The organism is Listeria valentina (assembly GCF_011800755.1).
GTDB classification, from domain to species: domain Bacteria; phylum Bacillota; class Bacilli; order Lactobacillales; family Listeriaceae; genus Listeria; species Listeria valentina.
The window spans coordinates 1-43,360 of sequence record NZ_JAATJW010000017.1; the positions used below are offsets into that span (position 1 = coordinate 1).

At 41.7% G+C, this 43,360-nt stretch carries 42 protein-coding genes and 1 riboswitch; of the genes, 3 read left to right on the forward strand and 39 right to left on the reverse strand.

The genetic code is table 11. The features are described from left to right. Window positions 1-391 precede the first annotated feature (391 nt). From HCK02_RS06010 to HCK02_RS06025, 4 genes are all read right to left on the reverse strand, one after another. Window positions 392-928 carry an O-acetyl-ADP-ribose deacetylase gene (locus HCK02_RS06010; protein ID WP_167629189.1) on the reverse strand — a complete coding sequence of 179 codons (537 nt, stop codon included), beginning with the start codon at window positions 926-928 and terminating at the stop codon, window positions 392-394. 56 nt (window positions 929-984) lie between these two features. Beyond that, a complete protein-coding gene (locus HCK02_RS06015; protein WP_167629190.1) occupies window positions 985-1,662 on the reverse strand; it encodes a Crp/Fnr family transcriptional regulator in 678 nt (225 codons plus the stop codon). Between the two features lie 140 nt (window positions 1,663-1,802). After that, on the reverse strand, window positions 1,803-3,422 hold the full coding sequence (gene abc-f, locus HCK02_RS06020) for a ribosomal protection-like ABC-F family protein (protein ID WP_167629191.1): 1,620 nt from the start codon (window positions 3,420-3,422) through the stop codon (window positions 1,803-1,805). Between the two features lie 338 nt (window positions 3,423-3,760). Next, the gene (locus HCK02_RS06025) at window positions 3,761-4,192 is read right to left on the reverse strand and encodes a VOC family protein (protein WP_167629192.1); all 432 of its coding nucleotides are present in this window, start codon (window positions 4,190-4,192) and stop codon (window positions 3,761-3,763) included. Between the two features lie 149 nt (window positions 4,193-4,341). Here HCK02_RS06025 and modA point away from each other — a divergent pair, with 149 nt between their 5' ends. Continuing rightward, on the forward strand, window positions 4,342-5,127 hold the full coding sequence (modA, locus tag HCK02_RS06030) for a molybdate ABC transporter substrate-binding protein (protein ID WP_167629193.1): 786 nt from the start codon (window positions 4,342-4,344) through the stop codon (window positions 5,125-5,127). Between the two features lie 64 nt (window positions 5,128-5,191). On the opposite strand, the gene HCK02_RS06035 is transcribed toward modA, so the two are convergent. The 27 genes from HCK02_RS06035 to HCK02_RS06165 all read right to left on the reverse strand — a co-directional run bounded on the left by HCK02_RS06035 (window position 5,192) and on the right by HCK02_RS06165 (window position 33,209). Continuing rightward, window positions 5,192-6,946: a Cna B-type domain-containing protein gene (locus HCK02_RS06035; protein WP_167629194.1), complete on the reverse strand. Its 1,755-nt coding sequence runs from the start codon at window positions 6,944-6,946 to the stop codon at window positions 5,192-5,194. A 167-nt stretch (window positions 6,947-7,113) separates the two neighbouring features. Continuing rightward, window positions 7,114-8,370 carry an MFS transporter gene (locus HCK02_RS06040; RefSeq protein ID WP_167629195.1) on the reverse strand — a complete coding sequence of 419 codons (1,257 nt, stop codon included), beginning with the start codon at window positions 8,368-8,370 and terminating at the stop codon, window positions 7,114-7,116. An 18-nt stretch (window positions 8,371-8,388) separates the two neighbouring features. Continuing rightward, on the reverse strand, window positions 8,389-8,709 hold the full coding sequence (locus tag HCK02_RS06045) for a DsrE/DsrF/TusD sulfur relay family protein (RefSeq protein WP_167629196.1): 321 nt from the start codon (window positions 8,707-8,709) through the stop codon (window positions 8,389-8,391). 1 nt (window position 8,710) lies between these two features. Next, on the reverse strand, window positions 8,711-9,370 hold the full coding sequence (locus tag HCK02_RS06050) for an ArsR/SmtB family transcription factor (protein WP_167629197.1): 660 nt from the start codon (window positions 9,368-9,370) through the stop codon (window positions 8,711-8,713). A 115-nt stretch (window positions 9,371-9,485) separates the two neighbouring features. Further along, entirely contained in the window at window positions 9,486-10,664 is a 1,179-nt protein-coding gene (locus tag HCK02_RS06055) for a nitrate/nitrite transporter (RefSeq protein WP_167629198.1), read from the reverse strand. A gap of 108 nt (window positions 10,665-10,772) precedes the next feature. Further along, window positions 10,773-11,423, reverse strand: coding sequence for a response regulator transcription factor (locus HCK02_RS06060; protein ID WP_167629199.1), 651 nt, complete (start codon window positions 11,421-11,423; stop codon window positions 10,773-10,775). Further along, window positions 11,420-12,460, reverse strand: a complete 1,041-nt coding sequence (locus HCK02_RS06065) for a sensor histidine kinase (RefSeq protein ID WP_167629200.1) — start codon at window positions 12,458-12,460, stop codon at window positions 11,420-11,422. Before HCK02_RS06065 ends, HCK02_RS06060 begins: the two co-directional genes overlap by 4 nt. 1 nt (window position 12,461) lies before the next feature. Continuing rightward, window positions 12,462-12,923 (reverse strand): GAF domain-containing protein, encoded by a 462-nt coding sequence (locus HCK02_RS06070; RefSeq protein ID WP_167629201.1) that lies wholly within the window; start codon window positions 12,921-12,923, stop codon window positions 12,462-12,464. A gap of 69 nt (window positions 12,924-12,992) precedes the next feature. Then, window positions 12,993-13,670, reverse strand: a complete 678-nt coding sequence (gene narI / locus HCK02_RS06075; RefSeq protein WP_167629202.1) for a respiratory nitrate reductase subunit gamma — start codon at window positions 13,668-13,670, stop codon at window positions 12,993-12,995. After that, entirely contained in the window at window positions 13,660-14,235 is a 576-nt protein-coding gene (gene narJ, locus HCK02_RS06080; protein WP_246215538.1) for a nitrate reductase molybdenum cofactor assembly chaperone, read from the reverse strand. Before narJ ends, narI begins: the two co-directional genes overlap by 11 nt. Then, window positions 14,228-15,796: a nitrate reductase subunit beta gene (gene narH / locus HCK02_RS06085; protein WP_167629204.1), complete on the reverse strand. Its 1,569-nt coding sequence runs from the start codon at window positions 15,794-15,796 to the stop codon at window positions 14,228-14,230. Before narH ends, narJ begins: the two co-directional genes overlap by 8 nt. Continuing rightward, window positions 15,786-19,463 carry a nitrate reductase subunit alpha gene (locus HCK02_RS06090; RefSeq protein ID WP_167629205.1) on the reverse strand — a complete coding sequence of 1,226 codons (3,678 nt, stop codon included), beginning with the start codon at window positions 19,461-19,463 and terminating at the stop codon, window positions 15,786-15,788. Before HCK02_RS06090 ends, narH begins: the two co-directional genes overlap by 11 nt. A 295-nt stretch (window positions 19,464-19,758) precedes the next feature. After that, window positions 19,759-20,661 carry a TMEM175 family protein gene (locus tag HCK02_RS06095; protein ID WP_167629206.1) on the reverse strand — a complete coding sequence of 301 codons (903 nt, stop codon included), beginning with the start codon at window positions 20,659-20,661 and terminating at the stop codon, window positions 19,759-19,761. 310 nt (window positions 20,662-20,971) lie between these two features. Next, complete coding sequence (locus tag HCK02_RS06100; RefSeq protein WP_167629207.1) at window positions 20,972-21,364, reverse strand: DUF4064 domain-containing protein; 393 nt, start codon at window positions 21,362-21,364, stop codon at window positions 20,972-20,974. A gap of 147 nt (window positions 21,365-21,511) precedes the next feature. Continuing rightward, window positions 21,512-22,429, reverse strand: coding sequence for an AEC family transporter (locus tag HCK02_RS06105; protein WP_167629208.1), 918 nt, complete (start codon window positions 22,427-22,429; stop codon window positions 21,512-21,514). A gap of 143 nt (window positions 22,430-22,572) precedes the next feature. Then, window positions 22,573-23,931 (reverse strand): MucBP domain-containing protein, encoded by a 1,359-nt coding sequence (locus tag HCK02_RS06110; RefSeq protein ID WP_167629209.1) that lies wholly within the window; start codon window positions 23,929-23,931, stop codon window positions 22,573-22,575. A gap of 194 nt (window positions 23,932-24,125) precedes the next feature. Beyond that, a complete protein-coding gene (gene thiE / locus HCK02_RS06115; protein ID WP_167629210.1) occupies window positions 24,126-24,752 on the reverse strand; it encodes a thiamine phosphate synthase in 627 nt (208 codons plus the stop codon). Further along, complete coding sequence (gene thiD, locus HCK02_RS06120) at window positions 24,749-25,552, reverse strand: bifunctional hydroxymethylpyrimidine kinase/phosphomethylpyrimidine kinase (RefSeq protein ID WP_167629211.1); 804 nt, start codon at window positions 25,550-25,552, stop codon at window positions 24,749-24,751. The genes thiE and thiD overlap by 4 nt, the downstream gene beginning before the upstream one ends. Then, window positions 25,549-26,367, reverse strand: a complete 819-nt coding sequence (gene thiM, locus HCK02_RS06125; protein ID WP_167629212.1) for a hydroxyethylthiazole kinase — start codon at window positions 26,365-26,367, stop codon at window positions 25,549-25,551. Before thiM ends, thiD begins: the two co-directional genes overlap by 4 nt. Then, window positions 26,354-27,034 carry a thiaminase II gene (gene tenA / locus HCK02_RS06130; protein ID WP_167629213.1) on the reverse strand — a complete coding sequence of 227 codons (681 nt, stop codon included), beginning with the start codon at window positions 27,032-27,034 and terminating at the stop codon, window positions 26,354-26,356. Before tenA ends, thiM begins: the two co-directional genes overlap by 14 nt. Window positions 27,035-27,146: 112 nt before the next feature. Continuing rightward, window positions 27,147-27,251, reverse strand: a riboswitch (TPP riboswitch). A 60-nt stretch (window positions 27,252-27,311) separates the two neighbouring features. After that, window positions 27,312-28,451 carry a globin domain-containing protein gene (locus tag HCK02_RS06135; protein WP_167629214.1) on the reverse strand — a complete coding sequence of 380 codons (1,140 nt, stop codon included), beginning with the start codon at window positions 28,449-28,451 and terminating at the stop codon, window positions 27,312-27,314. Between the two features lie 85 nt (window positions 28,452-28,536). Next, a complete protein-coding gene (locus HCK02_RS06140) occupies window positions 28,537-28,707 on the reverse strand; it encodes a hypothetical protein (protein WP_167629215.1) in 171 nt (56 codons plus the stop codon). Then, window positions 28,695-29,156: a hypothetical protein gene (locus HCK02_RS06145; RefSeq protein ID WP_167629216.1), complete on the reverse strand. Its 462-nt coding sequence runs from the start codon at window positions 29,154-29,156 to the stop codon at window positions 28,695-28,697. Before HCK02_RS06145 ends, HCK02_RS06140 begins: the two co-directional genes overlap by 13 nt. A 132-nt stretch (window positions 29,157-29,288) precedes the next feature. Beyond that, window positions 29,289-29,999: a LutC/YkgG family protein gene (locus HCK02_RS06150; protein ID WP_167629217.1), complete on the reverse strand. Its 711-nt coding sequence runs from the start codon at window positions 29,997-29,999 to the stop codon at window positions 29,289-29,291. Next, window positions 29,992-31,467 (reverse strand): LutB/LldF family L-lactate oxidation iron-sulfur protein, encoded by a 1,476-nt coding sequence (locus HCK02_RS06155; RefSeq protein WP_167629218.1) that lies wholly within the window; start codon window positions 31,465-31,467, stop codon window positions 29,992-29,994. The genes HCK02_RS06150 and HCK02_RS06155 overlap by 8 nt, the downstream gene beginning before the upstream one ends. A gap of 14 nt (window positions 31,468-31,481) precedes the next feature. Next, complete coding sequence (locus HCK02_RS06160; RefSeq protein WP_115753522.1) at window positions 31,482-32,225, reverse strand: (Fe-S)-binding protein; 744 nt, start codon at window positions 32,223-32,225, stop codon at window positions 31,482-31,484. 321 nt (window positions 32,226-32,546) lie between these two features. Beyond that, window positions 32,547-33,209 carry a DUF1129 domain-containing protein gene (locus HCK02_RS06165; RefSeq protein ID WP_167629219.1) on the reverse strand — a complete coding sequence of 221 codons (663 nt, stop codon included), beginning with the start codon at window positions 33,207-33,209 and terminating at the stop codon, window positions 32,547-32,549. Between the two features lie 224 nt (window positions 33,210-33,433). Between HCK02_RS06165 and gshAB the strand changes: the two genes are divergently transcribed. Further along, window positions 33,434-35,773, forward strand: coding sequence for a bifunctional glutamate--cysteine ligase GshA/glutathione synthetase GshB (gene gshAB, locus HCK02_RS06170; protein ID WP_167629220.1), 2,340 nt, complete (start codon window positions 33,434-33,436; stop codon window positions 35,771-35,773). A 57-nt stretch (window positions 35,774-35,830) separates the two neighbouring features. Here gshAB and ychF read toward each other — a convergent pair whose 3' ends face one another. Continuing rightward, on the reverse strand, window positions 35,831-36,931 hold the full coding sequence (gene ychF, locus HCK02_RS06175) for a redox-regulated ATPase YchF (RefSeq protein ID WP_167629221.1): 1,101 nt from the start codon (window positions 36,929-36,931) through the stop codon (window positions 35,831-35,833). Between the two features lie 181 nt (window positions 36,932-37,112). Between ychF and HCK02_RS06180 the strand changes: the two genes are divergently transcribed. Continuing rightward, the gene (locus HCK02_RS06180; protein WP_208970448.1) at window positions 37,113-37,553 is read left to right on the forward strand and encodes a GNAT family N-acetyltransferase; all 441 of its coding nucleotides are present in this window, start codon (window positions 37,113-37,115) and stop codon (window positions 37,551-37,553) included. A 46-nt stretch (window positions 37,554-37,599) separates the two neighbouring features. Here the strand turns inward: HCK02_RS06180 and HCK02_RS06185 are convergent, their stop codons facing one another. The 7 genes from HCK02_RS06185 to HCK02_RS06210 all read right to left on the reverse strand — a co-directional run. After that, entirely contained in the window at window positions 37,600-38,082 is a 483-nt protein-coding gene (locus HCK02_RS06185; protein ID WP_167629222.1) for a hypothetical protein, read from the reverse strand. A gap of 156 nt (window positions 38,083-38,238) precedes the next feature. After that, complete coding sequence (locus HCK02_RS14195) at window positions 38,239-38,367, reverse strand: hypothetical protein (protein ID WP_281348873.1); 129 nt, start codon at window positions 38,365-38,367, stop codon at window positions 38,239-38,241. Further along, window positions 38,360-38,911 carry a Crp/Fnr family transcriptional regulator gene (locus HCK02_RS06190; protein WP_246215539.1) on the reverse strand — a complete coding sequence of 184 codons (552 nt, stop codon included), beginning with the start codon at window positions 38,909-38,911 and terminating at the stop codon, window positions 38,360-38,362. The genes HCK02_RS14195 and HCK02_RS06190 overlap by 8 nt, the downstream gene beginning before the upstream one ends. A 257-nt stretch (window positions 38,912-39,168) precedes the next feature. Continuing rightward, entirely contained in the window at window positions 39,169-40,356 is a 1,188-nt protein-coding gene (locus HCK02_RS06195; protein ID WP_167629223.1) for an ABC transporter permease, read from the reverse strand. After that, complete coding sequence (locus HCK02_RS06200) at window positions 40,350-41,030, reverse strand: ABC transporter ATP-binding protein (RefSeq protein ID WP_167629224.1); 681 nt, start codon at window positions 41,028-41,030, stop codon at window positions 40,350-40,352. Before HCK02_RS06200 ends, HCK02_RS06195 begins: the two co-directional genes overlap by 7 nt. Before the next feature lie 18 nt (window positions 41,031-41,048). Beyond that, entirely contained in the window at window positions 41,049-41,714 is a 666-nt protein-coding gene (locus HCK02_RS06205) for an efflux RND transporter periplasmic adaptor subunit (protein WP_167629225.1), read from the reverse strand. A 9-nt stretch (window positions 41,715-41,723) separates the two neighbouring features. After that, window positions 41,724-43,360: ABC transporter ATP-binding protein (locus tag HCK02_RS06210; protein ID WP_167629226.1), on the reverse strand; the 1,637-nt coding region annotated here is incomplete at its 5' end.

Below are 43,360 nucleotides of genomic sequence, written 5' to 3' on the forward strand. Positions count from 1 at the left end.
TTATAGGGGAAAATGAAAATGTTGTGTTTGTTGTTAGCTTATACATGTATCATACTTTTCATCGACTAAATTTCACTGTGGAGCAAATGAAAATTCACTAAGAAAATAAAGTTTTTCTTTTCATCTGCAAAGTAATCACAACTAAATTTTTGCACATAAAAAACCAGTGCGGAAAAAGGGAGGAAACCGCACTGGTCAAAAAGGGAGTTTTGGGATTTTCATTCAAAAAAGGGAAAGAATGAAAGTTTTGCTTGTTGTTAGCTTATACATATATATTAACCACTTTTAACTAAATTTCACTGTGGAAAAAATGAAAGTTTACTAAGAAAATCATGATGCCTTTTTAAAAAATAAAGCGAACCGCGAAATTTTTTCGCGGCTCGCTTGAAAGTTAAATTAAATTTTGTTCTACCATTTTTTGTTCATACCACTTATAGTTTTCATCGTCAAAGCAAACAAAATGGATTTCTTTAAGCGGTGAATCGTACGCCGTTTCTTCGATCCACTGTTTCACCGTGTACGTCGCAACTTCCGCGGCAAGCTCTTTTGGGAAACCATAAACACCCGTTGAGATGTTTGGAAAAGCAATACTCGTCAGTCCTTTGGAAGCTGCAAGGTCAAGGGATTTAAAATAGCAAGAAGCGAGCGAATTTGTTTCTTGCTTATCTCCACCGTGCCAAACTGGTCCCACCGTGTGAACCACGTAATCCGCCGGAAGCGCGCATCCTTCTGTCAAAACTGCTTCTCCCGTTGGACAACTCCCAATCCGTTTAATTATCTCTTTGCACGCTGCTAAAAGCTTTGGGCCTGCTGCCTTGTGAATCGCACCATCCACGCCTCCCCCACCTAAAAGCGTGTGATTTGCGGCATTTACGATCGCGTCTACGTTTTCCTTTGTAATATCGCCTTTTATCAGTTTCACTTCCACGAAAAAAGCACCTCCTTTTCCTATTGTAAGCGATAGAAAAAGAAAGTGCCAGCGTCTTACAAACGGTCCATATCCAAAATAATCCACGGCTTCGGACGCACTTGTAAAATTCCTTCAGAAGTTAATTTTTTAATGATTAACGCGACAAATTCACGTGTTGCTGTTGAGAAATTAGCGATAATCGGTTGTGTAATTGCAGTAGGCAGAACGATTTCCCCATTTTCGCCTTCCGTTCCGAGCTCCTCACCGATTTGTTTGATGCACATTCTTACACGTTCTTCTTTTGAAGTCGTGCTTTTACGCAGATGGCTAAATGTATCTCGTGAAAGTCCTAGCAGTTCATGGATAATGAATTGTTCTTTCACATCATATTCAGTCAAAATCCGGTCAAAAAAGTACCGGTCAATCGCCCAGCAAGCTCCGTCTGAAAGAGCTTTTGCTTCACTTGATGAAGGATAAATTTGCGTGAGCGTATTTTTAGAAAATAGTTTGTTTTCCTTCAAAAAGTTTAAAATGATTTCGTCCTCTCCGCTTTCGCCAAATCGAACTGTAAACATTAATACTCCAGTAATTAAGAAAAAGATCTTCCCGTTACTATCCGTTAAATCAAATATTTTTTGGTTCTTTTTAAAATAAATCATCTTTGCATATTTATGAAATTCCGGATCTTGTTTACAAAGTGTTAGAATTGTATTTGCTGAATACATTTTTTTGCGTTCTTTTGTCATGTACATCTTCACAATCTCCTTGAAATGTATTTATTGATGCAATCATACTTTATAACTAAGCAGATGTTAACACTTTTCCAGAAAAAAATTGACTCATCAAATAAAAATTCACAAAAAAGACACAAATTCGGTTTTAAATCTAAGAATTACGTACTCTTTTTCACTTTTTGAGCGAAATACGTATAATTTCCTGAATAGACTTTCAATCGGCCATTGCACAAATGAAAAACTTTCGAACAGATTTGATCAATAAAATAGCGGTCATGCGACACAGTAATAATGGTCCCTTTAAAATTCCGTAGCGCTTCCTCAAGAACCTCACGCGAAGCAATATCAAGATGGTTAGTCGGCTCATCCAAAACTAACGTATTGACAGGCTGATGGATAAACCTAGCCAAGCGAAGCCGCATTCGTTCTCCTCCACTCAGATTTGCTACTTTGCGAAACACCATTTCCTGATAGAACATAAATCCGGCAAGCATATTCCGTGCTTCTCCTTCTGTCACTCGCACCTTATCGCGAAAAGCCTCAATCACCGTTTCACAAGCATCAAGCTCCTCCATTTGTTGTGAAAGATATGCTAGTTTAACGCTAGAACCCAGTTTTATGGTGCCTGCATCAGGTTTTTCCGCGCCAACCAAAAGCTTAAGCAACGTGGACTTCCCGGTTCCGTTATCGCCTACAATCGCGACACGATCCTTCTGACGAATCGACAGCATTTCCTCTACTAGAAGCACTTTCTCCCCGTAGCTTTTGCTCACTCCTTCGAAACTCGCCACCTCGTCTCCGCTCCGCTTCGCCTCTTCAAATGCTAAATTCATTTCTTTTTGTGCAAGAACCGGCCGTTTTACTTTCTCCATTTTATCGAGCATTCGTTCCATGTTTTTCGCTCGTCTGAAAAAAGCATCGTTTGGCGGATTGGCTCGCGCACCCCATTCGCGCAGTTGCTTGATTGCTTGCTTCATTTTTTTGATTTTCTTTTGCTGATCCTTGTAAGCCTGAAATTCGCGTAAAAGTCGCTCTTCACGTTCCTTCAAATAGCCCGAAAAGTTCGTCCGGTAAGTAATCAGTTCCTTATTTTCAAGCTCAATCATTTTTGTCACCACTTCATCGAGAAAATAGCGATCATGTGAGACGACCAAAACGGCTCCTTTATAGCTTTGCAAGAATTTAGTTAGCCAAATCACAGCATTTAAATCCAAGTGGTTGGTCGGCTCATCCAAAAGTAACAATTCCGGTTTTTCAAGTAGCAACGCACCAAGAGCCGTTTTCGTCTTTTCACCGCCACTTAGCGCCTGCCATTTTTTGTTTACAAGCTCCGAAAGTCCTAACCCGGCGACCACCTTTCCAAGTTCAGCTTGCATCTCATATCCGCCTTGCTCCGCAAATTGCGCCATCAAATTCCCGTAGCGTCCCATCACTTTCTCGTTAGCATCTTCAGCCATTTGCCGTTCCAAGTCCGCCATCTGCTTTTGCATTGCCAAAAGCTCTGCAAAACTTTGCTCCAGCACTTCAGTGACAGTTAGTTCCGAAAACTCCTCTGGAATTTGCCGCAGCATCCCAATAGCCGCGTCTTTCTTCCGCGTGACGAGACCGCTATCCGCCATCTCCATCCCAGCAATCAATTTTAAAATCGTACTTTTCCCTTCGCCGTTTCGCCCAATCAATCCGACTCGCTCGCCTTCCATAATTTGCATCGAAACCCCTTCGAGCACCTTATCGCCAGCATAACTTTTCGTTACTTGATTCAAATCTACAATTTTCATTTTCTTTTCTCCTTTTCCCTGAAGAAAAGCATAAATGTTTCATATGAAACATTTTTACACACAAAAAAAGACACCAGACAAGCGTCCGGTGCCTCCATTATTTCAACTCGGAGATCCATCCATGCTTCTCAACTTATTTTCCATTTATACAGTTTTTATAAAAAAGGGCAGACTTGTCCCTTGCAACTGTCATTCTGGAAAAAATCGCACGAACAGTGTATAAATATGTTAGAAATCCTGCTTGCGCTTTTGAAAGAAACATCTGAATCTCACCTACTTTCGCTTATTAATTGCTTTAAGGATAACGTGAAAACGTTTTACTGTCAAGCAGCCAAGCCCTACTCCATATTCTTGCGGTGCATCGCTTCTCGCTCTTCAAAACCGATTTCGCGATGAACTTGGTGCAACATCCAAATATAGCCAAAAGGATCTTTAAACATCGCGTTGCTAACGCCATAATCTTTCATCTCGGTCACGGCTTGAATTTCCGTGCAACCGGCATCCATCGCCAGCTTATAAGCTTCTGCAATTTCTTCCACCGTTACATTGAACCAAATTGGCAAATTTTCTTTCGGATCGGGTGCCGCAAGTCCTGCATCCGCATTCGCATCGAGCATATGAAACCTTGTCCCATAAATTTCAAAAACTGCTTCATTTTGACCTTTTGCAAAGCTTGTGGCTTCAATCCGCTTCACATCAAAAATCCGCTCGTAAAGCGCGAGCGCGGCTAAACTATCTTCTACAATAAAATCCATTTCAACTGCTTGCATACTCTCACCTTTCCTTTCAATAGGACTTTCCCGCATTGTCATGGAAATAAACGTTCCGGGAAAACCCTACAACTTTTAAAGTTTACTAGTTACAACTAGAGTTTCTTTCTCTCTTTGCGGTAAAATAGAGAAGAAAAGGAGGCTAACTCATGAAACTCAAAAATTTGGGCATCCTAACCGTTCTTTTTCTGCTAGCTATTTTAACAGCTTGTGGAAATACGGCTAATTTGTCTAAAAAAGAAGAAAAAATTGATTTACATATTTCAGCCGCTGCTAGTTTAAAAGATGCGATTGACGAGATCAAACCACTTTATGAAAAAAAATATCCTGGCATAAAATTGACTTTTGACTTTGCCGGTTCTGGCCAAATTCGCGAACGTGTTACAAGTGGTGCTCCGATTGACGGTGTACTTTTTGCAAGCGAATCCGACATTGACAAACTAGTTCAAGCAAAAAAAGCAACATCTAAAGCTGAGTTTGCACAAAATACGCTGGTTTTGATTGAACCAACATCGAGCAAATCCAAAAAGAGTGCTAGTTTAGCAGAAAAATTGAAAACCTATCAAAAATTTGCGCTTGGGGATCCAGAATCCGTACCTGCTGGGAAATACGGGAAAGAAACACTCGAAAAGCTCAATTTATATGATGGAATGAAAGACCAACTTGTACTCGCTTCAGATGTTCGCCAAGTACTCTCTTATGTGGCAGCTGGGAACGCTGATGCTGGCTTTGTTTATGAAACGGATGCCTTGATTTCAAAAAAAGTAAGCGTCGTTCAAGCGATTCCAGATGATTTGCATGCTCCAATTGGCTACTATTCTGGAATTGTAGCGGACACAGAACACAAGAAAGATGTCGAATCTTTTATGAAATTTATGCGCAGCGAGGAAGCACAGGGAATTTTGAAGCAGTATGGGTTTAAATCAGGAAAATAATTTTCAAACTACAAATCAAAAAGCAAGAAGAAGCACCTAAAACCGTGTTTCTTCTTGCTTTTATTTAAAATTTCCGTCCATATAATAAAGCCGCGCCTAAGCTTAGTAAGCTAAATCCCGCGAGCCCGCCAAATGGAATCCCATCGTCATCCCCTGTTGGCGGTAACACCGCAGAACTCGAACCCATCAAAGTAACCTGCCCGGTTGGATCAGCACTGCTTCCTTGTTGCTTCGCAAGCGCCTTCCCAGTTGTAACATCATCTAGCCGATAAGTCATCCCCGAATCACCTGCAACAGCCGTATAACCATCCGGCACGTCTTTTAACCGAACCGTATATTTATAAGCATCTCCGTCTTCATCATATTTTGGAAGATTATCAAAATGATACTTATAAACCCCGGCCTCATCAGGCTTCACAACTTGTTCATCATACACGTCATCATTTTGAAGCAATTCGACAGTCACCGCATCCGGACGAATACCAAGTTCATCTCCTAAATCATTCCAATCAATCGTTCCTTCAACAGCCGTCTCTTCCGTATTTTCATAATGGTTCGTAATATCCGTACCATTTACCTCGCTCGTGTAGCCTTTTGGCACGCTCTTTTCTCGAACCGTATACACGTATTTCTCGCCGGTTTCCTTGTACTCAGGCAAATCCTTAAACGCATAACTCCAGTCATTTGTATCATTGCTCGTGACATTCGTTTCATCCACGACTTGATTATCCCTTAACAGCTCAACCGTGATGCTCGCTGGCCGCGTTCCAAATTTATTTTCGTAGTCGTCCCAGTGCTTCTCGCCGTCAACATCAATGTAGCCGTCACCAGAACCGCCACCGCCTTGTCCCCGGTAAGTCGCCGTAGAAACCGCGTCATCAATCAGTTCCGTGCCGTCATAGGCAAAAGCACGATTCGGGAAACGGTTGTTTTCTGCATTATAATTTAATTTGGTGTCATAGCGAACCAAGACAGATGTTCTTGCCGTGTCTTCCTTCGCATCAGCACTTGTTAAATAGCCAAAATCTAGTTGCGCCGTTTTCGTTCCATCTGCATTTTCCGTGAACGGAATATCATTCGTATTTTCTTCAATCACCGCTTTGTTCCAATTCCGATATTGAATCTTAGCCGAACCCGGAATATAATTTTGGGTATTTTCCATCGTGTCTTTAAAAACCGAATCCGCTACTTCATACCCACCATTATTGACGGTCACCGTCCAGTGTACAATCGTTGGATCCGTATTGTCATAAGTTAGTGATTTAGAAACCGCACTCGTTCCCGAACCGCCACCTGAACTGCTTTTCGAAAAGTTTACATGAATGGTATTATTCGGATTGTTTTGCAGCGGAAAAGCTAAATCATTCCCATTTTCATAATCCAAGGTTCCTTTGTTAAAATTCGACCAAAAATTAAAGTATACTTCCACATTGCGCATTGATTTCACATTTTCATCGAAATGAATCGCGATCGTCCCCGCTTGGATGGTCACATTTCCAAGTCGATCTCCATTTGTTGCAAAAAGTTCAATCGGTGTGGTCGTCTCATACTTCAATTCTTGCGGCAAGGGCATTGTATAAGGTTGGCTCGTGTCGATTTGATTTCCATCCCCAACAGTCAAATCATATGTAGCATTCACAGATGAAGCGTCGCTGATCTTCTTATCGCCAACCGGCCCCGAAGAATTGCTAAGCGAGACCCCTTTCACAAACTGACTCGCATCCAAGTTTTCAGCGGCTGATGCTGGCGTTGCAAAATTGACAAACATGCCAAAAAGCAAAGCAAAAACAAGCAGCCAACTGTTCATCTTCCTTTTCATTGTTATCTCCCCCTTAAAAGTAACAATGATAGTTCTTTGCTGAACTCTGTAGCTCCTTGCGGTTAATTTTTATGTCTATCATTTTTATGGCAGATCCCTTAATAGAAAAAGACCAAAACCATCGTTTTAGTCTTTTTCCACAAATCAATTTTCTTTAAACATCCTTGTTAATAAATCTCTAATTCTTTCGTCCGACTCAGGCTCATTACAATCACTAGTAAAACTGAAATAATCAATCCCATCAGCGAAAGTGCACTATAACTGGAATAATTCATAATGATCCCTGAGAAAAATCCTCCTAGTGCTCCTGAAATGGCAATAAATACATCAATCCAGCCTTGAATTTTCGGGCGAATTTGAATACTTGTTGCATCAACAACCATCGTTGTCCCACTAATCAAACCAAAATTCCATCCAATTCCAAGCAAGGACAATCCTAACATCAGCCATCCTGTTGATCCATTCGGTGCAAGCATCGTGACAAGCGCCGCTAAAAACAAAACTACGCCAGAAGCGACGGCCATCCACTTCGTTCCTACTTTATTAACAAGACTACCCGTAATAAGCGATGGAAAATACATGGAAGCAATGTGAATCCCAATTACGAGGCCGACAGCACTCATTCCTTGAGCATGATGCTGCATATGTATAGGAGTCATCGTCATAATAGCTACCATAACTAGTTGCGTAATAATCATTACCGTTGCTCCAACGAGGACAAGCGCTTTGTTCAAACTCGTTTGCTGCTCAAATGTAGAATCCTTGTTTGCCTTCGCACGTTGTGTATCTAGATGCTTCGCAAGTAAATAGGGATCCGGTTTTAAATAGAAAAATAAAACCGTTCCAGCAGATAAAAATGCAGCTGCTGCCAAAATAAAAATCCCTGCAAACTCTGGAATACCCACAAGTTTGGCAAGACTTCCCATGACGCCTACTAAATTCGGACCAATCACAGCTCCAAATGTTGTAGAGACCATCGCCAAACTCACACTTGTAGCTCGCTTATGTACTGGAGCAAGATCCGTTCCTGCGTAGCGAGCTTGTAAATTCGTTGCTGTTCCAGAACCATAGATGAACAAAGCCAGAAAAAGCAACCAAATATTATTTAGGGTAGTAGCCAAAATGATTCCGAGAGCGCCCACGCCTCCCACAAAAAACCCCGTTGAAAGCGCAATTCGCCTGCCCGTTTTCATAGTTAGACGACCGACAAGCATAGCCGCTGCAGCTGACCCAAGTGTAAACAGCGCAGATGGAACACCCGAATACTTATCTGTTCCAAGCATTTGCTGTGCAATCAGTGCCCCTACCGTAATCCCAGCTGCAAGTCCTGCGCCTCCAAGAATTTGAGAAAAAATGACTGCTCGCAAAGTTTTTTTGTGAATTTTTTCAATTCCTTTTTGATCTAAAGCTATCTTTTCATACATAAAAATTCCTTCTCTCGACTAAAAAGTGACCACTTTATCCGCCCAAATAATTAATTGAAGACAATCCTGCATGGTTGAGATCGGACAACTTGTAAAATCATCTTTTTGGCGAGACTTTAAGCAAGTTCCGCAAGCCAAAAGTTCTCCCCCATTTTCTTGAAATTGTTGCATTTTCGCGGCCACGTCAAACTTCCCTTGGTTAATTGATTCGCATTCCACAGCTTCTCCCATTAAGAAAAAACGAACCTCGTGATCTCCTTCCAGTGCTGTCAGTGCTAACCGAAAAGCATTCCAAGCCTTTTCTGCTTCTTTAGTTTCTAAAATAATGCCTAGTTTCATGTTAAATGGCTCCTTTTTGTAGTTGATATTCTTTCCACTCTGTCACGCCGTAAGCTAATCGCTTCGCGTGAAATCCGTGCGCTGCTAAAATTTCCATCGCCTCAAGTGACATAACACAATGCGGTCCCCGGCAATAAGCCACGATTTCCTGATTTTTTGGAAGTTTAGCAAGCCATTCTTCCAATTCTTGAACAGGAATAGAAATAGCCCCATCAATATGTGCATATTCAAATTCTTCTGTTGGTCTGACATCAATTAATGTAGCCTCACCAGAAGTTAATTTTTGATCTAATTCAGCAAAATCAACAGCCGTAAGCGTATGCGGCTCATCCAAAAATTGCTTTCTTAGCTGTTTAACTTCGATTAGCTGCTTGCCACTAATATCTTCCAACTGCCGCAAGAATGGCTGAACGTATTCACTTGCAAGTTGGTAATAAACGAAATTCTTTTCTTTATAACTAGAAACAAGCTTAGCTTGGCGTAGCACTTGTAAATGCTTCGATGTATTAGCAACAGAAGAACGAGTTTCTTCTGCTAAAGTTTCAACTGTTTTTTCCGACTGACTAAGTAAATCAAGTAGTTCAATACGAATCGGATTCGAAACAGCTTTGCCAATTCTTGCATACTCTGTATAGATCTCTTTCATATCTTGTTTAACCATTTTCCACACCTCCCAAACTATTCAACTAATTAGTTGAATTATATCTTCTTTAAATTCCCTTGTCAATAAAATAAGCGGAATGTTTCACATGAAACATTCCGCTCAACTTACTGTATTAAGAATTTTGATAGTTAGCTTTTGGTCTTAGATACACTGCCCAAACGACGGTTAAACAAATGACTGCGAATAGTCCCAAGAAGACAAATCCCAATGAAAAGGAACCCGTTGCTTCTTTAATCGCTCCAAGCGCAAGCGGTGGGAAGAACCCACCAAGGCCACCTGCAGCCCCAACAAATCCAGTAACAGCTCCTGTATTTCCTGCTGAAACCATTGGAACCATCTTGAAAACAACGCCATTACCAATCCCGATTGCAAGTGCTGTCAAGAAGATACAGCCTGTGAAAATAACAAAATTTTGAAGCAACAATGCCATCACAAACGCAAAGACGATCACAAGTCCAAATAACCCCGTTAAAATCTTAGTTGGATTTGCTTTGTCTGCAACAACACCGCCGATCGGACGCATTAACGTAGCAACCGCCGCAAATGCCGCTGAAATAAGCCCCGCATTCACAGGATTCATCAAGAATTGATCGGACATAAAGGCTGGCAAGTAGTTACTAAGCGCGACAAAAGCCCCGAACGTTAAGAAATAAAACAGCGATAAAAACCACGTATTTTTGTCTTTAACAACCGATAATTGCTGCCCGAGCGTCTTCTTCTCTGCTGAGATTGGCATTTCTTTCGCGAATAAACTAAAGAGAACAATGATAACAAGAAGCGCGATGATGAGCGAATAGTAAACCCAATCGAATCCCCAAGATTTATTGATTTGCGGAATCATCAGGCCTGCAAGTGCATTCCCAATGTTCCCCATTCCGGCAATTCCAAGGATGAGTCCTTGTTTTTCTGGTGGAAACCAAGCCGAAACATACGAAATCGCGATAGCAAATGTTGTTCCCGCCATTCCAAGGAAAAGTGCCAATAAAATGAGTAGTGGAAATGAAGAAACATGTGGAACAAAAATAAGTGGAATAATGATGAAGAGCATTGTTCCGATGTACACTTTCTTTCCGCCGATTCGGTCACTGAGAATTCCCATTGGAATCCGCATGACGGAACCGAGTAAAACTGGTGTTGCGATCATTAGACTTTTTTGTGATGCTGAAAGTCCAAAGTCAGAGGCAATTTGATTGGCAACAGGCGACAAGCTTGCCCACACCATGAACGAAATTGCCATTGCAACAGTTGCAAAAATGAGTGCCGTGATTGCATCTTTTTTTGAGTAATTCATTTTCATATCCCCTTTAACGGTTTTATACACTACTATGATAGTCTTTTCACAATCAAAGCACTATTAGGGAAATGCCTAAAAAAAGATATTGCCCGGCGGCAATATCTTTTACAAATCAATCAAATTTTTCTTAATCGCGTAATGCACCAAGTCCGTGCGCTTTTCAAAGCCAAGTTTATGCATGATGCTCGTTTTATGTGCCTCAACCGTCTTCACTGATACGAATAGTTTCTCGGCGATTTCTTTATTCCCATATCCGAGCGCGATAAGTGGCAGAATTTCCTGCTCGCGCTTCGATAAGAGCTCATAAGAATTAATTTTTTCATCGACTTCGTTTTTCGTCAAAAATTCGCGGACAAGCGCCGGCGCCACACTCGGATGGATATAAACACCGCCTGCGTAAACCGCTCGGATCGCTTCAAGCATTTCTTCATCATAGGCATTTTTCAGCAAGTATCCGGATGCGCCTATTTTGAGTGCTCGAAAAAGGTATTCTTCATCGTCATGCATTGTCATAATCAACACTTTGACTTTCTTGTCGAGTTCCTTGATTTTTTTCGTCGTCACAAGTCCATTTTCACCCGGCGGCATGCTAAGATCCATCAAAATCACGTCAATTTCGTTTTGCTCAAGCTTCATCATCGCCTCTAACCCGTCAGCCGCATCGCAAACCACTTGCATGTCAGCCTGCGCATTGATGATATACGATAACCCTCTTCTCACAACAACATGATCGTCCACAACCATGATTCGAATCACTCGACTTCAACTCCTACTCTAGCAATCACTTCTGTTCCTTTTCCGTTTTCCGAATGAATTTCACAAGTGCCACCACAAAGCTCAACGCGTTCTTTCATATTCATCAAGCCAAGACCCGAACCTTTAATTTCAATATCTTCCGTTGAAAAACCGCGACCGTCATCGATTACTTCAAGAATTAAAACCTCATCTTTCCTCCGCAAAGTTACCACAATATCGTCAATATCCGCATACTTAGCGGCGTTTAACAGCGCTTCTTGGGCTACACGGTAAAGTGTCGTCTCAATAAATGGGTCAAACCGCGCGTTTTGAATATCAGAAATCAGTGCGACTTCCACGCCAAATATTTGCTCGTAACGCTTGCAGTAAGATTTAAGTGCCGAATACAAACCAAGATCATCCAAAGCTGCCGGACGCAAATCCACCGCCATGTTCCGAATATCACTTAAGATATTGGCTACATACGTTTCAACGCCATCCATTTGCTCATCAAACGACGCACCTTTTTCCATATATTTCAGTTTTCTGACTTCCATCAGTGCACTATAAAGTTCTTGCGCAATCCCATCGTGGAGTTCACGAGAAAGTTTTTTCCGCTCCGCTTCATGGGCATTCATCACGTACTTCGTCAGCATTGATTTTTGTAGCTCTTTCGCCGTTTCTTGCTGTTCCGTTAAATTGCGCAACGACAAAACGCCGATATGACTCTCTTCATTTAATATCGTAAAACTGGCGCTATACGGCACCTCTTTTCCATCTGAACTCGTCAAATAAATTTGAAAAGATTCACCGTTTTTCCGCCCTTTGATCCGACAATTGGCGCAAGTGTGCTCTTCTTCATAGGACATGCAGCCGCGGCAAATCTGACAAAAATTCTTGATTTGCTGCCAGTCGATCGCCGTGCCTCGCTCAAAGAGATCCTCGGCGATGCGATTTTGCTTAATGACTTTCTGATTCTTATCCATGATAAAAATAGCATCACTCGTTTTTTCAAAAAAGAGATCAACTAAATGAGGATGGTTCGCAAATGCAGTCAAGCTAATCTTCCTTTCTTTGCATGAATTGAAGCAAATAAGGCGCAAGCTTTTCCGCTACCGCTTCCATTTGCTGTTTGATTCGTTCGTCCATCACAGTTTCTTTCCGGTAGCCCCCAAGAAAAATCGCCAAAACTTCCTGCTCCACAAGAATGGGGATGGCTACAATCGAAACGAGATTTTCCATAATCGCGATTGGAAACTGCGATAAATCCTCAACTTCTTCCCTTAGATTCTGAATCGACATGGCGCGCCCCGTCTTCCAAACGATACCGGCAATGCCTTTTCCATTTTGCAACACAATTTTCTGATAGCGATTGTTCCGATTTCCAGAAGCGAATAACCACTTGATTTCCTTCACGCTCGTTTCGCTCGTATCTAATGCTATCCCAAGAAAATCTACACCCAAATCAAGACGTGCTTCAATTAAATAGTCCGTTATTTCATGTTTTAGCTGCCCTTCCATTTTTCTGAATCCTCCATGAACTGATACTATCACTATAACGCAATTTAACTGAAAAAAACAGCCAGATTATCAAGATGGATTTTTGCGATAAACAATGTAGCGCCGCTTCAAATAACTAAGCGGAACACTCCACGCATGAACGAGCCGCGTATAAGGAAATAATCCGAAAATCACAAAAGCACTCAAAATGTGTAGCTTAAACAAAACTGGAACGTGCACCATCAAGCTCGCATCTGGTCTGAACAAGAACAGCTGCCGAAACCAAATCGAAATCGATTCCCGGTAGTCGAAACCCGGGATTTCTTGCGTCCCAAAAAGTGTGCTACTCATCCCAAGAAGGACGGTCAAAAGGAGCGTCACGTTCACGATAATATCGCCCGCCGAACTAATTTTGCGTACGCTTGGATTTGAAAGACGCCGAAACGTTAGCAAGAACATCCCGACAAACGTCATCACGCCAAAAATGCTACCGATTCCGACTGCAAAAATATGATAAACATGCTCGCTAATCCCGAGCGCCGCCGTCCACGATTCTGGAATCACGAGCCCAACAAAATGCCCGCCGATCACAAAAATAATCCCAACGTGAAACAAGAGACTGCCGATCATCAGTTGCTTTTTCTCAAGCATCTCGCTCGACTTCGCCGTCACACTAAACTGATCGTAGCGATAGCGGAAAATGTGACCGACAACAAAACTCGCAAGAACCAAGTACGGGACAATGATCCACAAAAATTCATTCCACATACTGAGAACCCTCCTTCTGCAAAAGACAAGCTTTAAGTTCCACGCGGACTGCATCAACCAAGTACTGATACGGATTTTCCTCTTCTTTCAAGTTTTGCAATAAAAAGTAAGTGCCATCTTCCATCACGCCAAACAGCACCTCTAAATCCTGCACTCGCTCATCTTGAAACCAGTCGCCCGCCTCAAAAAACTCAAGCATCAAGGGCAGAAAATCCGTCAGCTCAGCATCCACCGCAAGCAGCCCAAACATTTCATATAAAAACTTCAATTTCGAAAGCATTTGCCCGCGTTCTCGCGCATCTTCAAATTTGTAAAACGTCATATAAAGCGATAATTTTTTGGTAAAATCAAAACTGTCCGTGTAAAACTGCTGCAACTCAAAGAGGCTTTTCATTTCAATTTCCTGCCAAAAGCGGAGAAGGAGATCCCTTGTTTCCGCTTCAGCAGCATCTAGTTCCGATCCAAGATAGGCTTCATTCATATACAGTTTATCCGGATAATCAAACAGACTTGATAGTTTGCCAAATACCGGTCGTTTTTCATTTAAAACAGCTGCATTAATCACGCCAAATCCCTCCATAGAAACTTTCTTCATACATTTCTTGCGTCGTCTTACCATCTGCATGTGCCTGCATCACTTGCCCATGTTCCGAAGCAAGACTACAGCCGCTACAAACTTCATTTGCATAACCCGTTCCACCTTGCGCCCGGTAAGTATCCACATAATCCTCTTTATGACTTGTTGGAATCACGAAGCGGTCATCATATTTAGCAATCGCGAGCAAGCGGTACATTTTCTTCACTTCCGATTCCGTAAGCCCAACTCGTTCAAGCCGGGTCACATCAAAGTCACGTCCAGAAGAAGCTGCCCGCATATAAAGCCGCATCATTGCCATTTTTTGCAGCGACGACTTAATCACTTCTGTGTTTCCAGCCGTTAAAATACTCGCCAAGTAATCCACTGGAAGGCGCATCTCTTCAATTGCCGGGAAGATCATATCCGGGTTTTCAATCGAATCCTTCCCTTCAAAATAATTCATGATCGGCGAAAGTGGCGGCACGTACCAAACCATTGGCATCGTGCGGTATTCAGGGTGAAGCGGGAACGCAATTTTGTATTTCTTCGCCATCTTATAAATAGGCGATTTCTGTGCCGCTTCAATCCAATCTTCCGAAATCCCATCTTTACGCGCTTGTTCGATCATCTCAGGGTCATTTGGATCAATGAACAAATCAAGTTGTGCTTCATAAAGCGCTTTTTCATCTTTCGTTTCAGCCGCTTCCTTCACGCGATCCGCATCATAGAGCATCACGCCAAGGTAGCGAATCCGCCCTGTACACGTTTCCGAGCAAACCGTCGGTAGCCCAGCTTCAATCCGCGGGAAGCAAAACGTACATTTTTCCGCTTTGTTCGTTTTCCAGTTAAAATAAACCTTTTTGTAAGGACAACCTGTCATGCAATAACGCCAGCCACGACAAGCTTCTTGGTCGACAAGGACAATGCCGTCTTCATCACGCTTATACATCGCACCACTTGGGCAAGAAGCAACACAAGCTGGGTTTAAACAATGTTCGCAAAGACGTGGCAAATACATCATAAACGCCGTTTCAAAATTCGATTTGATTTCCGATTCAATTTTCTTCATGTTCGGGTCTTGCGGCATCGTTTTTGGAGCTCCAGCAAGATCATCTTCCCAGTTTGGACCCCATTCAATTTCCATATTCGCACCCGTCACAACCGATTTTGGACGCGCAACCGGCTGATTATTCCGCTGGTCAGGTGAAAACAAATTTTCATAATCATACGTCCACGGCTCGTAGTAATCCTTCATTTCGGGCATGTCTGGATTGTAGAAAATCTTCCCAAGCGCCACTTTATTCAGCTTTGAGCCCGATTTCAGTTCTAGCTTGCCTTTCTTGTTGAGCGTCCAGCCGCCTTTATATTCTTCTTGATCTTCCCAGCGTTTCGGATAGCCCACGCCAGGCTTTGTTTCAACATTGTTGAACCACATATATTCCGCGCCCGGTCGATTTGTCCACGTGTTTTTACACGTGACACTACAAGTGTGGCAGCCGATACATTTATCCAAATTCATTACCATTCCAATTTGCGCTTTAATCTTCAAGCCAGTCCACCTCTTTCAGTTTTCTCACATTGACATACAAGTCACGCTGATTCCCAATCGGTCCATAATAGTTAAAGCCGTAACTTAGCTGTGCATAACCACCGACCATTTGCGTTGGTTTCACATGAATCTTCGTTGGCGAGTTGTGACTGCCGCCACGTTGCCCCGTAAGTTCGCTGCCCGGCACATTGACGTGCTTATCTTGTGCGTGATACATAAACATCGTTCCACGTGGCATCCTATGACTAACGACCGCTCTCGCCGTTACAACCCCATTCCGGTTGTAAACCTCAAGCCAATCATTGTCTTCGATACCAGCCGCATCAGCATCCTCATTATTAATCCAAACATTCGGCCCCCCACGGAATAGCGTCAACATGTGAAGATTATCTTGATACATACTGTGAATATTCCATTTCCCATGTGGCGTCAAATAACGAAGCGTGATCGCATTTGCATCTTGCGACTCATCAAACTTGTCGCGTTTTGCGAACACATGTGGCGGAAGTGTCGGCTTAAAGATCGGTAGCGATTCCCCGTATTGCAAGAACAACTCATGATCCAAATAAAATTGCTGCCTTCCCGTTAACGTCCGGAATGGAACAAGACGCTCGATATTCGTTGTAAACGGTGAATAGCGCTTCCCGTTCGTATTGGATCCCGTAAAGACAGGCGTCGGAATCACTTCACGTGGCTGAACCGTAATACTTTGGAACGTGATTTTTTCCGCTTCCCGGTCCTTCGCAAGATCAGCAAGCTCGACCCCAGTCGTTTCCTCCGCACTTTCCCAAGCACGCACCGCCACCTTGCCATTTGTTGCACTCGAGATCGTTAAAATCGCATCCGCCGCATGTCGCGCATCTTTCAAAATCGGCTTGCCATTTTTAATCGTATCGTCTTCGTAAACACCGTTGATTTGCTTCAGCTCCTCGTATTCCGGCGCTACCGAAAACTGCGTTCCGTGCGCACCAACCTTTCCGCTAGAAACATTCGGTCCGAGCGTGATAAATTTATTGTAAATTTCGCGATAATCGCGTTCCACGACTTGAAAAATTGGCATTGTTTTGCCCGGCACAGCTTCAACTTCGCCCCGCTTCCAGTCTTTGATTTGACCGTAAGGCTGAGCAATTTCCTTCTCAGAATCGTGCCCAAGCGGCAACATCACAATATCTCGTTCCGGCTTCTCAAAAACATGTTTCGCCATCTTCGAAAATACTTCAGCAAGCCCTCTAAACGTATTCCAATCAGACTTCGATTCCCAAAGCGGATCAATCGCCGGATTAAACGGATGAACAAACGGGTGCATATCCGTGCTAGATAAATCCGTCTTTTCATACCAAGTAGCCGCTGGAAGCACCACATCCGAATACATCGGAGTTGCCGTCATCCGGAAATCAAGCGTCACAAGCAAATCTAATTTGCCGCGAACCTCTTCATCCCGCCAAACCATTTCTTCCGGTCGGAACTCATCATTTTGCTTAGACATCAAATTGTCCGTTGTCCCAAGCAAATGCTTCATAAAATACTCTTGCCCTTTCCCGCTTGAAGAAAGCAAATTCGAGCGCCAAACAAAAAGTCCACGCGGGAAGTTCACTGGATTATCCGGATCTTCCACCGCAAAATTCGTTTCGCCAGATTTCAAATCCTCAACCAGCTGATCCACAAGTTCCGCATCCGACTTCTCTTCCGCCTGCTGTCCATATGAAAGCGAGCTTTTATCAAATTGCGGGAAGGAAGGCAACCAGCCAAGTCGCGCCGCAAGCACATTATAATCAGCTGGATGTTGATACCGCAGCTCATCCGCAATTGGCGACTTCAGCGCCGCATTTTCCATTTCCTCGTATTTCCATTGATCCGTCGCGAAATACCAAAAACTAGTCCCATTTTGCTGTCTAACCGCACCTTGCCAGTCTTTCGCAAAAGCAACCGTTTGCCAGCCTTCAATTGGGCGGCATTTCTCCTGTCCCACATAATGCGCCCAGCCGCCGCCATTCACACCTTGCGACGCCGTAAGCACAACGAGATTCAAAATCGATCGATAAATCGTATCACTATTGAACCAGTGATTGATCCCAGCGCCCATAATAATCATCGAACGCCCTTCCGTATCAATCGCATTTTGCGCAAACTCACGAGCAATTTGCGTCACAATACTCGCTTTCACACCCGTAATTTTTTCCTGCCAAGCTGGCGTATACTTGCTCGATTCATCATCCAAATCTTTCGCCGCAAGTTCGTCGCCTTCAAACATTTCAATCCCATATTGGCTAAGCATCAAATCATAAACCGTTACAGCTTTCCGAACAGTCCCATCCGCAAGCGTCATTTCGCGCACTGGGATATGTCGTTCAAATGTGCCATTCCCGGCGTCATCAAAGAATGGGAAAACAATTTTTTCAAACCGACCTTCTTCTTGAAGGGAAAGTTTCGGCGCAATCACCGTTCCATCTTCATTTTCAAGACTCAGATTCCATTTTTCATCTTTAGCCCAGCGCTGTCCGATGGTTCCATTTGGCGACACAACCGTGTCCGTTGTTTCATCAATCAAGCAAGTGCGCCATTCCGCATGCTCACTTTCCTTCCCAAAATCCGCTTCACGAAGGAAACGCCCCGCTTTATAAACACCACTTGCATCTTGATCCAGCAAAATCAAGAAAGGCAAATCTGTATATTTTCTTGCATAATTTAAAAACATCGGTTCTTTCTTATCTTGGTAAAACTCTTTCAAAATCACGTGCGTCATCGCCTGAGCAAGCGCGGCATCGGTTCCAGGATTCGGCGCAAGCCAGTTATCGGCAAATTTCACATTTTCAGCGTAATCGGGCGCGACCGCTACAACTTTTGTTCCTTTGTAACGAACTTCCGTCATAAAATGCGCATCCGGCGTTCTTGTAAGCGGCACATTCGAGCCCCACATCATGATGTAGCCGGCATTATACCAGTCACTCGATTCGGGAACATCGGTTTGCTCGCCCCAAATTTGCGGAGAAGCAGGCGGTAAATCCGCATACCAATCATAGAAACTGAGCATTTCGCCACCAAGCAATGTAATAAAACGCGAGCCTGCCGCATAACTAATCATTGACATTGCCGGGATGGGCGTAAAACCAGCGATCCGGTCTGGTCCGTATTTCTTGATCGTATAAAGCAGCATCGCGCCAATTAAAACATACGCATCATTCCAAGAAACGCGGACTTGTCCGCCTTTCCCGCACGAGGCTTTGTAAGCTTGTGCTTTTTCTGGATCTTCGACAATACTTGCCCATGCAGCGACCGGATTGGGATATTGTTTGAGTGCATTTTGCCACATCCGCCAAAGTAAGCCGCGCACATAAGGGTATTTCACACGAAGCGGGCTGTATTCATACCAAGAAAAACTCGCGCCACGTGGACAGCCACGCGGTTCAAATTCTGGCATATCGACACCACAAGAAGGATAATCCGTCGCTTGATTTTCCCAAGTGATAATGCCATTTTTAACAAAGACTTTCCAACTACAAGAACCCGTGCAGTTTACACCATGTGTTGTGCGAACTACCTTGTCATGCGCCCAACGATCGCGGTACATTTTTTCCCAAGCGCGGCTCTTCTCTTCCAAAATCGTCCAGTTACCATTAAATTTTTCCGTTCGTTTGAAGAACTTTAATCCTTTTTTGCGATATTTCACGTTTTTCACCTCTATTTTTATTTCAAAATCAAGAGATTTTCCTAGTTATACTATATCGCTTGTGAGGAGATTTACATATTAGGGAAACCGCTATATTTGGGTTACAAAAAAGGTGCAAAATTTGTATCATATAATAGCAAAACTGGCACTTTTACAACTCCAACTTATTTATAACCGCAAAAAAGACTAGAACCCACAAATTCTAGCCTTTTTAACATTTAGGATTTATTTCCCTCAGTATGCAATTTATTCTAAGAAAGCGTTATTGTAACTACAGCCACGAGAAAATCCTGCTTTATTCTTTCCTATTTTCTCGATTTTTTCCATCCCGCCTGATAAGTTGTTCTTTTTGCCGTTCAATTCGCTCTTTTTGTTTTTGCAATTGTTGAATCTCATATTCTATTTTCCTTGGTTCTTGCGATGTTTCCATTGTTTCTTTTCTTAACTGAATTTCTTGATCGATTTGATGTTGCCAATCCTTTATAATGGATTGCCATCTATCTGGCTCACTATTTTTCAATGCTTCTCTTAACAACTGAGAATAGCGTCGCATTTGATTTCCCCATAGTTTATTTCGGTTTTGATAATATTGGACTTGCTCACTTTCATCTAATGTACTCACAAAACGATCTTCTTCGTGTTCGACAATATTACTCAAGAACGAAAGAATAGGAACGATGAGGTAAATAATTAATGCTACTTTAATAAAGTAGATGGAAAAAATAATTAATAGAATTCGCAAAAAAAGCGTCAGAATTCCTTGTATAATCTGTTCTTTTCTATATCTTTCCTTAAGTTTGGTGTTCGTTGTACTCTGTAAAGTCAAACTATAAATCAATCGTTTCAAAAAAAGCATTATAATTAAATTTAAAATGCCGTAGATCAGCATCGTTTGAACACTAGTATCTTCAATTAATAATTTAGTTGTTGATGGAATAAGAGAGAGAAAAAACAGCAAAAGTAAATAGACGACTAAATCTTGATTTCGTACTTTTTGCACCTGGTTAAAGGCATTAGCTGTTTGGAACCAAATTCCCGCAACAAAGCAAAAACTAATAAAATAAATACCGATCGCACTTATCAAATCAATAATAATAATTTCTCCGCTACTTGTCAGGTTTATTGGTAATTCAATTACCATAATCGTTAAAATAATAGCAAAAATTGCATCGCTAAATAATGTTATTCTTTCTTTCATTTTGAATTTGCCTCCGTTTATTTCAATTTAAACTTCTAAAAAACGTTTTTTCTTTCCACGCAATCGGCTTTTCCTTACCACCGTGATTTCTTTTTCGAGTGTTTCTTGGTACACACGTGTTTTTATATAAACCACCTTTTTACGCCATTTGGTGATGGATCTCATCTCGATGTTTCGGCAACCACCCCCAAAGTTTTATCTATGTTCTTTCACAAGTATAGCTAAAAAAAGACTGCAGACAAAGTTTTTCACTACTTTGTCTGCAGTCTGGAGCAAATCCAAGTTTGCTCGTTTCCCTAGCAAAACCTATTTAAATAGATACTTTTCTCGCCAAGCACATAATTCCAGCAATAACCGCTAGAACGCCTGGTACAATCCAAAGGAATCCAATTAAAAAGAAACCGATGACCCCTAAAATAAGCGTCAAGATTCCCCATAACTTAGCATTTTTCTTGATGAAAAATGAAAAGATCAATAATAAGATGCCAACAACTAATGCAAGAAGTGCCATAACAACGACCATACTTCCTGTTGCTGCTAGGATTTCCATATCAGATGTATCTACCGCTGCATTATTCGCAATCTCCGATGACTGTGATACAGCACCTATTAACCCTCCACCTAAAATACCAAACAAACCAGCTATTATCCCCGTAATGCCAGCTATTAAAGTTAAAACAAATTCAGTCTTTCTTGGATTCATTTTCGCTTCTCCCTTTTTCCTTTTTTTGTCATAATATACAATATCGACTTTATTATCATAGCATAAAAATGAGCACAAATCGTGACGAATTATTGACAATTTGTCTAAAATTCGTTGTTTTAGGTGCAGAAATCTCTTGACATACCTTTAAAGCAACGAACTTAACTCAAGCACAATCGGAATCGTAATCAAACTAAACAGCGTAGATAAAATAATATAGTGCGACGCGAGTTGGCCTTTTCCTTGATATTTTTCAGCAAAAACTGAATTGACAGAGCCACTTGGCATAGCCACAACCAGCACCAACAGCGAAAACAAAGTGTCGTTCGTAATAAAAGGTCGAAAAATCAGCATCACGAGCGCCGGAACTAGGACGAGCCGAACCAGGCAAAATAACAGGGTATCCTTCTCGCGCAACACTTTGAAGAGCGGCGTTCCGTAGAATAGGGCTCCGTTTATCATCATTGCAAGAGGCGCGGTGAAGCTTCCCAAAATTTGTACCGGCGTACCAAGCACTTGGGGCAATTGGACGTCAAGGAGAAAGAGAACTAAACCGGCTAGCATACCTAGGATTGCTGGAGTCGCCATTAATTTTCGGAATGAAAACTCAAGTTTCCCAGAAAAAATGGTTTCGCCAAAACTAAATAACGCGACGTTGAATACGGTATTGAAGGCAACGAGCAAGATTAGGCCCACATCTCCGAAAAGTGCATCCACGATCGGAATGCCGATAAACAAAATGCTGGAAAAAATCGTGCAATCTTGCCAAATCGGGCGATTACTGAGTTTGATTTTCAAGATTTTTGTCAGAATCAAGCTGAGCATAAAAAGAAAGCCGATCAAAAGCACTGCAAGGAAGGCGGCCTTGATGATGAGTCGACCTTTTTCGATGCTAAATGACGTCTGAAAACTGCTGAAGACGGCGCAAGTCAACGCGATATTCATTAAAAAATAGGAAGCATGTTGAATGCCTGCAGGAGTAAATTTCTTTTTTGCAGCTAAAAAAGCTCCAATAAGTATGTAAATAAATAAGATGATGTTTTGTTCAAAGATAATCTTAAACATAAGTCTCCCTCAATTCGTTAGCGCTATTCTTTGTCTTGATTCTAGTTTAGCGCTTTTTAAATTTTAGTCAACTTTTGATTACATTTTGATCCAACATCATCAAATTTATTTTGATTCAACATCCTCAAATTGATTCGTACGGTTTATTGCTTTTTATATAAATAGAAAGCTCCAATAGCAACAGCCCATAAGCCAAAAAGTGGTGCCGCCCATCCAGAATGATCACCTGTTGCAGGCAAGACTTGTTTGAATCTAGTAGCATTTCCCCTTGAAGAGCTTGCGATTGGATCCACGCTGATTTGCGAATTTGTTTTGATTGTGGATTCAGGCTCGCGGGGCGCATCTTTATTTTCTTTGCCTTGTGCCGGCTCTTCTCGCGGAATATTCTCACTTTGATCTGGACGATGCGGTATGGATTCTTTTTCATAGACAAGCGTCACTTCTGAATTTGTGTCACTAAATGTTCCTGCAAGCTCTCCGATATTTTCTTTAAACTGATAACCAGGAATGGACTCTACTTTAACTTCGTATGGCGCACCTAGTTCGCCTTGCATCACAAAATCATCCGCGAGTTTTTTTCCTTCTTCATCTAAAAAGTGAACGGTAACTTGTCCTTTTTCAGCGACTGGTTCTACTGTTTTTGCATAAACAAATTGGACATTTTGCTGTTCAAGTGAAAAGACTCCCTTTTGTTCGCCACGAATGGTTTTCAATTGATAACCTTCCAACTGCTTAGCATCAATTTGATATGCTTGCCCCACTTCACCTTCAATGCTTTCTGGTTCTGCAAGTTTATCTCCATTTTCATCTACAAAAGAAGCGATAACCTGTCCTTTTTGAGGTGCAGATTCAGCGGTATACGTATAGATAACTTCTTGTGTTTGATTCGTTAAAATGGGGTCTATATAAATCCCCTGCTCAGCCCCCTCAATGTTTACTAATGAATAACCTGGGATTTGAGGTGCTGCTTGGACGGCGTAAGGCTCGCCAATCGTTCCAATAGACTGAAATGGCGGGACAAGTTCATTCCCGTTTTCATCCAAATAATAAGCTGTCACTAAACCGTTAATAAACTTGATATTGTACCAAACTCGTGTGACCGTACCGTCTACTTTATTTTGGTAATCAATAAAAATCGTGAAGCCTTGATAATTAATATCTGAACTGCTCTTGAAAAAATTATTGATGGATGACATTTGAATGCTATTTTGCTCACTTGCCGGGGAAATAGTATGACTATAATCTACGGATTTCATTCTTAATGGTGTATTTGATTTATAACTAAAGAAATTGGCTATTAACGATATTTCATACTCCAATTCTTGATTTTTCAATTCTTCAGGAAGAGGTAGGTTCACTTTGAATTTTTCAAATGAAGCGGGGTTATAGTTGACTTTTAAATCATATTCCGCTTCGCTCTGTGCACTTACGTCTAGCGGTTGAATAAATAGAAATAACCCAATTAATAAAATCCCCCAGAGGCTAACAAATCTTTTGACCACTTATGACACTCCCTTATTTGTTATTTCGTATATAATAACATGTCAAAAAAGCCTATCGCTATGGAAGAAATTCACTTTTTTTTACAAAAAAACTGCTATTATGTCTATTTTGTGAACATTGATTGCTTTTTGGCTTTCAATCAAAAAAAGTGTTTGGCTTCTTGCTACCCCTAGCCAAGAAACCAAACATAACTTCATTTCAATTTAGCTACTTCTTCCTCTAAATTCGCAGCTTGCGTAAGAGCGGAAATGACCGCCACACCGTCCACACCTGCTTGCAAGACAGCCGAAACATTTTCTGTCGTAATCCCGCCAATCGCAACGACAGGGCACTCAATGCCCGCTTGACGTATCTCTTCCAAAAGTGCAAGACCGACTGGGGCCTTCGCGTCCGCCTTAGAGCTCGTCGCAAAAATCGGGCCCACGCCTATATAGTCGAGTCCTTGCAGGTTGCTTGCTTCCGTTGCTTCTTGAAGCGAACTCACAGATAGCCCCACTTTCATTTTCGCGCCGCAAAGCTCGATCACTTCCTGAACCGGGCGGTCGTCCTGCCCAACGTGAACACCGTCTGCGCCGAGCATAAGCGCGAGCTCAACATCGTCATTTACAAAAAATGGAACTCCGTAAGTTTGGCAAAGCAACTGACATTTTCGCGCCGTTTTAATCATTTGGACGCGTTCCGTTAAACTTTCAACCCCTTTTTCACGAAACTGGAAACAAGTAATCCCGGCTTGTAAAGCTTTCTCCAGAAAGCCGACCAAATTCGCCTTTGCAACATCCTGCGTTCCTGCTATCAAATAAACCGCCAGTTCTTGCCTCATTTCTGCTCACACTCCCGGTAAGCAAAATGATTGGTCGGCCCATGACCGTGGCCAATTCCGAGTGTTTCTTTGATCGCACAGCGAATGAACTCCTTGCCAGTACGAACACTTTCAACAAGTGACTTGCCCTTCGCAAGCTCCGCTGTGATGCACGCTGAAAAAGTACAGCCCGTTCCATGCGTGTGTGGCGTATCAAAGCGCTCGCTTGAAAGCCAAATAGATTCTTGTGGACTAAAAAAGAAATCCGTAGCTTGCTCCGTATTCGCATGACCGCCTTTGATCAGAGCAGCGCCTGCCCCCAAATCTATGAGCATCCGCGCCGCTTTTTCGACCGCTTCCGCCGTTTCGATCCGCATCCCAACTAACGCTTCCGCCTCCGGAATATTCGGCGTAATCAAAGTCGCAAGCGGCAGCAAGTCTTCCTGGAGCGCCTGAAGAGCTTCCCTTTCAAGCAGCGCTTCCCCGCCTTTTGCAATCATCACCGGATCAATCACAAGCTGAATACCCGACCAATTTTTCAGTTCAGCCGCCACATGCTGAATTACCTCCGCATCCACGAGCATCCCCGTTTTCACCGCTTGCGGCATCAAATCCTCACGAATCGCCGCGAGTTGGTCATCCAAAATCGCCGTTGGAACTTTATGAAACGACTTCACGCCAAGCGTGTTTTGCGCGGTCACCGCTGTAATCACCGACATCCCGTAAACGCCGCGTTCTTGAAAAGTTTTTAAATCAGCTTGAATCCCAGCCCCGCCGCCGCTATCAGAACCAGCAATCGTTAACGCTTTTGCAATTTTCATTCTGGATGGCTCCTTTCTTCGAGCATGACACGTTCCTGAACAGCTTCCTTCGACCAATTCGCAAGCGCATCCAAAAATACCGGTCGAAACGATCCAGGTAGATTCGTGGAACCAAGTTTTTCTTCCGCGAACTCGGAAGCAACCGCATAGCTCGCACAGGCTTCAAGGCAAGCTAGATAAGCCGCATCAGTTGGGGAAGCCGCAATAAACGCTCCGCAAACCGCGCTCAAAAGACAGCCCGAACCCGTAATTCTTGGTAAAAGTTTACTGCCATTTGTGATTTTCGCAAACTGATCGCCATCCGAGATCACATCGCTCGCCCCGCTTAAAACAGCGATCGTTTCGTATTTCTTCGCCACTTGACGCGCGATTTCGACTTGATCGGCATCGCCACTTCCCGCATCGACACCTTTCCCTTGCCACGCTATGCCTGCCAGTACAGCCATTTCGCCAGCGTTACCGCGAATCGCCGTAAACTTGACCTCCTCAAGCAACTCAGCTACCACCTTGCGCCGAAAACGTGTTGCCCCAACTCCAACGGGATCAAGAACAACCGGAGTTCCAGCCTCATTCGCTGCTTTCCCGGCTTGTTTCATCGCCCAAACAAGCTCGGCATCAAGCGTTCCGATGTTAATCACGAGTACATCCGATGCTGTTGCCATTTCCGCTACTTCTTCTGCTGCCGATGCCATGATCGGTGAAGCTCCAATCGCAAGCAAACCATCTGCTGAATCACCTGCCACCACAATATTTGTAATATTATGTACTAACGGATTTTGTTTTTTCACTTGTTCCAATAAATCAAACCGTCTCATTTTTTACACCTCGCCATACTTGTTTTTGGAATGCCATATTGAAAAATTCGACCTCTAATTCCGCGCTGATGAGGAAACCTTTGCGCATTCGCTCACGCACAGCCTCACTTGCGTTCTGCGCCGCTTTTTCCACCAATTCTCTTTGCAAGAAAACGGCCGCTTGATATTCCTTAGCCGCATAACTCGCTAGCAACTCTTGATAAAGCGGATGTGGGCTCCTTTCCTTCAGATACAGATTGCCCATATCCGCATATAGCGCATAACATGGCAGAAGTGAAGCCATCGTTATCCCAAATTCATCCGAAAAAGCCATCCGGTACAAATGAGATGTATAATGATAAGCCGCTGGCGACGGTTGCACCGACGTTAATGCTTGATCCGAAATGCCCGCACGCGGATAAAAAGCTTCGCGCATGCTCAGTTCAGAAGTGCGTAAGCGTTCAAGTACGCGATCCATTTCGAATTCAACCTTTGGATCACGCGTTTGCATTTTCGCGAGTTCAGTAACTTTCACAAAATGAGTGAGGTAATAATGGTCCTGCAATAAGTAATAAATAAACTTTTCTTCTTCGAGCGAACCATCAGCAAGACCTCGTACAAACGGATGTGTAAGGCTTTCCTGCCAAACAACCCTCGCTTCTTTTTCCCAAGCTTTTACAAATTCCATCTAGACATCATCCTTTCTTCTAGAAAAAATGCGCCTATTTCTTAGCACAAAAAAACGCGCCTTCTATTTCCAAATTTGCAAAACAAACAAAGAAATAGAAAAGCGCGCTGCTTTTAAAAATTTTCCACTTCCCTACGCTTGCACTAACAAACAGGTTCAAAGGGTCAGAAAGAATTCTTTCTATCTCAGCCGCAAATCGGCCCCCCTAGTGTTGCATTATTTACTTTTTCCCATCATAACACAGCTTCTCCTAAGCGACAATCTTCCGAGATGTAACTTAGTCGAAAATCGTAGCCATTTTCGGCGCATCAAACACTTCATAATAGATATCTGCTTCGCTCGCGCCAGCTTCAATCAAAGCATTTTTCACACCAATCGTAAATTCTGGCCGGCCGCAAAGATAAAAAGCCATCGGTTCGCTAAAATCAAGCCAGTTTTTCAATTTTTCTGCATTGATCCTGCCTGCTGTGCTTGTTTCATTCGTGATGATTTCTACCTTATCACGGAGCGGTGCCACTTCTTTTTCGAAGATATTATCCGCCAACTGCCGATAATTTTGAATCCAAATAGTCTTCTTACCTTGTTCTTGTGAAGCCTTTGCCATTGGTAAAATGGGTGTCATGCCGATTCCCGAGCTAATAAGCACATTCGTTTGGCTGTTTTCAGCTAAGCAAAAATCACCCGCTGGCGCACTTAAACAAATTTCATCGCCAGGTTTAACTTCTTGCGTCAAATAGTTCGAGATAATACCTTTGTTTTCCTTCCGAATCGCGATATGAACTTGATTTTTCGTTTCATCGGCCGCATAGATGGAATAATGGCGATTGGAAAAATAAGTTTCGCCATCTTTTTTTATTCGAACAGTAATGTATTCACCCGGAATGACTTTGCCGATTCCGAAGTCCGACTGTAAACCAATTTTGACAAAGCCATCCACCGGTTTCTCGACAGAAATTACTGTGAAAGGTTTGAAATCGTGCCAAGCTTCTTCTTTGTACATTTCTTTTTCAGCATCAATGAAAACCTGAGCAATTTCGCCATACGCCGCTGTCCATGCATCAATAATTTCGTCCGTTGCTGTATCACCAAGCACGATTCCGATCGCTTCAATCAAGTGATGTCCAACAATTGGATAATGTTCTGGCTTTACTTGTAATGCGCGGTGCTTATACCCGATTTGAATCACGTGGGGTTTTAACGCCGAAAGATCATCAATATTCATCGCAGCGGCGAGAACCGTATTCGCAAGCGCCTTCGATTGCGTTCCTTCACGTTGATTATTTTGGTTAAAAATATTCAGCAATTCCGGGTGCGCTTTAAACATATTTTGGTAAAAAATGCCCGTAATTTCTGTTCCCTTATCCTGTAAAAATGGAATAGTACTTTTCACGATTTCTTTCGTCTTTTCATCTAACATTTGCGTTTTCCTCCATTCAATTCATGCTGCGCTGCCTTACATGTCGGTCTTTACAGCAACTGAAAACGCCTCAGAGCCCAAAAGCTTAGTATAAATTCTGGAAAAAAGTTTCTTCAACCTGTATTTCCCATTTTTCTTCATCTTCCGGATGCCGCTTCAAACGCAAGGTGACCGTTTCAGCTTTCGATTTCGCCTTACTTTCTAAGAACATCCGCTCAAGAAACTCAAAACTTGCTACATCAGCTATTTTTCCCATTTCTTTATCTGCACTTTCAGCTTCAACAGCCTTAGCAGCCGATTGATCCGCTTTCTGGTCCAACTGGCTATCCAATTGATCCGAATCGCAACAACAGCTTCCTTTCCCGTGTCACGCTTAACGTGTACCGAATAAGAAGTTGCTTTTTTCAAATGTGTACTTAGCTTTTGATGCAATGAAGCAATTTTTTCTTCTGAAACTTCCGGTAAAGCATTTTGCATGGTTGTTAAAAATACATTTTGGTTTTCTTTTTGAATCAGTCGATCAGCTAACCGATAGATCAATTCTAGTTCCGCGCATCTTTCTGATATATAGCAGTCTACAATCGCCCAAGCCGCCTTATCTGCTTCTTCCAGACGACTGCAACCACTAAATAGAATCAGCATGGATAGCGCGCTACAACAAGCTTTTTCATTTTGTTTCTCCCGATTTCTCTGATGCCGCGGCATGATCTGCCGTTACTCTTCATAAGTCTTACACTCATATCCGCTTATTTGCTATGCTTCATTTTGAAAAACTCTTTTTCTAGAAAATAAGACCCAAATTTGTTTAACTAGCAAGACTAGATTTTCATTTTAAATTTACTTGTCCAAAACCACGACGTAAGTAACTTCAATTGGACCATGGACACCAACAACTAGCTGCATTTCAATATCCCCTGAGTTAGACGGTCCGGAAATAAAGTTAATCGAAGAACCCACTTGTTCCCCGTTTTTTTCTTTTTGGTCATAATATTCCGCTGCTTGAGTCGAACGCGGTACAATTTTGCTTTTGGGAATGACCGCAATATAATGAACCGGTAAAAAGTGAAGCGAGCGCCCTTGTTCAGGACTAGATTCAACGACCACCGAGCCACTTTCTGCAAGTAAAAATTCCGCAAAAGCAATTGCGATATTCGCTTCACTGGCCGCGACAATGTTTTCTTTTCGGTTCGCGTCGCCTTTTTGCCAAACTTTCACCGACGCATTCGGCCAGTTATCAGCAGGAAGCGCTTCTAATCCGTATTCAGAAAAACGCGGATCGTCTGCGATCAAAACAGACTCATCGCCAAACTGGTGGCAAATCGTCTGAAGCGTTTCAGATAGCCCTTCAAGTGACGTTTCCACCAAATCCGTATGAATCTTGGCGCTGGATGCTTTAGCTATTTCAAGCAACTCATCTTGCGTTTTACCACTGAGCGTAGTGTGGACCACATCATGAACGTAAGTCGGATGCGGAACTTCCTCGCGAATTCGTTCACGACCAAGTCGCTCTGCAACATGATTTAAAAAACTTTCTTGATTATTACTCATTCGATTCGCCCTTCTTTGCTCGATTTTTATACCAGTTGCGGAAATTGTCTTTTGGTTTTGGCGGCCGCGGCAAATCACGCACCTGTGTCCAGCCTTTGATAAGTCCAAATCCGCCAGAAACAAAACCACCAAATTGATACATATTATCAATCTTAGCATCGTGATGTAAACCAAGCAGGCTCATACCAGCGTGCCCAAATGTCATTGCTTGCTTGAATAAAAACGGTGAGGCTGTCGCTTTGGCGATTACCTTCATTTGCGTATTTTCAAAGCCATGTTTCATTTTAAGCTCATCCGTCATCACTCGGCGATGCGCAATTAAAAGCTCGTGTAGCGGGATTTTAACCGGACAAGTTTCCGTACAAGCGCCACAAAGACTTGACGCATAAGGAAGTTCGCCAAATTGCTCATAACCGCCGAGCACAGGCGAAAGAACCGCACCAATTGGTCCCGGATAAATCGAGCCGTAACCATGCCCACCGATCGCACGATAAACCGGACAAACATTTAAGCAAGAACCGCAACGGATGCATTGCAAAACTGATTGGAATTCCGTTCCCAGTGTATTAGAGCGCGCATTATCGAGAATCACGACGTGAAAATCTTCTGGACCGTCCGCTTCCTCGCTCAGTTTGGGTCCTGAAAACGTAATATAACTCGTCAAACTCTGCCCAACAGCACTTCTCGAAAGCAAGTTGTCCATCACTTCCGCATCCGCCATCGTTGGAACAATCCGCTCCATCCCCATCAAAACAATTTGCGTATCAGGAATACTTTCACAAAGATCAGTATTTCCTTCATTCGTCACCAGGTTCACCATGCCGCTATTGGCAACTGCAAAGTTACAACCCGTAATCCCGATGTCCGCTTCAAGGAAAAACTCGCGCAGCACCTGTCTCGCAAAGCGAGCCATGTGCTTCGGCTCATTATCCCCAGTGTAATTCAATTTTTCAGCAAAGACTTCTCGAATTTGCTCCCGGTTTTTATGTATATCCGGAAAAACAATGTGCGAAGGCTCATCCCAGTCGTCCATCTGTAAAATAAATTCTGCAAGGTCCGTTTCCATCACAGAAACGCCGTCAATTCCAAGCAATACTTGATCCAAATCAATTTCCGTTGTCACCATTGATTTCGACTTCACAATTTTCTTCGCTTGCTTGGCACGGACAACCTCTTCCACATAGTCTGTCGCTTCCTTTTCCGTTCTTGCAAAAAAGACTTTCCCGCCTTTTTTCGTCACGTTTTCTGCAAACTGTTCCAAATAATAATCCAAGTGCGTCAATGTGTGCTGACGAATTTGTTCGCCTACTTCGCGCCACTCTTCCCAGTTTCCTAGTTCCTTCCGTGACGTTTCGCGCTTCACCCACTGGTCGTCCTGTGATTTAGCAACGGCCTTGCGCATAAACGTATCATTCATACTATCTTCAATTCGCGTTTTAAAATCTTTTTCACTCGTTGATAAAGCCATTTTCATTCACTCTCCTATACCGCGCTTAGCTTCGACTTATCTTGAACTTGATTCAATACTTCGGCAATGTGCATAATCTTGATTTCTTTTCCTAACCGGTTAAATTTACCACCAATATTCATCAAACAGCCCATATCTGCACTGATTAAAATTTCCGCTTCCGTATCGATCACGTCTTGTACTTTCTCCGAAACCATTTGCTCCGAGATCTCCGGCATTTTAACTGAGAAAGTTCCACCAAAGCCACAGCAGTTTTCCACGTGTGGTAGTGGCACCATTTCAAGTCCCTTCACTTTATCAAGCAGTTCAAAAGGCGCTTCACGCTCGCCTAAAATTCGTGTCATATGGCAAGAACGATGGTAAGTTGCTTTTCCATTTAATTCCGCTCCGACATCCGTCACGCCAAGTACGCGGTAAATAAATTGAGAAAACTCATAGGTCTTTTCACTAAGTTCACGCGCCGCCTCAGCAAGTTCTGGATCATCCTTAAAAATTTCCTTATATTCTCGCATCATCCCCACGCAAGAACCAGAAGGTCCAACGATATATTCCGAATCCTTAAAAGCCTTCAATTGATTTCGCAAAGTTGCTTTCGTATCTTCCATGTAGCCGCTATTATAAGTCGGCTGGCCACAGCAAACTTGTGATTCTGGAAAATCTGTTTCAACACCAAGACGTTCCAGACATTCCACCATCGCAATTCCAACATTCGGAAACATCATATCCACTAAACATGTTGAAAAAATACTGACTTTCATTTTATACGCCTCCATCACTTTCTTACCTATTCAGAGCTGACTGCACCAATCTTTATCCTAGGAAAAAATTTACGCTCCGCGAATGGACTTACTTGCAAAAAAATGAGTCGTCCAGTTTGTGCCCAACAAACCAAGATTTAACGTATCCTTCACGACTTGTTCCATCTTCCAGCACCTCTTTTCTTTGTAATCATTATAAACTAATTCTCAGGAGAATGCTCGAGTAAATCCAAGAAAATGGAATTCCCTTAAACTATTTCCTGGGAAATAAAAAAAGTGGTTATTCCCAAGTTTTCAACTTGAAAGTAACCACTTTTTGTTTTATAAGGATGGAATATTTTTTTGGCGTTTGATATACCAACGAAGTGCTAGAATAACAACCCCAATAATTGTTGTAAGGGTTGGATCAAGTGCCACATTGATAGCTGGCGGAATAACAAGCTGAACAACCGTCATTACAAACATCCAAACTGCAACAACTAACACAGCCATTAAAATATACCGCAATGTACTTCCTTTTTTACCTGTTCGCATCTCAGCTGAGTATTTGCGCAAAATAATCATAGCAAAACCGCCGACGATTCCCGTAACTACGAGCACGGCAATACCTAAAGTTTGCCCTTGGAAGAAGGCACTAATTCCAGAAATCAACATCATTGCTCCAAGAACGAGCAAAGCCCCATCAAGGAACAGCCAACCTTTTCCAGTCGTAGGTTCTCCCGGTGAACGTTCAGCTTTCACGGTAAGCGAAGTGACATATTCAGTCGGTGTTAAATCAAACAGTTTTCGCGCTGTAACGCCTTGTTTTTGTTGTTCTAAGATTTTCTCGACCATCTCCCGAACAATTTCATTGCGTTGCGCTTCCTCGTAATCCGTCGTTTTTAAGTGTTTTTCAACTTCTTGAACATATTGCAAATTTTTCTTTGTCAAGGCGCTTTTTTGCTCTTCCAAAGAAGGTTTGCTTGTTTCAGTTTCTGTCGTCACGAAAACAATTCCTCCCACTTAGCTTGATAACAACCATTATACAGAAAAAAAGCAAAAATAGCGATAGCTGACTAACTTTTTGAAAAAACCTGATATTCTTTTACGCAAGCGACTCCTAGTTAAGGGAAAAGCCTGTTTATCTTTTTTCACAAACCAATTAATATACTTAGGTGGTCGCTTTGTTGTAAGATAAGGGTGAAAAAATTCTCGCCTGAGGTGAAAACATGATTAACCTAGATCAACCATTGTTAGCTTATCTTCAAGATGACCCTAAACTCACAAAGCAAGTATTTTCCGGTCACTTCGGACTAGAAAAAGAAAATTTGCGTGTCACACCTAGCGGTCAATTAGCCTTAACGCCTCACCCGGCCGTTTTTGGAAAAAAAGAAGATAACCCACTGATTAAAACCGACTTTTCCGAAAGTCAAATTGAAATGATCACGCCTGTTTGCGATTCCGTTGAAGAGGTTTATGAAGCCGTCTCCAACTTACATCATATTGTTACACTAGCACTCGAAAACGACGAGCTGCTTTGGCCAAACAGCAACCCACCGCTGATTCCAGAAGAAGAAAAAATCCCAATCGCGGTTTACGACGACGGCGCAAATAGTCCAAGCAGACAATACCGTGAACATTTAGCAAAAGAATACGGAAAAAAAGTCCAGCTTTTAAGTGGCACCCACTTCAATTTTTCCTTTTCAGATACGCTTTTAAAGGAACTTTTTGACGTTTTCCGCACAGAAAAAGAGAGTTACCAAGATTTTAAAAATCGCATTTACTTAAAAACTGCTAAATATTTCATGAAAAATCGTTGGTTGCTCGTTTATTTGACCGGAGCTGGCCCCGCTTACATGGAAGGTTTCACAAAAATCGCAAGTGAAGAACCCGCTAACGAAGGGGCACGGCTTATCAAAGAAGGAATTTCACTTCGTAACAGTTCTTCTGGTTACAAGAACAGGGAGTCGCTGCACATCAATTATGATACCTTTGATGGGTACATCACAACGATTCGCGAACATATTGAAGCAGGCGAAATCAATAGCATGCGTGAATTTTATAACCCGATTCGCTTAAAAAACAGCCACACTGACCAATCTCTAGATGGCTTGGCTGAAAAAGGCGTAGAGTATCTAGAAATTCGGTCAATCGACCTTGATCCGCTTGAAGAAGTTGGCATTGCGAAGGAAACCTTGCATTTCTTGCAACTCTTCTTACTCACGGGACTTTTATCTGAAGATATGGAGCTTTGTCCAAACAATCAAGAAGTTGCCGACCGCAACGAAGAAATCACGGCTTTATTTGGCCTTTCACATCCAATGCTCACAGACTGTTCTGGAAAACGCGTGCCGTTCGTTGAAGCTGGCATGGCTGAACTTGATAAAATCGAACAAATTTTGGATTTGCTTGCACCGAAAAACAAAGTACTTCGTAATGTGCTAGCCAAACAAAAAGATCGCTTGCTGTACGCCGAAAAAACCATTGCAGCTCAAGTCGTGACAAATATCAAGCAACGTGGCTACCTCAGTTACCATCTTGATGTGGCGCATGATTCATTCGCGCAAGCTGACCTAGAAGCTTACCGTTTCATTGGAGCGGAAGATTTAGAACTTTCAACACAGATTGTATGGAAAGCCGCTTGGAAAAAAGGCGTTAGCGTGGAAATTCTCGATCACGCTGAAAACTTTTTGCGACTATCCAAAAAAGATCACACGGAACTGGTAAAACAAGCGACGAAAACATCGCGTGATAATTATATTTCCGTTTTGCTAATGGAAAACAAAGTCGTAACGAAAAAAATCCTAGCTGAAAACGGTATCCGCGTGCCATTTGGGGAAAACTTTACGGACATTGAAGTTGCACTCGAAAGCTACGCGCACTTCAAGGGGAAACAAATTGTTGTCAAGCCGAAATCAACGAACTATGGTCTTGGAATTAGCATCTTTAAAGACGACTTTAACCAAGATGTGTTCCATGAAGCACTTAAAATTGCATTTAGCTATGACGAATCTGTCATTATTGAAGAATTCATTCCTGGAGATGAATATCGCTTCCTTGTTATTGGCGATCAAATTGAAGCTGTCTTACAGCGGGTTCCAGCAAACGTTATCGGTGATGGTGTCCATACGATCGCGGAACTCGTTGACGAAAAAAATGATGATCCCCTTCGCGGTACAGAACACTTGAAGCCGCTTGAAAAAATCTTAAAAGGCCCTGAAGAAACATTGATGCTTAGCTTACACCATTTAGACTGGGATAGCATTCCTGAGCGAGACAGAGTTGTTTATCTACGCGAGAATTCGAACATCAGCACTGGTGGAGATAGCATTGATGTGACGGATGAAATGGATAGCTATTACAAAGGCATGGCGATAAAAGCAGCTAAAGTAGCTGATGCCAAGTTCTGCGGCGTTGACATCATTGTGCCACCAAATCCAACTGATTATGAAAAAGCAGCGATTATTGAGCTCAACTTTAATCCAGCAATTCAAATGCACACCTTCCCTTATGAAGGAAAGCGTCGCATGATTGGCGACACAATTATTGATTACCTATTCAATGAATAACAAAAAGCCCGCGCTTCAAATTGAAGCGTGGGCTTTTTAATGTTTCACGTGAAACAATTAAACGTTAAAGCGGAAATGAACAACATCCCCATCTTTCATCACATATTCTTTTCCTTCTAGGCGAACTTTCCCTGCTTCTTTGGCTGCATGTTCCGAGCCATATTCCACAAGATCACCATAAGAAACCACTTCTGCACGAATGAAGCCGCGTTCGAAATCTGTATGAATGATTCCGGCACATTCAGGCGCTTTCATACCCTTCCGAAACGTCCAAGCGCGTACTTCTTGAACTCCAGCAGTAAAGTAAGTTGCCAGTCCAAGCAGTGAATAAGCCGAACGAATCAATTTATCAAGACCCGATTCCTCAATGCCAAGCGCTTCAAGAAATTCAGCTTTATCCGCATCTTCTAGCTCAGCAATTTCTTCTTCCGCGCGTGCACAAACTACGATAACTTCAGACCCCTCTTCAGCCGCAAGCTCTTTCACTTGTTGCACGTACTTATTGCTGTCAGGATCAGCGACATCTTCCTCGCTCACATTCGCTACATAAAGAACCGGTTTATTGGTTAGCAAGAATAAATTGCGGACGATCCTGGACTCTTCTTCATTAAATTCAAGCGCCCGAGCCGGCTTGTCATTTAAAAAGCCTTCTTTAAGCTTCGTCAAAACGTTAAACTCAGCTACCGCTTCCTTGTCTTTTTGTTTCGCCATTTTTTCCACACGGCCGATACGTTTTTCAACGCTTTCAAGGTCCGCTAAAATCAGCTCTAAATTGATTGTCGCGATATCATCGAGCGGATCCACACGCCCTTCCACGTGCGTGATGTTCTCATCTTCAAAGCAACGCGTCACATGACAAATCGCATCCACTTGGCGAATATGCGACAAAAATTTGTTTCCAAGTCCTTCACCTTTACTTGCCCCTTTTACGATCCCGGCAATATCCGTAAATTCAAAAGTCGTTGGCACCGTTTTTTTCGGGCTCACGAGTTCAGTTAATTTATTCAAACGATTGTCTGGAACCTCAACAATGCCAACATTGGGATCAATCGTTGCGAACGGATAGTTTGCAGCCTCCGCTCCAGCTTTTGTAATTGCATTAAAAAGTGTTGATTTCCCAACATTCGGAAGTCCGACAATACCAGCTGTCAATGCCATTTTATAATAACTCCTTTTCACTTTAATCGTTTCAAATCACTAAGAACTATTATAAAGGTTTTTCTCGCAAAAAACCACCCAAATTCTGCTATAATGATCGTATCTAAGCCACAAGGAGGAACTCAAATGATACTTGAAACTGAACGCTTATACGCAAACGAAATGACTCAAGCCGACCTCCATGCTTCAAGACCCAGAAGTGATGTATGCTTATGAGCATGATTTTTCGGATGCCGACGTACGTAGCTGGCTCGAAAACAACCTCCGTCGCTACCGCGAGCTTGGTTTTGGACTTTGGGGCATTTACTTAAAAGAAAACGATCAATTTATCGGAAACGCTGGGATCACCTACCAAGAAGTCGAAAACGAAACGGTGCTAGAACTGGGGTATTTGCTTAAAAAAATTTATTGGCATAAAGGCTACGCCCGTGAAATAACGGCTGCAATCGTTCAATATGCCCAAGACAAACTTCATGCGCCAGAAATCCATGCGACAATCAAAACAACCAATGCAGCGTCCATTCGCGTTGCCGAAAACAATCAGATGGAGCGAACTAAAGCTTATATCAAGTTTTATTATGGCATCGAAATGCCCCATTATTTGTATACGCGGAAACTATAAAAAACTAAGCAACCACGTTTTTTCAAGGCGGTTGCTTAGTTTTTCTTCACTTTGTGGAAAAATCATAGGTTACTTTACCATCTAGTATGGTTAGCATAGTCTTAGCTTCATCTGCCGGATCTGACAAGCGGATAGTATATCCAGAATCCAACCCTGACTTAATCTGCTTGGATAATTTCTGAAATGCTTTGATTAGCTTCGGCCATTTTTCATTTGTTGGGTCTTCCTTGATGTTGTTTAATGAGTCCGTTAATCTACTGTCCGTCATTATAACATTGAATTGTTTTTTAGCAGAATCATATTCAATGTTAGCACCACCTTGCAAACCTTGTTCAAGCATTTGCTTAATTTGGCTGACTTTCTTATCAGTTTGATCCGCCACATTTTGTTCCGCAGGTTTTTCTTTTTTCATTATCTGTTCCTCTTCTTTAACTGATTTTTTTGAAGAGCTTTCCTCGCCACAGCTAGTTAGTAAGCTCATACTGACCAGACCAAACACCGCGGCTGTATGGAATACTTTCTTTTTCATTTTCCATCCCCATTCGATTGTCTGTTCTTCATTTTAGACTACGCTTATCCGTCTACGTAAAACGGCTATCAGAAATAAAATTATGACCAAGCTATACACCTAACTATTTGAACTTCTCAATAACTCCTATTTTATACCTTGATCCCCCAGACGATTTCAACCATTCGCTGCAATAGGAACATCTAATGCATATTTTTCCAATTTTTCAGCATCCTTTACAATCCACGGCTTGCTTGAAAAGTTGATAGCATCTTCTTCAGCAAGTTCATTTAAAGCTTTAGACACAATTTTTCGTGAGCAACAACAGCAAGACGCAATAAAGTCCATGGAAAAGAATCTCGGAAGTTCTTTTTGTATTCTCTGCTGTTAGATCCATCTTGTCACTGACAAACTTAATAAATCGAGCGACTCTCTCCTTAGGACGGAATTGAAATTGGACTTCAAACATATCAATTTCTTCTCTGAATTGTTCGAGAAGAAGAAATGACAAATGTGATAATAAATTATCCTTATCAAGGATATCAAAAACTTCATCAATATCAAGCACAATCAATGTAGCATCCGTTAATGCTTCTACAATTAAGTTTGCCTTCCCCGTATAAAACTGACCTATCCAAACTGTGTTTTCAAAAGAGAGTTTTGTCATTTCTTTATTTTCCATATAGCTCATTTGAAAATAGCCCGTTTTTTGGATATATAACCTGTTTTCCTTAAATTTAATTCGTTGATGTTTTTTGATATACCTTATCGTATGCTGACATTTCACTAAAATGTAATCAATAATAACATCATCTTTTTCTAATAAAGCTTGCAATTCAAAAAATTTCATCTCATGCCTCATCCCCAACTAAATAGATTCCTTTCTTTTCTTGATATTACTAATAGTAGCAAATAATTTATTGTTAATTTGCTATATTTTTCGGGAAAAAGGCTTTGTTTTTTTATATTTATTCACATTTTCTTCACATTATTTACGTTTTAACAACTAAATTTCATCGTTTTTAGAAAATTCGCATTTAGATGCGCCATAATTATTATATAATTTCGACATTGATTTTCCTCTATCCTAGATTGAAATTGCAATTATCACATAGAGGCTAAAGCATCTACTGGTTTACATTTCGCTGCTTTATTAGCAGGCGATATCCCAAATACAATGCCTACGACAAGTGCAAAAAAGAATGAGAAAGCAACGACTCCAACACTGACTCCAGGTGGTACATCGGCAACAGCACTAAATAACATGAAACCTAGGCTCCCAATAACGATCCCAATAATCCCTCCTGTCACGCTAATGACGGCCGACTCAATTAAAAATTGAATAAGAATGGTACTCCGCTTAGCACCTAAAGCTTTTCGAATACCAATTTCTTTCGTTCGTTCCTGTACAGAAACAAGCATAATGTTCATAATTCCAATACCACCGACAATCAACGAAATTGCCGCAATTGCACCTAAGGTATTGGTAAGCAGAGCATTAACCGTATCAAACGTATCAAGCACTTCTTTTTGATTTACAATTTGAAAGACTGGATTATCGCTATCTTTCGTTTCATTTTCAAATTTCAGTGATAAACGGCTTTTCAAAATACTAATAACAAAATTAACCTTATCTGCGGAGCTAGCTTGTACATACACTGAGTTAATCTTTTGATTTTTAAGCAAGCGCTCAGCTGATGTAATTGGTAGAATTATTTGCTTATCGGTCGACCCTAAGAGCGATTCACCGCTCTTTTTAAGAACTCCGACAATCTTATAGTTCAACCCGTTTAATTTGATTGTTTGGTTAACAGGATTGCCAAAGCCAAATAGCTCAGTCGCGACTTCATGACCGATTATAGCAATTTTTTGATTATTATCGACGTCCACAGGGGATAAAAACCGACCTTTAGCTATCTTAGATCCGTGAACTTGTTTAAACTGCTCGTTCGTCCCAACGATACTAAATGCCTTACCCCCTTGATCGGTCAGCACGTTTGCACTTCCATCAATTTCAGGAGCAATATGGGAAACACCCTCAATATCTTTATATTCCATGACTTCCTGTAAATCAAGCTGATTCGTTTTACTTGTCGAATTATTATAAACGGTGATCAGATTCGAACCGAGATCTCCAAGTTGTTGATTCACACCATAACTAACGCTTTTCCCAAGCGAAACGAGCAAAATAACTGAAGCTACACCTATGATAATGCCAAGCATTGTTAGAAAGGAGCGCATTTTCCTAGCAAAAATTTGTTTTAAAGCCATTTGCAAGCTTTGAAAAATCAGCATATGCTTCCCTCCTGTACTAACTTGCCGTCATGCATTTTAAGCATCCGTGAACCTTCCTCAGCAATTTCTTTATCATGTGTGATCATAATAATTGTCCTGCCTTCTTGGTTAATTCTTTGAAGCATTTTTAAAACTTCCCATCCATTTTTCGAATCTAAGGAACCTGTTGGCTCATCTGCCAGCAAAATAGACGGAGAACCCACTAAAGCCCTCGCAATTGCCACTCGTTGCTGTTGTCCTCCAGATAATTGATTGGGTTTATGATGTATTTTGTCTGCCAGCCCTACTTGTTCAATAACGTGACTGGCTTTTTCTATTCTCACTGAACGTGATGTTCCACGGTAAATAAGCGGAAGCTCTACATTTTCTAGTACGGATAAATTGGGTAGCAAGTTGAATTGCTGAAAAATAAACCCGAGCTGTTGATTACGAACTGCCGCTAGTTTGTTGTCGCTCATCCCTAAAAGTTTTTCATCTGAGAGGTAGTAATCTCCTTCGTCTGGAAGATCTAAACAACCAATAATATTCAAAAGAGTAGATTTACCCGAACCTGACTGCCCAGTAATCGTCAAAAATTCTCCTTTTTCTACGCTAAAGGTAATATCGTCTAATACTCGCAAAGTTTCGTTTCCCATTTGATACGACTTGGAAATATGCTTTAAATCAATTAACATAACGGTTTACCCCCTCGATCACTTGGAACTTGTAGACGTCGAAGGTAAAAATATTTCTTCGCCTTTTTGCAAGCCTTTTTTCACTTCGATAATGTTGTCATTGCGTATACCTGTTTCAATGACTTGCCTTGTTTTTTTCGTTTGGTTGTTTTTATCTTTTTTAGCCACCAACACATAATACTCATCTTTACTATTTTTCTGAACGGCTTCAATCGGAATATTTAGGACATGCTCTTTTTTGTTTACAAGAATTGAGCCCGAAACAGTCATTCCTGCTTTTAGATCTTTCGCATCATTTAATTCAACCATTACAGTGAAAACTGCAACGTTGCTTTCCACTGTTCCTTTTTCAGAGATAGATTCAACTTTTCCTGTAAATGTGCGATCTGGGTAAGCTGTAACATCTACAGTTACTTCCTGCCCCTCCTTAACCTCTGCAATATCCATCTCATCAATCTGCAAATTCAGTTCTAAATCAGCATAATCTGGAAATTGCTGGTTTTTCGGGACAATTGTTCCAGCGCCATTCGCTTTTACTTCAACTGTACTTTCTTTTACCTTGGTTGTTACATCGTCTCCTTGGTTTGCATCCGTTGCTGTGTCGGTATTAAAGGCAGCAATAATCACAATAACTACGAGAACAACCAACACAATACCAATTGTCCAAAATATTTTTTTCTTCATACTCTCTCCTTAGTTTTCGTCATTAATTACTTGTGTTTGGATAAATGATGCATATAGTTCATGTGTGCGAATCAATTCCTCATGCGTACCCTGACCTGTTATACGTCCTTTGTCGACGAAAATAATTTTATCTGAGTGCTTGATTGTATCAATACGGTGAGCAATGACAAAAATCGTTTTATGTTTCATCAAATTCAGCAATGATTTTTGTACATATTGTTCAGTTCTTACGTCCAAACTTGCTGTCGCTTCATCTAAAAGTAAAATTTGCGCTTTACTTAAAAATGCTCTTGCAATTGTAATCCGTTGTTTTTGTCCACCGGAAAGTTTTACCCCGTTTTCACCAACTTCAGCATCAAGTTTTTCAGGCAGTTCAGCTACAAAACTATCTGCATAAGCAAGTCTCAGCGCTTCCCATAAATCTTCATCCGTTACATCATGTTTCAATCCGTAAACTAGATTTTCTCGAATTGTACCAGAAAGCAACAAATTATCTTGTAACACATAGCTGAATTGCGAACGCCATGATTCTAACGAAATATTTTTCATTGAGTCTTCCCCAACGAAGATATCTCCGCTGATTGGGTGATAAAAACGCTCTAGTAATGAAAAGATAGTTGATTTTCCTGCACCGCTTGGTCCGACAAAGGCGATCATTTCACCAGGACTGCTTTCAAAGGAAAGGTCATCAATAACAATGTTCTTTTCGTCATAAGAAAAAGTGAGATTCTTAGCATAGATATGCTTATCTGAAAGTGACACGTTCGTTCCAAGTTTCAGATTTTCAGAATTTTCGTCGAGAATTTCATTGATTCTCTCTGTAGCTCCCTTAGCTTTTTGAAGCTGCGAAAAAAAGGTCACAAATGATGTAATTGGAGATAAAAGTTGAAAAACATATATTAAGAAGGCAATCAGCGTTCCGATTGTTAGTGTTCCAGCGTTGACACGAATACCACCATAAATAATAATTCCGATTATAATTCCCATAACAACAAAAACGGTTATTGGACTGATAATAGCATTAATCTTAGCTTCTCTATTACCAAACTGAAATAGTTTCATAAGATCATCGTGTCCATTTTTTACTTCTACATGCTCAGAAGTAGTTGCTTTCACTAACCGAACATTACTTACAACCTGCGAAATTTTCGAACTAAATGCTGCTGTTTCCGTTTGCAAGCCCTTTGAAATGACAAATAATTTCTTCCCTAGCGGGGCAACAAACAAGATTAATACTGGAATTGCGATAAATAGTATCACTGTCAATTTCGCATCCATAACAAGTAAAATTGCGACAATTCCGACCAACGAAATAATTCCATTAATAATTTGCGGGAATTGATCTGAAACAAGCGTTTTAATAAGCCCCGTGTCGTTTATCATTCTGCTGACAAATTCGCCAGAGTTGGTATTGTCAAAATAACGAATTGGTAAGTACAAAATTTTACTCCATAATTTATCTCTGATCGCAAATACTAATTTCAATCCTATTAAATTTAACAAATAAATAGCAAAACCACTCAAGACAACTTGAACGGCAAACAAAATTATCAAGTAGAAGACAATACTATAATCAAAATTCTTTCCCATAAAACCGTCAATAAAATTTTTAGCAAAAAGTGGTACCGCTAGCGCAACAACTGTTG

What these genes read in the sequence shown, in the direction of transcription:
- abc-f (WP_167629191.1), bottom strand. Translation starts at nt 3,422, where the DNA reads ATGAAAATTGTAGATTTGAATCAAGTAACGAAAAGTTATGCTGGCGAT.
- HCK02_RS06140 (WP_167629215.1), bottom strand. Translation starts at nt 28,707, where the DNA reads ATGGGAAAAATAGCTGATGTAGCAAGTTTTGAGTTTCTTGAGCGGATG.
- narI (WP_167629202.1), bottom strand. Translation starts at nt 13,670, where the DNA reads ATGTGGAATGAATTTTTGTGGATCATTGTCCCGTACTTGGTTCTTGCG.
- HCK02_RS06150 (WP_167629217.1), bottom strand. Translation starts at nt 29,999, where the DNA reads ATGAGTAATAATCAAGAAAGTTTTTTAAATCATGTTGCAGAGCGACTT.
- HCK02_RS06100 (WP_167629207.1), bottom strand. Translation starts at nt 21,364, where the DNA reads ATGAATCCAAGAAAGACTGAATTTGTTTTAACTTTAATAGCTGGCATT.
- HCK02_RS06070 (WP_167629201.1), bottom strand. Translation starts at nt 12,923, where the DNA reads ATGGAAGGGCAGCTAAAACATGAAATAACGGACTATTTAATTGAAGCA.
- HCK02_RS06185 (WP_167629222.1), bottom strand. Translation starts at nt 38,082, where the DNA reads ATGAAAAAGAAAGTATTCCATACAGCCGCGGTGTTTGGTCTGGTCAGT.
- HCK02_RS06025 (WP_167629192.1), bottom strand. Translation starts at nt 4,192, where the DNA reads ATGCAAGCAGTTGAAATGGATTTTATTGTAGAAGATAGTTTAGCCGCG.
- HCK02_RS06160 (WP_115753522.1), bottom strand. Translation starts at nt 32,225, where the DNA reads ATGAAAGTCAGTATTTTTTCAACATGTTTAGTGGATATGATGTTTCCG.
- HCK02_RS06095 (WP_167629206.1), bottom strand. Translation starts at nt 20,661, where the DNA reads ATGAAAGAAAGAATAACATTATTTAGCGATGCAATTTTTGCTATTATT.
- thiM (WP_167629212.1), bottom strand. Translation starts at nt 26,367, where the DNA reads ATGAGACGGTTTGATTTATTGGAACAAGTGAAAAAACAAAATCCGTTA.
- ychF (WP_167629221.1), bottom strand. Translation starts at nt 36,931, where the DNA reads ATGGCATTGACAGCTGGTATTGTCGGACTTCCGAATGTTGGGAAATCA.
- HCK02_RS06145 (WP_167629216.1), bottom strand. Translation starts at nt 29,156, where the DNA reads ATGCCGCGGCATCAGAGAAATCGGGAGAAACAAAATGAAAAAGCTTGT.
- HCK02_RS06205 (WP_167629225.1), bottom strand. Translation starts at nt 41,714, where the DNA reads ATGAAGAAAAAAATATTTTGGACAATTGGTATTGTGTTGGTTGTTCTC.
- HCK02_RS06200 (WP_167629224.1), bottom strand. Translation starts at nt 41,030, where the DNA reads ATGTTAATTGATTTAAAGCATATTTCCAAGTCGTATCAAATGGGAAAC.
- HCK02_RS06155 (WP_167629218.1), bottom strand. Translation starts at nt 31,467, where the DNA reads ATGGCTTTATCAACGAGTGAAAAAGATTTTAAAACGCGAATTGAAGAT.
- HCK02_RS06180 (WP_208970448.1), top strand. Translation starts at nt 37,113, where the DNA reads ATGCTTCAAGACCCAGAAGTGATGTATGCTTATGAGCATGATTTTTCG.
- HCK02_RS06045 (WP_167629196.1), bottom strand. Translation starts at nt 8,709, where the DNA reads ATGAAACTAGGCATTATTTTAGAAACTAAAGAAGCAGAAAAGGCTTGG.
- HCK02_RS06190 (WP_246215539.1), bottom strand. Translation starts at nt 38,911, where the DNA reads ATGAAATTTTTTGAATTGCAAGCTTTATTAGAAAAAGATGATGTTATT.
- modA (WP_167629193.1), top strand. Translation starts at nt 4,342, where the DNA reads ATGAAACTCAAAAATTTGGGCATCCTAACCGTTCTTTTTCTGCTAGCT.
- HCK02_RS06195 (WP_167629223.1), bottom strand. Translation starts at nt 40,356, where the DNA reads ATGCTGATTTTTCAAAGCTTGCAAATGGCTTTAAAACAAATTTTTGCT.
- HCK02_RS06015 (WP_167629190.1), bottom strand. Translation starts at nt 1,662, where the DNA reads ATGTACATGACAAAAGAACGCAAAAAAATGTATTCAGCAAATACAATT.
- gshAB (WP_167629220.1), top strand. Translation starts at nt 33,434, where the DNA reads ATGATTAACCTAGATCAACCATTGTTAGCTTATCTTCAAGATGACCCT.
- HCK02_RS06050 (WP_167629197.1), bottom strand. Translation starts at nt 9,370, where the DNA reads ATGGTTAAACAAGATATGAAAGAGATCTATACAGAGTATGCAAGAATT.
- thiD (WP_167629211.1), bottom strand. Translation starts at nt 25,552, where the DNA reads ATGAAAATTGCAAAAGCGTTAACGATTGCTGGTTCTGATAGCGGCGGC.
- HCK02_RS06055 (WP_167629198.1), bottom strand. Translation starts at nt 10,664, where the DNA reads ATGAATTACTCAAAAAAAGATGCAATCACGGCACTCATTTTTGCAACT.
- HCK02_RS06105 (WP_167629208.1), bottom strand. Translation starts at nt 22,429, where the DNA reads ATGTTTAAGATTATCTTTGAACAAAACATCATCTTATTTATTTACATA.
- HCK02_RS06135 (WP_167629214.1), bottom strand. Translation starts at nt 28,451, where the DNA reads ATGTTAGATGAAAAGACGAAAGAAATCGTGAAAAGTACTATTCCATTT.
- HCK02_RS06040 (WP_167629195.1), bottom strand. Translation starts at nt 8,370, where the DNA reads ATGTATGAAAAGATAGCTTTAGATCAAAAAGGAATTGAAAAAATTCAC.
- tenA (WP_167629213.1), bottom strand. Translation starts at nt 27,034, where the DNA reads ATGGAATTTGTAAAAGCTTGGGAAAAAGAAGCGAGGGTTGTTTGGCAG.
- HCK02_RS06035 (WP_167629194.1), bottom strand. Translation starts at nt 6,946, where the DNA reads ATGAAAAGGAAGATGAACAGTTGGCTGCTTGTTTTTGCTTTGCTTTTT.
- thiE (WP_167629210.1), bottom strand. Translation starts at nt 24,752, where the DNA reads ATGAGGCAAGAACTGGCGGTTTATTTGATAGCAGGAACGCAGGATGTT.